General features: G+C 52.8%; 53 protein-coding genes and 1 other RNA gene (2 of these 54 cut by a window edge). 15 read left to right on the forward strand and 39 right to left on the reverse strand.

Annotated elements, in window-relative coordinates; all coding sequences use genetic code 11:
- Positions 1-384, forward strand: the 3' portion of a protein-coding gene (locus Hfont_RS13935; protein ID WP_112993032.1) for a hypothetical protein. The gene continues 1,044 nt to the left of window position 1, outside the view; 384 of the gene's 1,428 nt are visible here — the last part of the coding sequence; the start codon falls outside the window, past its left edge; the stop codon is at positions 382-384.
- 80 nt (positions 385-464) lie between these two features.
- On the opposite strand, the gene lpdA is transcribed toward Hfont_RS13935, so the two are convergent.
- The 3 genes from lpdA to aceE form a co-directional block, all read right to left on the reverse strand.
- Positions 465-2,294 carry a dihydrolipoyl dehydrogenase gene (gene lpdA, locus Hfont_RS13940; protein ID WP_112993033.1) on the reverse strand — a complete coding sequence of 610 codons (1,830 nt, stop codon included), beginning with the start codon at positions 2,292-2,294 and terminating at the stop codon, positions 465-467.
- 109 nt (positions 2,295-2,403) lie between these two features.
- Positions 2,404-3,753 carry a dihydrolipoyllysine-residue acetyltransferase gene (gene aceF, locus Hfont_RS13945; protein ID WP_112993034.1) on the reverse strand — a complete coding sequence of 450 codons (1,350 nt, stop codon included), beginning with the start codon at positions 3,751-3,753 and terminating at the stop codon, positions 2,404-2,406.
- A gap of 127 nt (positions 3,754-3,880) precedes the next feature.
- Entirely contained in the window at positions 3,881-6,577 is a 2,697-nt protein-coding gene (gene aceE / locus Hfont_RS13950; RefSeq protein WP_112993035.1) for a pyruvate dehydrogenase (acetyl-transferring), homodimeric type, read from the reverse strand.
- Positions 6,578-6,936: 359 nt separating this feature from the next.
- Between aceE and folD the strand changes: the two genes are divergently transcribed.
- The 6 genes from folD to Hfont_RS13980 all read left to right on the forward strand — a co-directional run bounded on the left by folD (position 6,937) and on the right by Hfont_RS13980 (position 13,005).
- Positions 6,937-7,788 carry a bifunctional methylenetetrahydrofolate dehydrogenase/methenyltetrahydrofolate cyclohydrolase FolD gene (gene folD, locus Hfont_RS13955; RefSeq protein ID WP_112993036.1) on the forward strand — a complete coding sequence of 284 codons (852 nt, stop codon included), beginning with the start codon at positions 6,937-6,939 and terminating at the stop codon, positions 7,786-7,788.
- The gene (locus Hfont_RS13960) at positions 7,788-9,869 is read left to right on the forward strand and encodes a M3 family metallopeptidase (RefSeq protein ID WP_112993037.1); all 2,082 of its coding nucleotides are present in this window, start codon (positions 7,788-7,790) and stop codon (positions 9,867-9,869) included. The genes folD and Hfont_RS13960 overlap by 1 nt, the downstream gene beginning before the upstream one ends.
- Positions 9,870-9,992: 123 nt before the next feature.
- Complete coding sequence (locus Hfont_RS13965) at positions 9,993-10,607, forward strand: glutaredoxin family protein (RefSeq protein ID WP_112993165.1); 615 nt, start codon at positions 9,993-9,995, stop codon at positions 10,605-10,607.
- A gap of 37 nt (positions 10,608-10,644) precedes the next feature.
- The gene (locus tag Hfont_RS13970) at positions 10,645-11,070 is read left to right on the forward strand and encodes a DNA polymerase III subunit chi (protein WP_112993038.1); all 426 of its coding nucleotides are present in this window, start codon (positions 10,645-10,647) and stop codon (positions 11,068-11,070) included.
- Positions 11,067-11,543, forward strand: a complete 477-nt coding sequence (locus Hfont_RS13975; protein WP_112993039.1) for a hypothetical protein — start codon at positions 11,067-11,069, stop codon at positions 11,541-11,543. Before Hfont_RS13970 ends, Hfont_RS13975 begins: the two co-directional genes overlap by 4 nt.
- 145 nt (positions 11,544-11,688) lie before the next feature.
- A complete protein-coding gene (locus tag Hfont_RS13980) occupies positions 11,689-13,005 on the forward strand; it encodes a D-amino acid dehydrogenase (RefSeq protein ID WP_112993166.1) in 1,317 nt (438 codons plus the stop codon).
- 88 nt (positions 13,006-13,093) lie between these two features.
- Here Hfont_RS13980 and Hfont_RS13985 read toward each other — a convergent pair whose 3' ends face one another.
- Complete coding sequence (locus Hfont_RS13985) at positions 13,094-13,603, reverse strand: Lrp/AsnC family transcriptional regulator (protein WP_112993040.1); 510 nt, start codon at positions 13,601-13,603, stop codon at positions 13,094-13,096.
- Between the two features lie 131 nt (positions 13,604-13,734).
- Between Hfont_RS13985 and Hfont_RS13990 the strand changes: the two genes are divergently transcribed.
- Positions 13,735-14,880, forward strand: coding sequence for a branched-chain amino acid ABC transporter substrate-binding protein (locus tag Hfont_RS13990; protein ID WP_112993041.1), 1,146 nt, complete (start codon positions 13,735-13,737; stop codon positions 14,878-14,880).
- 161 nt (positions 14,881-15,041) lie between these two features.
- Here Hfont_RS13990 and Hfont_RS13995 read toward each other — a convergent pair whose 3' ends face one another.
- The 9 genes from Hfont_RS13995 to Hfont_RS14035 all read right to left on the reverse strand — a co-directional run bounded on the left by Hfont_RS13995 (position 15,042) and on the right by Hfont_RS14035 (position 23,915).
- Positions 15,042-15,632 carry a helix-turn-helix domain-containing protein gene (locus tag Hfont_RS13995; RefSeq protein ID WP_112993042.1) on the reverse strand — a complete coding sequence of 197 codons (591 nt, stop codon included), beginning with the start codon at positions 15,630-15,632 and terminating at the stop codon, positions 15,042-15,044.
- A 48-nt stretch (positions 15,633-15,680) separates the two neighbouring features.
- Positions 15,681-16,976 carry a M20 family metallo-hydrolase gene (locus tag Hfont_RS14000; protein WP_112993043.1) on the reverse strand — a complete coding sequence of 432 codons (1,296 nt, stop codon included), beginning with the start codon at positions 16,974-16,976 and terminating at the stop codon, positions 15,681-15,683.
- Positions 16,977-16,986: 10 nt separating this feature from the next.
- Complete coding sequence (locus tag Hfont_RS14005) at positions 16,987-18,285, reverse strand: amidase (RefSeq protein WP_112993044.1); 1,299 nt, start codon at positions 18,283-18,285, stop codon at positions 16,987-16,989.
- Positions 18,286-18,297: 12 nt separating this feature from the next.
- Positions 18,298-19,005, reverse strand: a complete 708-nt coding sequence (locus tag Hfont_RS14010; protein ID WP_112993045.1) for an ABC transporter ATP-binding protein — start codon at positions 19,003-19,005, stop codon at positions 18,298-18,300.
- On the reverse strand, positions 19,002-19,793 hold the full coding sequence (locus Hfont_RS14015) for an ABC transporter ATP-binding protein (protein ID WP_112993167.1): 792 nt from the start codon (positions 19,791-19,793) through the stop codon (positions 19,002-19,004). Before Hfont_RS14015 ends, Hfont_RS14010 begins: the two co-directional genes overlap by 4 nt.
- 47 nt (positions 19,794-19,840) lie before the next feature.
- Positions 19,841-21,007 (reverse strand): branched-chain amino acid ABC transporter permease, encoded by a 1,167-nt coding sequence (locus Hfont_RS14020; protein WP_181666462.1) that lies wholly within the window; start codon positions 21,005-21,007, stop codon positions 19,841-19,843.
- Position 21,008: 1 nt separating this feature from the next.
- A complete protein-coding gene (locus Hfont_RS14025; protein WP_112993046.1) occupies positions 21,009-21,938 on the reverse strand; it encodes a branched-chain amino acid ABC transporter permease in 930 nt (309 codons plus the stop codon).
- Positions 21,939-22,030: 92 nt separating this feature from the next.
- The gene (locus Hfont_RS14030; RefSeq protein ID WP_112993047.1) at positions 22,031-23,158 is read right to left on the reverse strand and encodes a branched-chain amino acid ABC transporter substrate-binding protein; all 1,128 of its coding nucleotides are present in this window, start codon (positions 23,156-23,158) and stop codon (positions 22,031-22,033) included.
- A gap of 448 nt (positions 23,159-23,606) precedes the next feature.
- Entirely contained in the window at positions 23,607-23,915 is a 309-nt protein-coding gene (locus Hfont_RS14035; RefSeq protein ID WP_112993048.1) for a c-type cytochrome, read from the reverse strand.
- Between the two features lie 157 nt (positions 23,916-24,072).
- On the opposite strand from Hfont_RS14035, the gene Hfont_RS14040 reads away from it, so the two are divergent.
- A complete protein-coding gene (locus tag Hfont_RS14040) occupies positions 24,073-24,288 on the forward strand; it encodes a TIGR04438 family Trp-rich protein (RefSeq protein WP_112993049.1) in 216 nt (71 codons plus the stop codon).
- 30 nt (positions 24,289-24,318) lie between these two features.
- On the opposite strand, the gene Hfont_RS14045 is transcribed toward Hfont_RS14040, so the two are convergent.
- A complete protein-coding gene (locus Hfont_RS14045; protein ID WP_133467279.1) occupies positions 24,319-24,627 on the reverse strand; it encodes a hypothetical protein in 309 nt (102 codons plus the stop codon).
- A 68-nt stretch (positions 24,628-24,695) separates the two neighbouring features.
- Between Hfont_RS14045 and Hfont_RS14050 the strand changes: the two genes are divergently transcribed.
- The 3 genes from Hfont_RS14050 (at position 24,696) to Hfont_RS14060 (ending at position 27,094) form a co-directional block, all read left to right on the forward strand.
- Positions 24,696-25,061: a glyoxalase superfamily protein gene (locus Hfont_RS14050; protein ID WP_112993051.1), complete on the forward strand. Its 366-nt coding sequence runs from the start codon at positions 24,696-24,698 to the stop codon at positions 25,059-25,061.
- Between the two features lie 80 nt (positions 25,062-25,141).
- Entirely contained in the window at positions 25,142-25,813 is a 672-nt protein-coding gene (bluB, locus tag Hfont_RS14055) for a 5,6-dimethylbenzimidazole synthase (protein WP_112993052.1), read from the forward strand.
- Between the two features lie 231 nt (positions 25,814-26,044).
- A complete protein-coding gene (locus Hfont_RS14060) occupies positions 26,045-27,094 on the forward strand; it encodes an asparaginase (RefSeq protein ID WP_112993053.1) in 1,050 nt (349 codons plus the stop codon).
- Between the two features lie 106 nt (positions 27,095-27,200).
- Here Hfont_RS14060 and ilvD read toward each other — a convergent pair whose 3' ends face one another.
- Positions 27,201-28,874: a dihydroxy-acid dehydratase gene (gene ilvD / locus Hfont_RS14065; RefSeq protein ID WP_112993054.1), complete on the reverse strand. Its 1,674-nt coding sequence runs from the start codon at positions 28,872-28,874 to the stop codon at positions 27,201-27,203.
- Between the two features lie 240 nt (positions 28,875-29,114).
- Here ilvD and Hfont_RS14070 point away from each other — a divergent pair, with 240 nt between their 5' ends.
- From Hfont_RS14070 to Hfont_RS14080, 3 genes are all read left to right on the forward strand, one after another.
- Positions 29,115-30,008, forward strand: a complete 894-nt coding sequence (locus Hfont_RS14070; protein WP_112993055.1) for a LysR family transcriptional regulator — start codon at positions 29,115-29,117, stop codon at positions 30,006-30,008.
- Between the two features lie 3 nt (positions 30,009-30,011).
- Positions 30,012-30,809, forward strand: coding sequence for a prolipoprotein diacylglyceryl transferase (lgt, locus tag Hfont_RS14075; protein WP_112993056.1), 798 nt, complete (start codon positions 30,012-30,014; stop codon positions 30,807-30,809).
- A 61-nt stretch (positions 30,810-30,870) separates the two neighbouring features.
- Complete coding sequence (locus Hfont_RS14080; protein ID WP_241523132.1) at positions 30,871-31,494, forward strand: phosphatase PAP2 family protein; 624 nt, start codon at positions 30,871-30,873, stop codon at positions 31,492-31,494.
- A gap of 16 nt (positions 31,495-31,510) precedes the next feature.
- Here Hfont_RS14080 and Hfont_RS14085 read toward each other — a convergent pair whose 3' ends face one another.
- The 24 genes from Hfont_RS14085 to Hfont_RS14205 form a co-directional block, all read right to left on the reverse strand.
- Complete coding sequence (locus Hfont_RS14085) at positions 31,511-32,956, reverse strand: lipopolysaccharide biosynthesis protein (RefSeq protein WP_112993057.1); 1,446 nt, start codon at positions 32,954-32,956, stop codon at positions 31,511-31,513.
- On the reverse strand, positions 32,953-34,176 hold the full coding sequence (locus Hfont_RS14090; protein ID WP_112993170.1) for a hypothetical protein: 1,224 nt from the start codon (positions 34,174-34,176) through the stop codon (positions 32,953-32,955). Before Hfont_RS14090 ends, Hfont_RS14085 begins: the two co-directional genes overlap by 4 nt.
- 10 nt (positions 34,177-34,186) lie before the next feature.
- Positions 34,187-35,605, reverse strand: coding sequence for a mannose-1-phosphate guanylyltransferase/mannose-6-phosphate isomerase (locus Hfont_RS14095; protein ID WP_112993058.1), 1,419 nt, complete (start codon positions 35,603-35,605; stop codon positions 34,187-34,189).
- Positions 35,602-36,777, reverse strand: a complete 1,176-nt coding sequence (locus Hfont_RS14100) for a nucleotidyltransferase family protein (protein WP_181666463.1) — start codon at positions 36,775-36,777, stop codon at positions 35,602-35,604. The genes Hfont_RS14095 and Hfont_RS14100 overlap by 4 nt, the downstream gene beginning before the upstream one ends.
- 80 nt (positions 36,778-36,857) lie before the next feature.
- Positions 36,858-37,877 (reverse strand): UDP-glucose 4-epimerase GalE, encoded by a 1,020-nt coding sequence (galE, locus tag Hfont_RS14105; protein WP_112993059.1) that lies wholly within the window; start codon positions 37,875-37,877, stop codon positions 36,858-36,860.
- Between the two features lie 235 nt (positions 37,878-38,112).
- Positions 38,113-39,339, reverse strand: a complete 1,227-nt coding sequence (locus Hfont_RS14110; protein WP_112993060.1) for a WecB/TagA/CpsF family glycosyltransferase — start codon at positions 39,337-39,339, stop codon at positions 38,113-38,115.
- Positions 39,329-40,516, reverse strand: a complete 1,188-nt coding sequence (locus tag Hfont_RS14115; RefSeq protein ID WP_112993061.1) for a glycosyltransferase family 2 protein — start codon at positions 40,514-40,516, stop codon at positions 39,329-39,331. The genes Hfont_RS14110 and Hfont_RS14115 overlap by 11 nt, the downstream gene beginning before the upstream one ends.
- Positions 40,510-41,757, reverse strand: a complete 1,248-nt coding sequence (locus tag Hfont_RS14120) for a glycosyltransferase (protein ID WP_112993062.1) — start codon at positions 41,755-41,757, stop codon at positions 40,510-40,512. The genes Hfont_RS14115 and Hfont_RS14120 overlap by 7 nt, the downstream gene beginning before the upstream one ends.
- Positions 41,754-42,341 (reverse strand): serine acetyltransferase, encoded by a 588-nt coding sequence (locus Hfont_RS14125; RefSeq protein WP_112993063.1) that lies wholly within the window; start codon positions 42,339-42,341, stop codon positions 41,754-41,756. Before Hfont_RS14125 ends, Hfont_RS14120 begins: the two co-directional genes overlap by 4 nt.
- A gap of 5 nt (positions 42,342-42,346) precedes the next feature.
- Positions 42,347-43,837 (reverse strand): Atrophin-1 multi-domain protein, encoded by a 1,491-nt coding sequence (locus Hfont_RS14130; RefSeq protein ID WP_241523134.1) that lies wholly within the window; start codon positions 43,835-43,837, stop codon positions 42,347-42,349.
- 33 nt (positions 43,838-43,870) lie between these two features.
- Positions 43,871-44,854, reverse strand: a complete 984-nt coding sequence (locus tag Hfont_RS14135) for an acyltransferase family protein (RefSeq protein ID WP_112993064.1) — start codon at positions 44,852-44,854, stop codon at positions 43,871-43,873.
- Positions 44,851-46,347, reverse strand: a complete 1,497-nt coding sequence (locus Hfont_RS14140; RefSeq protein WP_112993065.1) for an O-antigen ligase family protein — start codon at positions 46,345-46,347, stop codon at positions 44,851-44,853. Before Hfont_RS14140 ends, Hfont_RS14135 begins: the two co-directional genes overlap by 4 nt.
- A 4-nt stretch (positions 46,348-46,351) precedes the next feature.
- Positions 46,352-47,440, reverse strand: coding sequence for a glycosyltransferase family A protein (locus tag Hfont_RS14145; protein ID WP_112993066.1), 1,089 nt, complete (start codon positions 47,438-47,440; stop codon positions 46,352-46,354).
- 11 nt (positions 47,441-47,451) lie between these two features.
- On the reverse strand, positions 47,452-48,507 hold the full coding sequence (locus tag Hfont_RS14150) for a polysaccharide pyruvyl transferase family protein (RefSeq protein WP_241523135.1): 1,056 nt from the start codon (positions 48,505-48,507) through the stop codon (positions 47,452-47,454).
- A 60-nt stretch (positions 48,508-48,567) separates the two neighbouring features.
- Positions 48,568-49,467, reverse strand: coding sequence for a chain length determinant protein tyrosine kinase EpsG (gene epsG / locus Hfont_RS14155; protein WP_112993067.1), 900 nt, complete (start codon positions 49,465-49,467; stop codon positions 48,568-48,570).
- A gap of 61 nt (positions 49,468-49,528) precedes the next feature.
- Positions 49,529-50,923, reverse strand: coding sequence for a chain length determinant protein EpsF (gene epsF, locus Hfont_RS14160; protein WP_112993068.1), 1,395 nt, complete (start codon positions 50,921-50,923; stop codon positions 49,529-49,531).
- A 13-nt stretch (positions 50,924-50,936) separates the two neighbouring features.
- A complete protein-coding gene (gene epsE / locus Hfont_RS14165) occupies positions 50,937-51,725 on the reverse strand; it encodes a polysaccharide export protein EpsE (protein WP_112993069.1) in 789 nt (262 codons plus the stop codon).
- A 66-nt stretch (positions 51,726-51,791) separates the two neighbouring features.
- A complete protein-coding gene (locus Hfont_RS14170) occupies positions 51,792-53,195 on the reverse strand; it encodes an undecaprenyl-phosphate glucose phosphotransferase (protein WP_112993070.1) in 1,404 nt (467 codons plus the stop codon).
- Positions 53,185-54,381: an XrtB/PEP-CTERM-associated polysaccharide biosynthesis outer membrane protein EpsL gene (epsL, locus tag Hfont_RS14175; protein WP_241523136.1), complete on the reverse strand. Its 1,197-nt coding sequence runs from the start codon at positions 54,379-54,381 to the stop codon at positions 53,185-53,187. Before epsL ends, Hfont_RS14170 begins: the two co-directional genes overlap by 11 nt.
- A gap of 744 nt (positions 54,382-55,125) precedes the next feature.
- A complete protein-coding gene (locus Hfont_RS14185; RefSeq protein WP_112993072.1) occupies positions 55,126-55,590 on the reverse strand; it encodes an EVE domain-containing protein in 465 nt (154 codons plus the stop codon).
- A gap of 158 nt (positions 55,591-55,748) precedes the next feature.
- Positions 55,749-55,927: non-coding RNA, 6S RNA (ssrS, locus tag Hfont_RS14190), on the reverse strand.
- A gap of 35 nt (positions 55,928-55,962) precedes the next feature.
- On the reverse strand, positions 55,963-56,274 hold the full coding sequence (locus Hfont_RS14195; RefSeq protein WP_112993073.1) for a cell division protein ZapA: 312 nt from the start codon (positions 56,272-56,274) through the stop codon (positions 55,963-55,965).
- Positions 56,271-56,486: a DUF904 domain-containing protein gene (locus tag Hfont_RS14200; RefSeq protein WP_112993074.1), complete on the reverse strand. Its 216-nt coding sequence runs from the start codon at positions 56,484-56,486 to the stop codon at positions 56,271-56,273. The genes Hfont_RS14195 and Hfont_RS14200 overlap by 4 nt, the downstream gene beginning before the upstream one ends.
- Positions 56,487-56,654: 168 nt before the next feature.
- On the reverse strand, positions 56,655-57,671 hold the final stretch of the coding sequence (locus tag Hfont_RS14205) for a UvrD-helicase domain-containing protein (RefSeq protein WP_241523149.1). 2,310 nt of this gene lie beyond the right edge of the window; the window shows 1,017 of its 3,327 coding nt (coding positions 2,311-3,327); its start codon lies beyond the right edge, outside the window; it ends in the stop codon at positions 56,655-56,657.

Here is a 57,671-nt window from a genome sequence, read left to right on the forward strand (position 1 = left end):
AACCAACAAGATATTTTGGCAAATTTCGCGCCCAAATTAATTAAGGTAATTTTGATGTGCAGAATAGGTCGTGGTCTGACTTATTGCAATGGCGTATCGCCTCGTGGCAAGTCATATTACGATCGGATTATTGGACTTCTAGGTGATCAATTTACCCCCTTTGTTTTTATCGCTTTAACTCAATACGAACTTCAAGCCAAACTTGATAACGAGATATGTCGGCAACAAGCGTGTCTTGCGCTTGAATCTCTTAAAGCTGCTGTAGTAAATCAAAGACTTGTTGAATGTATCGATTTCTTGCTTGCAAATCTTCCTACCACTGGAAAAATATTATTTGATAGCCGCTTTAAAACGCTTACCGCTGGCTATGTTAATTGGAACTAAAGTAGCAAATTCTATTTAAGATAAATACTCAATAAAAAAGCGACGCAATGCGTCGCTTTTTTATTAACTCAAATGAAGACTTATTTTTTCTTCATCGGTGGCAAATCAGTACAAACACCTTTGTACACTTCCGCCGCCATACCTATCGATTCGCCCAAGGTTGGATGCGGATGTATGGTCTTGCCGATATCAACCGCATCTGCACCCATCTCGATCGCCAACGCGATTTCACCAATCATGTCGCCTGCGTGCGTGCCGACGATACCACCACCGACGATGCGATGTGTTTCTGCATCGAACAGCAGTTTGGTGAAGCCTTCATCGCGACCGTTGGCTACTGCGCGGCCTGATGCTGCCCATGGGAAGTGACCTTTTTCGAGTTTGATGCCTTTGGCTCTGGCTTCGTCTTCGGTGATGCCGACCCATGCGACTTCAGGATCGGTGTAGGCAACGGATGGAATCACGCGTGCGTCGAAGTAGGCCTTCTCACCAGCTGCGGCTTCTGCTGCAACGTGTGCTTCATGCACGGCCTTGTGTGCAAGCATAGGTTGGCCGACCAGATCGCCGATGGCGAAGATGTACGGGACGTTGGTACGCATTTGCGCATCGACTGCGATGAAGCCGCGATCGGTGACAGCAACGCCGGCCTTGTCGGCAGCAATCTTCTTGCCGTTCGGGCTGCGACCGACTGCGACCAATACCATGTCGTAGACTTGCGGTTCTGGCGCAGTGACGCCTGCCTCTGCCGCTTCAAAAAAAACCTTGATGCCTTCTTTCAACGCTTCGACCGCAACGGTTTTTGTCTTCAACATGATTTTGTCGAAGCGCTTCTCGTTGAATTTTTGCCAGACCTTGACCATGTCGCGATCTGCGCCTTGCATCAAGCCATCCAGCATTTCCACCACGTCGATGCGCGCACCGAGGGTTGAATAGACGGTTGCCATTTCCAGGCCGATGATGCCGCCGCCGATGACGAGCATGCGTTTAGGCACGCTGCGCAATTCGAGCGCACCTGTCGAATCGACGATGCGTGGATCTTCAGGAACGAAAGGCAAGTTCACAACCGATGAACCGGCAGCGATGATCGCTTGCTTGAACTGGATAGTCTTTTTGCTGCCGTCGGCCGCGGTGACTTCTATGTGATTGGTGCCGACAAACTGACCGACGCCCTGCACGACATTGACCTTGCGTGCCTTGGCCATGCCGGACAAACCGGTGGTCATCTTGCCTATGACTTTTTCCTTGTAGCCGCGCAACGCATCGATATCGATTTGCGGTTTGCCGAAGGTAACACCATGTGCTGCCATCGCTGCGGTTTCATCGATGACTGCCGCAACGTGCAGCAGTGCCTTGGATGGAATGCAACCGACGTTCAAGCAAACGCCACCTAGTGTTGAGTAACGCTCGATCAACACTGTGGACAAACCGAGATCAGCGGAGCGGAACGCAGCAGAGTAACCGCCAGGACCTGCGCCGAGAACCATCATGTCGCATTCGATATCCGCTTTGCCGGCGAAGCTGGCTGCGGCCGGGGCAGCTGTAGCAACCGCGGCAGGCGCTGACACAGGCGCAGCGGCTTTTGCAGGAGCGGCGGCTGGTGTTGGGGCTGCAACAGGTGCGGGAGTAGCTGCTGCAGCTGGTGCCGGTGCGGCGGCAGGAGCTGCAGCACTTTCGGAGGCTTCCAGAATCAACAGCAGCGAACCTTCCGCAACCTTGTCACCGAGTTTGACTTTCAACTCTTTGATGACACCAGCGTGGCTGGCTGGAATTTCCATGCTGGCTTTGTCGGATTCGACTGTGATCAGAGATTGATCAACCTTGATCGTATCGCCCACATTGACCAGCAGTTCGATGATTTCCACTTCCTTGAAATCGCCGATATCGGGGACTTTGACTTCTATCGTGCTCATCGCTTTAGCTCCGTATTTTTCATCTCGTTCTGCCTGCGCTGTTCACACTTAGCAGCAGGCAGAAACATGGACTGATCGTTTTACTGATGACGCAATTGCGACCTGACGGTTACAGCAGCGACTTGCGCAAGTCAGCCAGCATTTCGCTCAGGTAAGTCACGAAACGTGCGCCTTGCGCGCCATCGATCACGCGGTGATCGTAGGACAGCGACAAAGGCATGATCAGGCGCGGCACGAATTGCTTGCCATCCCAGACTGGTTTCATCGAAGTTTTTGACAAGCCGATGATGGCGACTTCAGGTGCATTGATCAGCGGTGTGAAATACGTACCGCCAATGCCGCCCAGCGACGAAATCGTGAAGGTCGCGCCTTGCATGTCGGCAGGTTTCAATTTGCCTTCGCGTGCCTGCGCCGACAACTCGCCCATCTCTTGCGCGATTTGCGTGACGGTCTTTTGATCGACGCCCTTGACGACGGGCACCACCAGACCTTGCGGCGTGTCGGCGGCAAAACCGATGTTGTAGTACTGCTTGAGAATCAGGTTTTCGCCGGCTGCGTCGAGCGAGGAATTGAACTCTGGATATTTTTTCAGGGCGGCGACACAAGCCTTGATGACGAATGCGAGCATCGTCAACTTGACGCCGGATTTAGCCAGCGCGGTGTTGCTCGATTTACGCAGTTCTTCCAGCTCGGTCACATCGGCTTCGTCGTATTGCGTGACGTGCGGAATCATGACCCAGTTGCGATGCAGATTCGGGCCGCTGATTTTCTTGATGCGCGACAAAGGCAGCAAAGTCGTGGTGCCGAACTTGCTGAAATCCAGCGATGGCCATGGCAACAGATCGAGACCTGCACCGCCGCGCGATGTGCTTGGCGCTGCAGCGACTGAAGCTGAAACAGGACCGGCAGCCAACACGCCTTTTACATAGTTCTGTACGTCTTCTTGCGTGATGCGGCCTTTAGGGCCGGAGCCGGCCACGATGCCAAGATCAACACCGAGTTCGCGCGCGAACTTGCGTATCGATGGCGATGCGTGCGCTTTTGCATTTGCTACTGTGGCTGGTGCCGCAGCTGCTGGTGCAGCAACTGGCGCAGGTGGCGCGACAGGAGCAGGTGCGGCTGCTTGTACAACTGGTGCAGGCTCGGCAGCTTTCACTGATTCTGCTTTAGGAGCTTCTACAGGCGCAGGCGCTGCGGCAGGAGCAGATGCTGCATCAGCGGCTGCCGCTTCTACCATCAACAACAAGGAGCCTTCGGCAACCTTGTCACCGAGTTTGACTTTGATTTCTTTCACGACACCGGCGTGGCTGGATGGAATTTCCATACTTGCCTTGTCGGACTCAACCGTGATCAGCGATTGATCGACTTTGATCGTATCGCCTACCTTGACTAACAATTCAATGATTTCAACTTCCTTGAAATCGCCGATATCCGGGACTTTGACTTCAACCGTGCTCATCGTTCACTCTCCGCTTGTTTGCGTGTTCATCATCATGACAGCGGGGAAGCAAATGGTTGGCAGTTATTTTTGCGCGCCATCTGCATCCCCGTCACCTCATTGATGAGGAAGGATTTTTGTATGTGGATTACAGCGTTACCGGATTGACTTTTTCTGGATTGATACCGTATTTGGCGATAGCTTGTGCCACCACTGAAACGGAAATCGCACCTTCATCGGCCAATGCCTTGAGTGCTGCAATCGTCACGAAGTAACGATTGACCTCAAAGAATTCGCGCAGTTTTGCACGGCTGTCCGAACGACCGAAACCGTCTGTGCCCAACACTTTGTAAGTGCGTTCTTTCGGAATGAAAGCACGTACTTGTTCAGCGAAGGTACGCATGTAATCGGTAGCGACAACGATAGGACCGGTTGTGCCTTGCAGCGATTGGGTGACGTGTGCGACGCGCGGTGCATCGGCCGGGTGCAACATGTTCCAGCGTTCTACATCCTGACCATCGCGCGCCAGCAGTGTGAACGATGGTGCGGACCAGACGTCTGCCACGATGCCCCAGTCGTCTTTCAACAAATCGGCAGCGGCGATCACTTCGCGCAGGATGGTGCCTGAGCCCATCAGTTGCACGCGGTTTTTCGATTTCTTCGCACCTTCCTGCAGCAGGTACAAGCCTTTGATGATGTCGGCTTCGGTACCTGGTTTCAAACCAGGTTGTGCGTAGTTCTCGTTCATCAGGGTGATGTAATAGAACACGTCTTCCTGATTTTCGATCATGCGCTTCAAGCCATCTTGCATGATGACTGCGACTTCATGTGCGAAGGTTGGATCGTAAGGTACGCAGTTCGGGATCGTCGACGCCAGGATGTGGCTGTGACCATCTTCGTGCTGCAAGCCTTCGCCGTTCAATGTGGTGCGACCAGCCGTGCCGCCGAGCAGGAAGCCGCGTGCACGCATGTCGCCCGCTGCCCATGCCAGATCGCCGATGCGTTGCAGACCAAACATCGAGTAGAAGGTGTAGAACGGCACCATGATGCGGTTGTTGGTCGAGTACGACGTTGCCGCCGCAATCCACGATGCCATCGCACCTGCTTCGTTAATACCCTCTTGCAGAATCTGACCGGCTTTATCTTCGCGGTAGTAGCTGACCTGGTCTTTATCAACCGGCTCGTACAACTGGCCTTCGCGATTGTAAATACCGATTTGACGGAACAAGCCTTCCATACCAAAGGTACGGGATTCATCGACCAGGATCGGTACCAGACGTTGACCCAGGTTCGCATCGCGCAACAGGATGGACATGATGCGCACATACGCTTGCGTGGTCGAGATTTCACGACCTTCTGCAGTTGGATCCAAGACCGCTTTGAATGCTGCGAGTTCCGGCACCGGCAATTTTTCATCTGCTTGTTGACGACGCTGTGGCAGGTAACCGCCGAGTGCCGCACGACGTTCGTGCAGATACTTCATCTCAGGCGAGTCATCAGCCGGTTTGAAGAATGGGATGTCGGCCAGATGTTCGTCAGCGATAGGCAGATTGAAGCGGTCGCGCATTTCACGCACTGCTTCGTCGTCGAGTTTTTTGGTTTGATGCGCAGTGTTACGCGCTTCACCCGATTTGCCCATGCCATAACCTTTGACGGTTTTGACCAGCAGCACTGTCGGTTGACCTTTGTGTTCTTGCGCTTGCTTGAAGCCGGCATAAACCTTGTGTGGATCGTGACCACCGCGCAGCAGATGCCAGATGTCGTCGTCCGACATGCGTGAAACCATTTCCAGCAATTTTGGATGCTTGCCGAAAAAATGTTTGCGCACGTAAGCGCCATCCTTGGCTTTGTAATTCTGGTATTCGCCGTCCAGCGTTTCCATCATCACGCGCTGCAAAATGCCTTCTTTGTCTTTGACCAGCAATGGGTCCCAGTTCGAACCCCAGATGATCTTGATGACGTTCCAGCCGGCACCGCGGAATTCGCCTTCGAGTTCCTGGATGATCTTGCCGTTGCCGCGTACCGGGCCGTCCAGACGCTGCAGATTACAGTTGACAACCATCACCAGATTGTCGAGTTGTTCGCGACCGGCAACGCCGATAGCGCCCATCGATTCGACTTCATCCATCTCGCCATCGCCGCAGAATACCCAGACCTTGCGGTTATCGGTTTTAGCCAGATCGCGTGCATGCAGATACTTCAGGAAGCGCGCCTGATAAATCGCCATCAACGGACCGAGGCCCATGGACACAGTCGGGAACTGCCAGAAATCCGGCATCAGTTTTGGATGCGGATAGGAAGATAAGCCTTTGCCATCAACTTCACGACGGAAGTTGATCAATTGTTCTTCGCTCAAGCGGCCTTCGAGGAAAGCGCGAGCATAAACGCCAGGCGATGAATGGCCCTGGATGTACAACAGATCGCCACCGTGATCTTCGGTAGGCGCATGCCAGAAATGATTGAAGCCGGTGCCCAGCATGTTGGCGAGCGAAGCGAAGCTGGAGATATGACCGCCCAGATCGCCATCAACGCGGTTGGCTTTGACGACCATCGCCATCGCGTTCCAGCGCATCCACGAGCGCAGGCGCTCTTCGTATTCCTGATTGCCCGGCGAGTTGTCGCCCATGTCGGCAGGGATGGTGTTTACATATGCAGTAGTGCTGGAGAATGGAACTTGCGCGCCGCGACGACGTGCCAGATCAATCAGGCGCTCCATCAGATAATGAGCGCGGTCAGGGCCCTCGTTTTCGATAACCGCTTCGAGGGCATCAAGCCACTCTTGCGTTTCCATTACATCTGGGTCGTTGGCGGCTTGCGCCAATACCTGGTCGATTTGGGCTGACATCGTTTGTCTCCTGATTTATCTTTAATGCCGTTTTTTGTAAAAACGGGCGTCATTTTTGAAACTGATAACACATATAGTCCTGCAGATTGCGCCGAGTTTAACAGCAGTTTTTGTTATTTTCAAATGACGATATCATTTACCATAATGCGAAATTATGTCGCAAAGCAGCATTTTTAAAGGCTTTTAGCCTATTTTTGAATCCACGCTGCAAACATAAAAGTGGCTTGCGAATAGCGAGCTTACGCAATCCTGACAACTTCATCCAGCCTGCTTTTGCATCAGCTTTATTCACGTCCCTTATAATCAGTCTTTCTGCCCAGTCAGACTCTTACTTACATTCTTAATCACATTATCCATTCATGAGCGCACAAATCATTGACGGCAATTTGCTTTCCCAACAACTTCGCCAGGACGTAGCAGCCCGTGCCGCCGCGTTAACCGCTAAAGGCAATCAACCCGGCCTGGCCGTAATTCTGGTTGGCGCCGATCCTGCCTCGCAGGTTTATGTGCGCAACAAGGTCAAGGCATGTGAAGACAATGGCGTGTTCTCGCTGCTGGAAAAATACCAAGCTGATATGACAGAAGCCGCCCTGCTGGCGCGCATTGCTGCACTGAACAATGATCCGAAAATTCACGGCATTCTGGTTCAGATGCCTTTGCCTAAACATATTGATCCGACCAAAGTGATCGAAGCGATCTCGCCGCGCAAGGACGTGGATGGCTATTCAGTATTAAGCGCTGGCGAGTTGCTGACCGGCCTGCCGGGCTTTCGCCCTTGTACGCCATACGGCTGCATGAAACTGATTGAAAGCACAGGCACTAAAATCGCCGGCAAGCATGCCGTCGTCATCGGCCGTAGTAATACAGTAGGCAAACCGATGGCATTATTGCTCTTGCAAGCCAACGCCACCGTCACCATCTGTCACAGTGGAACTGCCGATCTCGGCTATCACACACGTCAAGCCGACATCGTCGTGGCGGCCACCGGACGTCGCAACACCCTGACCGCCGACATGATCAAACCGGGCGCCATCGTGATCGACGTCGGCATCAACCGTGATGACAACGGCAAACTGTGTGGCGATGTCGATTTCGCTGCAGCCAAGGAAGTCGCCGGCCACATCTCGCCAGTCCCGGGCGGTGTTGGTCCCATGACCATTACCATGCTTCTGGTGAACACCATAGAAGCAGCAGAGAGAGAAACCAACTGATGAATATTGCCCTTAACCCGCTGCTGGATTTTTCCGACCTTCCACAATTTGCTGCGATCAAACCCGACCATATCGGACCTGCAATCGACAGCCTGCTGGATCAATGTCGCAATGTCGTCAAAGAACTTGAAGAACCGATTGCGCAAGTGACATGGGAAAACTTTGTCGAACCTTTGGAAAACGTCACCGAAAAACTCAGCCGCGCGTGGGGCATCGTTGGTCATTTGAATGCCGTCGTCGATACGCCTGAACTGCGTGCTGCGTATAACGAAAACCAGCCGAAGATCACCGAGTTCTGGACCGCACTGGCACAGAACCTGACGCTATTTACTAATTACAAGGCGCTGCAACTCGGCCCGGATTACGCCGGTTATTCAGCGGCACGTAAAAAGATTATTGAAAACGCAGTGCGCGACTTCCGCCTTGGTGGCGCCGAATTGTCGGAAGAAGATAAACCGCGCTTCGCCGAGATTCAAGAGAAGCACGCGGCACTCACCACCAGGTTTTCTGAAAACATACTCGACGCGACAAATGATTACGCCTTGTTCGTTGAAGACGAAGCAGAACTTGCAGGCTTGCCCGACGATGCGAAGCAGGCCGCGCGCGCTGCGGCCGAAAAAGATGACAAGAGCGGCTATAAATTCACGCTGCACTTCCCTTCGTATTTCCCTATCCTGCAATACGCAGACAAACGCAGCCTGCGCGAAACGATTTATCGCGCCAATGCGACCAAGGCATCCGAGCTTGCGAATCAACCAGCCTGGGACAATACGCAAAACATCGTAGACATCCTGCAATTGCGCGATGAAGAAGCAAAATTGCTGGGCTATAAAAATTACGCTGAAGTGTCGCTTGTCTCGAAGATGGCGCAAACACCAGATCAAGTCATCGGCTTCCTGCAAGACCTGGCCAAGCGCGCACGTCCGTTTGCTGAAAAAGATTTAGCTGAGCTGCGCAGCTTTGCGCAAAAAGAACTGGGCATAGAAAAGCTGGAAGCATGGGATGTTACTTATGCGTCGGAAAAACTGCGTGAACAACGCTATGCGTTTTCCGAACAGGAAGTGAAACAGTATTTCCCTGAGCCGAAAGTCATCGCCGGCTTGTTCCGCACAATCGAGACACTGTTCTCGGTCGCGATCAAACCCGACAGCGCACCGGTCTGGCATCCGGATGTGAAGTTCTTCCGCATAGAAAAAGATGGCGCGCTGATCGGCCAGTTCTATATTGATCTGTACGCACGCCAGGGCAAACGCGGCGGCGCATGGATGGATGATGCGCGCGGTCGCCGCCGCCTCGAAGGCACTAACGACATGGATGGCATCCAGACACCCGTCGCTTACCTGACCTGCAACTTCACCGAACCCGCTGTCATCAATGGCAAAACCAAACCGGCGCTGTTCACGCATGATGAAGTGATTACGCTATTCCATGAATTCGGCCACGGTTTGCACCACATGCTGACGCGCGTCGATGAACTGGGCGTGTCGGGTATCTCCGGCGTTGAATGGGATGCAGTTGAATTGCCATCGCAGTTCATGGAAAACTTTTGCTGGGAATGGGATGTGCTGCAGCACATGACTGCGCATGCCGATACCGGTGCCGCCTTGCCGCGCGCATTGTTCGACAAGATGATCGCTGCGAAAAATTTCCAGTCCGGCCTGCAGACCTTGCGCCAGGTTGAGTTCTCATTGTTCGATATGCACCTGCATTACGATTATCAACCAGCGGGCAAGCAAAGCGTGCAAGACGTGTTGAACGCGGTGCGTGCACAAGTTTCGGTCATGACGCCACCGGAATTCAACCGCTTCCAACACTCGTTCTCGCATATCTTTGCCGGCGGCTATGCAGCCGGTTACTATAGCTACAAATGGGCTGAAGTCTTGTCTGCCGATGCCTATGGCGCGTTCGAGGAAGCAGGTAAAGCGAGCGGCAATGTTTTGTCCGGCGACACCGGTGCACGCTTCCTGCGCGAGATTCTGGCGATGGGCGGTTCACGGCCGGCTATCGATTCGTTCAAGGCCTTCCGTGGCCGCGAACCGACTATCGATGCCTTGTTGCGTCACAGCGGCATGGCAGCCTAGTCGTGCAAAACAAGCGGATCATCAATCAATGATCCGCTTGTGCAATATAGCTGCAATGCACACGTTGTAATGCAAGAGTTCTACTGCAACACGTTTCCACAAAACGATACACGGGACAACAAGATGAAAAAAGGTTTGCTGCCGCTTTCACTAGTGATCACATTGCTGCTTTCGGGCTATGCGCACGCTCAACTATATAAATGGGTCGCGCCTGATGGCAAGATCACTTACAGCGACACACCACCGCCATCGTCCGTGAAAAAAGTGGAAGAGAAGGCGCTCGCCACCGGCCCGTCTACTGCCGGCTTGCCGTATGAACTTGCCCAAGCCGTCAAAAACAGTCCGGTTACTCTGTATACAACGACCAAGTGCGAAGCATGTACAGATGCGCGTAATTTGCTGAATACTCGCGGTGTTCCCTACACCGAAAAAACCGTCAACAACAATGAAGAGATCGCGCGCCTGAAACAAGTCGGTGGCGACAAACAATTGCCATTCGCGACGATAGGTTCACAAAAGCAAACCGGTTTTAATTCCGAATTATGGGATAGCGCATTGACCAGTGCCGGCTATCCGGCAAGTAACCAATTACCGAAAAGCTATCGCAATCCAGCGCCTGAATCGGCTGCACCAAAACCAAAAGCTGCAGAAGCCAAGACTGCTGATAACACACCACCCGCGCCACCTACCGATACACTGCCAGCTACCGGCAATGCGCCACCGGGTTTCCGTTTTTAAGTTTTAGTTTTTCCTGATTCAAATTTAGCCTTAACTTATGACGCGTATCGACTTTCACAGCAATGTTCCAGACAAAATCTTGTACGCATGCAGACTTGCGCGCAAGGCACGCAATGCCAACTTTCAACTGGTGATTCTTGCCAAAGATAGCGCGCAACTTGCTGCGCTGGATGAAGCCTTGTGGACGTTTTCCGAACATGACTTTCTGCCGCATGTGATGATCGACGATGCGCTGGCCGCGCAAACACCTATCCTGCTGACCACCGAACAAGCGATGGAATCGCCGCATCATCAGATTCTGATCAATCTGTCGGATACGCCGCCCGAGCACTTCGCGCGCTTTGAACGCATGTTTGAAGTCGTTGCGGCCGACGATGGCGACAAGGCATCCGGACGCGAGCGCTATAGTTATTACAAACAGCGCGGCTATCCGCTGACCCACTTTGTGGCTGAAAGCTCATGAACAAACCCACACAGGATTCCGGCATTCCGGTTCTTACCGAAGTCATCGTGACGCCGCCGCGCGTTGCACCTCAGCCCGCTTCAATTCCCGTTCAAGCTCCTGCCTCGACTGCTACACCTCTTCCTGCATTCCTTACTGCACGAGCAATAGAAACAACCGTCGAAGATCTGGCAGACATTCCTGTGCTGCAAGTGGAAATAGAAGCGCCGCTCACCCCGATAGAACACGCCCCGATCACTGGCTGGCTGGATGAGGAGTGGACGCGGATGGAGCAAAAGATAAGTGAGCGCGTGCTTACACAATTGCTGGAACGCCTTGATACCGTGCTGGAAGAGCGCCTGCACGAAGTACTTTCCGCTAGTCTGCAACGAGCGGTGGAAGAGATAAAAGCAGGTTTGTATCAGACGTTGGGCGAAGCGGTCAGCGATGCCGTGGCGCAAGAAATCGACAACATCCAATTTTCAAAAAAATAAATTTATATTAAATTTTTTGTTTTTTAAAACAAAAATAATGGCCATATAATTTTTTACATAAATATTTGACGCAATAATGAACACCTAAAAAATAGATAATTTTTTACAATTAAGCCATTGCACAACAACAATGGCGGAAATTGAAATGAAAGTAATTGTCTTGGGTTCAGGCATCATCGGTACTGCATCCGCATGGTTTTTAAACAAAGCGGGGCACGATGTAACCGTGATTGATCGTCAGCCTGGTGCCGCACAGGAAACCAGCTTTGCCAATGGCTGCCAGATTTCTGTCTCGCACGCCGAGCCTTGGGCCAATCCGGCCGCGCCCATGAAAGTCTTGAAATGGCTGGGCAAGGAAGATGCCCCGCTCCTGTATCGCTTCCGTCCCGAATGGCTGCAGTGGAAATGGGCCTTGAACTTCCTGCGTGAATGCACGCCAGGCCGCACCAATGAAAATATCCATCAGATCGTTGCCCTCTGCGAATACAGCCGCCAGACTCTGGTCGGTTTGCGCGCTGAAACCGGGATCGAATACGACAATCTGAATCGCGGCATTCTGCATTTCTATACCGATCAAAAAGAATTCGACGATTCGCTGCCGGCAGCCAAACTGATGCGCGATCTGGGTTGTCCGCGCGATTCCATCAGCGCAGATGAAGTCGTCCGTATCGAACCTGCATTGGCCAGCATACGCGACAAGATAGTCGGCGGCGACTTCACAGCCAACGACGAATCCGGCGATGTCTACAAGTTCACCTCCGGCCTAGCGCAAAAATCAGCCGCAGCCGGCGTCAACTTCCAGTTCAATACCACGGTCACCCGCCTGATTACCGAAGGTACCGGTGCCAGCGCAAAAATCACCGGCGTGGAAGTCATCACACCGGAAGGCCGCCACGAAGTTCTGCACGCCGACGCCTTTGTATTGGCGATGGGTAGTTTTTCTACCGCGCTGGCAAAACCATTGGGCATTGATTTGATGATTTATCCGGGCAAGGGTTATTCGGCCACTTACAAAGTGACCGATACAGCCGCCGCTCCTTCAGTATCCCTGACGGACGACGGCTACAAACTGGTGGTCTCGCGCCTGGGCGATCGCCTGCGCGTGGCAGGCACTTGCGAATTGAATGGTTACACGCGCGACTTGAATACCGCACGTTGCGAAGCGATCACGCGCCGCACACGCGAATTGTTTCCGGATGCCTGCGATTATGACAACCCTACCTACTGGACTGGTTTGCGCCCATTGACGCCATCCAATGTGCCTTACATAGGCAAAACCAAATTCAGCAATCTGTTCCTCAACACCGGTCACGGCACATTGGGCTGGACCATGGGTTGCGGTTCGGGCCGCGCGCTGGCCGATATCGTTTCCGGACATCAGCCGGAAGTGAATTTCCGCTTCACCGGCATGCCGTATCAAACATCCGATCGCATCATCACACCGCAATCGATCACAGCTTAAAAAACAAGCCTCATAAAAAACGCTGCATGTTATTTCATGCAGCGTTTTTTTATGTCGAAAAAATTGTCTCTTCTTTACGCCTCTACTCTTATTTATCGATACGCACCTGTAGCGCAACGGCCTTCTCGTCAAACGCAATCCGCGTATCAAACTTCGCTCGCTTCATCGGGAAGCGCGACTGAAAATGCCGCACATTGCCCGAACCTGAAATCGCGCGACGGACGAACTGGTAGTAAGCGTCCATGTCGACCACATGCACCACCAGAAAATAATCGTAATCGCCGGATACGAAATAGCACTGCATCACTTCCGCTTCCTTGTTCATGCGCATCTCGAATTCCTGCATGCGTTCGTCCTGCTGATTTTCCAGCGACACTTCCAGAAACGCCAGCATGCCGTAGCCCAGCGCAAACGGATCTATCATCGCCACATCGGCGCTGATGATGCCAGCCTCGCGCATATCGCGTATGCGGCGCAAACAAGTCGGCTGGGAAATATGCACGGCGTCAGCCAGCATGCGCGTCGGCGTTTGATTGTCTTTCTGCAGCATGTTCAACAGCTTGCGATCAACTTTGTCTAGGGTATGAAGTTTGGGCATAAGAATCGTGTAAATCAGAGAAAAAACACTTTACGTCGTATTTTCTTCTGTTGTAAGGTCTTTGTCTTGAGAGGCATGCATGGCCAGTGTTGCAGCTACTCTGTATTTTTACAATCCTCAGGAGAAAATATATGCAGTTCAAGACCAGAATGATTCCGTTGGCCGGCCTGATTGCGTTTGCTCTCGCAGGGACTGCCGTGGCACAAGAACAAGTTATCAAGATTGGTAGCGTCGCACCTATCACCGGCACCGATGCACACATGGGCAAGGATAATGAAAACGGCGCCAGAATGGCCGTCGAAGAATTGAACGCCAAAGGCACCACTATCGCCGGCAAGAAGGTGAAATTCCAGCTGCTGGCAGAGGACGATGCATCCGATCCGAAACAGGCGACCGCAGCTGCGCAAAAACTCGTCGATGCCAAAGTAGCCGTCGTGATCGGCCATCTGAATTCAGGCACCACCATCCCTGCTTCACGGATTTACTCGAATGCCGGCATCCCGCAAATCTCGCCATCCGCGACCAATCCAAAGTACACGCAACAAGGATTCAAAACCGCTTTCCGCGTAGTGGCCAATGACGCGCAACTCGGTCAGGTACTTGGTCAGTACGCAGTCAAAACACTGGGTGGCAAAAGCATCGCCGTCATCGATGACCGCACTGCATACGGGCAAGGCGTCGCCGACGAATTCGCCAAAGGCGTCAAAGGAGCAGGCGGCGCCATCGTTGCCAGCCAATACACCAACAACAAGGCAACCGACTTCAATGCAATCCTGACCTCTATCAAATCCAAGAAACCCGACATCATTTTCTTCGGCGGCATGGATGCGGTTGGCGGCCCTATGATGCGCCAGATGAAACAGCTGGGCATCAATGCCAAGTTCATGGGTGGCGATGGCATCTGCACCGGTTCATTAGCAGGTCTGGCGGGAGATGCGCTGGCCGATAACCAGGTCGTTTGCGCTGAAGCTGGCGGCGTGCCGGAAGCACGTAGAAAAGGCGTGGAAGATTTCCGCGCTGCGTACAAAAAACGCTTCGGCATTGATGTGGTCTACACTGCTGCCTACGCCTACGATGCAACCTTCGCCGCTGTCGAAGCGATGAAAAAAGCCGGCTCGACTGAAGCTGCCAAATATCTGCCCGAGCTGGCGAAGATCAATTACCCGGGCATTACCGGCACGATTGCCTTCGATGCAAAAGGCGATATCAAGGATGGCACGCTGACGCTGTATACCTACAAGGGCGGCAAACGCGAAATACTGGCAGTCACCAAGTAAATTATTTAAGTTTCATGCAAGCCTCGCGACTCAAAACCGCGAGGCTTTTTTATTGCTGTAACAGGACGAATAAATCTGAACAGACAAAAATAAAGCGCTCCGAAGAGCGCTTTATTTTTTAGAGCTGTAGTACTCATCCTCAATTTCAAACTGCATGTACACTAGAACGTCGCGGGAGAATTAACCCATAAAACCTTGGCGACAACCTCGCCTACATTGCTATAACCATGCGGCACATTACTGGCAAACGTAAACACATCGCCAGGGCCGATGATATAGCGCTCATCACCCAGGCGCAGCTCAATTGTTCCTTCCAGCACATATCCCACTTCTTCACCTACATGCTCGATCTGGCCATCACTGGCTGCGCCCGGTTCCACGATATGTATATTCGCCTGCAGCAAACCGCCGCGCGTCGGTAGTACCAAACGCTCCATCGAGATGCCACCGGTCTTGATGACAGGCCGTTCGCCCACTCGCAACACCGGACCTACTGCCGGCATTTCTTCCGACATCAAGGTCGAGATATTGGTATCCAATGCCATCGCCAGCCTATGTAACATCGCCAGTGATGGTGTTGCCGTACCTCGTTCTATCTTGGATACCAGACTTTCTGAACATGCCGCTTTTTGCGACAACTGCATCAAGGTCAAGCCTGCCACCAAACGAGCGTGACGCAGCCGCACACCAAGCCCGGAGACTGATGCCTTTTTTTCGACAGACGCAGAACTTGAGACAGGATCGCGTTTCATCTGCAATTTCTCGATTCGTTAAAAAACTGGTTTGAACTTTCCGGACTGCTATCGATTTGCCAGCTCTACCAATGTGTATGCGAGGGCTTGCACACCGAGGTATAAATCTTCAGGTGCGGTTTCCTCGGCGGCATTGTGACTGATTCCGCCCTTGCTTGGCACAAAAATCATCGCAGTCGGGCAATGCTCGGCCAGATACATGGCGTCGTGGAAGGCACCCGAGGTCAGTTTTTGCGGATCGCCGCGCTTGGCTTGATGACCGGCACGCATGCAGGCGCGTTCGATCAAACTCAGCATATCGGCAGGAAAATGCGTAGGTGGACGCGAAAAAAAACAATCGAAGGAAATATTGCCGCGCCATTGATGGCTAGTCGTGATCTCCGCCAGAAACTGCTCAAAACGCTCCAGCACATCGGCATCGACACAACGCACATCGATCGTGAAATCAACTTTGCCGGGAATTGTATTCACCGAATTCGGACCGACCTGCCAGCGTCCCAAAGTCAATCGCAAATTGCTGGCCGCCTGTTTGGCCGCATACACATACAACTGCTGCGCGATAGCGACAGCAGCCATCATCGCGTCGCTACGCTCATCCATAGGCGTGGTGCCGGCATGTGCCGCCATGCCTATGCACTCTACCTTGTACCAGCGCACACTCTGTATGCCGGTCACGACACCCAATGCGGCATGGGCACGTTCCAGCACCGGTCCTTGTTCGATATGCAGTTCTACACAAGAAGCGATCGGCAACGCCAGTGGTCTACGACTCACGTCGGCGGATGCCAGCAACGCCGCATCGACTGCCTCGCCAAATGTAATGTTGTCGCCATCACGTACTTCACGATAAGCCGGCAAACGCGATGGATCGACAAAGGCGCTGGAACCCATCGCGCCGGGGCCGAAGCGACTGCCCTCTTCATTGGTCCACGCCACCACTTCAATCGCACGACGGGTAGTAATACCGGCATCATTCAAGGCGGCGATCACTTCCAGTCCGGCCAGCACGCCATATGCACCATCCAGCTTGCCACCAACCGGTTGCGTATCGGCGTGACTACCTGTCAGTACCGGCGGCAAGTCAGTCGTGCCGAGCCTACGGAAAAACAAATTCGCACAATCATCGGTTTCTACTTCACAGCCCAAAGCGCGCGCGGTAGCGATCAGATGACGCCGTGCATCCAGATCAATTTGCGTCAAGGTCTCACGTGCTACGCCGCCATCGTCGCGACCACCGAACGCTGCCAGTGCAGCGATCGCATTTTGCAAACGCTCGTTATTGATACTGTCTTGCGTCTTTTCAGCGGGAGAAATAGATGCATCCTGCATAGTTTGATTCGTCATGATGTCCTGTTCAGTTGTTCGAGGCAAAAACGCGCTCGAGTAAATTTGCTGCCGACAGTACGCGGGCATCGCCCCAGCGCGGGCCGGTAAGCGTCACACCCAATGGCATACCGCCCGGGCCATTGCCCAAGGGAACGTGCACGCAAGGATTGCCGAGCAGCGACCACATGCGATTGAAGATGGGATCGCCGGTGATGGAGAGTCCTGCCGGCGCCTCACCCTCGGTACTTGGGGAAAGCAGGATATCCACCTTGTCGAACACGCCCGTCACCATCTGACGCGATGCAACAGCCAAGGCCTGAGCTGCTACATAGGACGTGCCATCGATGGCCTTGCCTGCTTCCAGCAAAACGGCAAACGCATCACTGAAACCTTCCGGATGCGTCCGCGCTTCGGGAGCAAATGCAGCCGCTGCCTCATAACCCATGATGCGGATCTGCGCATCGGTCAGGCCAGCACAAGGTGCCGGCAAATCGACGTCGCTGATGATCGCACCGGCTTGTTCCAACAAGCGCGCGGCTTGCTCAAGCACGGCGCGCGCACCTTCGCCTGCGCGCTCCCAATGCGGCGTACGGCAAATACCGATACGCAATCTTGACGGCGCTGCATCCGCATTCAAACCCTCAGATAAAGGCAGACGCGCCAGCGCACCTATGAAAAAAGCTGCGTCGCCAACACTGCGTGTCAGCACGCCCACGGTATCCAGACTTGGCGACAGCGATTTGATCCCCGCCAGCGACAAGGTGCCGTAAGTAGGTTTGTAGCCAACCACGCCGCAATATGCAGCAGGTCGAATAATCGATCCCGCTGTTTGCGTGGCGAATGCGGCGGGCACCATGCCGCAGGCAACTGCGGCAGCGGAGCCGCTGGACGAACCACCAGGTGTATGGTCGGCAACCGCGCGTGGATTACGCGTCGCTCCAGGACGGAAAGTGGCGAACTCGGTAGTCACGGTTTTACCCATGATCACCGCACCCGCACTACGGCTGGCGGCAACACAAGCGGCGTCTACCAAGGGTCGATGATTTTCATAAATCGGTGAACCGTAGGTAGTCGGCATATCTGCCGTATCCATCAAATCCTTGACCGCGATAGGCAGGCCGTACAACAAACCTGAGTGCGCTTGCGTCTCAAGCAGACGTGCCTGCTTGATCACGAGCTCTGGATCAAAATGTTGCCAGGCATGGACAGCGGGTTCCAACTCTTCTATGCGTGCAATGCCGGCGCGTGCCACCGCCTCCACAGAAACTTCACGACGTGCAATGCATGCTGCCAGTTCCTTCAGGGATGAGTTAGCGTAATTTTTCAATGAGCGCCCCGATCAACCGAAGTAAGCGGAACGCACATCGTCATTGCTGGCCAATGCTTCGGCCGTGCCTTGCGCCATGACGCGGCCCTGCGACAGCACGTAACCATAGTGTGAAATCGCCAGCGTCTGGCGCGCGTTCTGCTCCACCAGCAGCACCGTGATGCCCATCGCGTTGATCTGCTTGATGACCTTGAAATTTTCTTTGACGTAGAGCGGCGACAAGCCCAGCGACGGTTCATCAATCACCAGCAGTTGCGGCTCCGCCATCAAGCCGCGTCCGATGGACACCATGGCCTGCTCGCCACCCGACATGGTGCCGGCAAATTGGGTCGCCCGTTCCTTGAGGCGTGGGAAAATTTCATAGACACGTTCCAGGCGCTGCGCCACGACAGACTTATCCGTGACCAGGAAGGCGCCGAGGGCCAGATTTTCAGCCACGCTCATGCGCGGAAAAACCTTGCGGCCTTCCGGTATGCAGGAGATGCCGCTGGCGATAATCGCATGGGTTTTTTCACCAGCCAGATTGCGCCCGCCCCACAGAATTTCTCCCTGACGTGGCGGCGTCAAGCCGAGTATCGAGCGTATCAGCGTGCTCTTGCCGGCACCGTTGGCACCGAGGATGCAAGTGATTTTTCCAGGTGCAACGTCGATAGAAACGTCATGCAATACATTGACCTTGTCGTAGCCGGTAGTCAGTCCTTTGACGCTCAAGTTGCTCATTCATCTTCTCCCAGATAAGCGGTCTGTACATTCGGATCGGCAGTGATTTCCGCGTAAGTACCCTCGGCAATTTTTTTGCCGTAGTTGAAAACGATGCAGCGATCGGTGATGCGTTTGATCACATTCATTTCATGTTCGATCAAGACCACGCTCAGATTCGACAACTTGCTGCGCACTTGCAGAATGTCATCCATCAAGGCTTCTGTTTCATCGTGCGTCATGCCGGCCGATGGTTCATCGAGCAGCAGCAGACGCGGTTCGCTCAACAGTGCGCGACATACTTCAATGCGGCGTCTATCGATCATGGTGAAGGTTTCCACCGGCTCGAACATGCGTGCCACCAACGGTGGGCTGAAGATGTTGAGCAGCGCTTCAACCTTGGCGACATAGGCGTCGTACTCGGCACGAAAAGCCTTGCGACGGAACAGATTGAAAAACAAACCGTGCTGCATGTGCTGGTAGTCGCCGATGACGATATTGTCGAACACCGTCAATGGCAGTGACAGACGCGAACGCTGGAAGGTACGCGCGACGCCGCTGCGATAAATTTCCTGTGGTGTCTGGCCTATCACTTCGCGACCCTGATACGTGATGCTGCCGCTGCTGGCCTTGTACAAGCCGGTCAGCACATTGAAAAAGGTGGTCTTGCCGGAGCCATTGGGGCCCAGCAGGCCGAGCACTTCGCCTTCGACTATGTGCAGATTCAGCTGATCGAGTGCGGTCAGGCCGCCGAAACGCATGGTGACATCGCGCGCGCTGACCAGGGTGTTCGCACTTGTAGCAGGCATGCTTGCTGAATTCATTGCTGGATTCGCTTCTATTTTCATGATTGCGCTCATTGGGCCGCCTTCCGGGAAAAGAACAGTCGTGTTTTGCGCGGCAACAAACCATCAGGACGGAACAGCAAGATGCCGATCACCAGAACTGCATACAACAAGACCCGATACTCTTGAATGAACTGCAGTTTTTCCGGCAGCATCATGACAATAATCGCTGCAGGAATCAGGCCGATGACATTGCCAAGACCGCCGAGGATCGTGATCGACAGCAGCAACAGCGAATCGGCGAACGTGAAATTGTTCGGTGCGACAAAACCGACCATCATGCCGTACACGCTACCGGCAACACCGGCGAAAAAATTTCCGAGTGTGAAGGCAATCACTTTCCAGCGCACGATATGCAGGCCGAAAGTAGATGCGGCAGTTTCATCTGTTCGTACCACGTCCATGCTCAAACCTACCCATGAACGCTCCAATGCCTTGATCAACACAAAGGCACAGACAAACAGCAGCAAGCTCAACAATACGTAGTTCACATAGAAGGAAAACTCAATCCCAAACAGGGTAAAGTTTTCGTTGAAGACATACCCGAACAAGGTCATGCCGGGCACTTGCAAACCCTGCGGTCCGCCCAATACGTCGTTGACTTCAAGGAAGGTTTTGAACAGGATGCCGAATGCGATCGTCACCAGAGCCGCGTAGTGACCACGTGTGCGTAACACAGGCCAGATCAGGATGGAACCGATGATTGCGGCAACCGCTCCGGCAATCGCGATATTCGCCAACGATGGCAAGCCGGTATGCGTCGCCAGCACCGCCGTGGTGTAACTACCGATGCCGAAGAAAGCCGCGCCGGAAAAATTGCTCACTCCGGAAAATCCGAATTGCAGGGTCAAACCCATGCAGGCAATCGCATACAACAGGACGCCGCCTATCATCAGCAAAACGAAGTGGCTGTCGTAAAACGCAGCTACCAATGACAATGCAGCCAGCAGTGACCAGACGCGCGCCAGACCGGGACGGCTGGCCGCTGCCTTTTCTATGCGTTCTACCGTGCCCAGTTTTTTCCCCAGCAAGGTAAGTATCAGTGCCAGAACAATCAATGCACCGACCGCCAATTGCGACTCTGCATGCAGGAACAACCACATGTAGATACTGATCCCGAGCGTCGCCAGGCCCAGCACCAGCGCTGCTGATTTCTTATTCAATTGAATGTCTTTCATATCAGACCCGTTCGCTAGATTTTTCGGCTATCAGCCCGGTTGGTTTCCATGCCATCAAAATAATGACGACTGCAAATGCGAAGACGTCCTTGTAGGCGCTCGGGATATTCGGGATCAGTGCCGGCAGCGTTGCACTACCCAATACCTGCAGGCCGGCGAACAGGAAGCCGCCGATGATCGCTCCGTAAATATTTCCCAGGCCGCCGAGTATCGCTGCCGCAAAGCCGATCACGCCCAACAGCAAACCGACGTTGAAGTTGATCTCGTTGTAATACAGGCCGTTCATGACGCCAGCCAAAGCAGCCATCGCAGAACCGAGTGCGAAAGTCAGCAACACTACGGCTTCAAAATTGATGCCCATCAGGCGTGCTGTTTCACCGTCCTGCGCCACGGCGCGGATTGCCATGCCAAGGCGGGTGCGTGTGATCAGAAAGTGCACGCCTGCAATGACTGCCAGACCGCTCAACAAAAGAATCACATTGTCTGCACGTAAAGCGAAGCCGCCGATATCGATGGCATCCGTCGGCAGCAGGGAAGGAAATGGCTGTGAATTCGAGCCGTCCGGATAGAACAAGCGCACTGCTTCGCGCATGACCGTACCCAGCATCAGGGTCGCCAGCAGCGTATTGAGTGCCGGCGCTTTACGCAGCGGCAGCACCAGCCATTTGGCAATCGCCGCGCCCAGCAAACCTGTTACACATACTGCCGCCAGCACAACTGCCAGCAAGCGTATCCACGGAGAACCTATGTCCAGCATCATCACGCCCGTCGATGCGCTAAGGCCTGCAAACGCACCGACCATCAAGGTATCGCCGTGCGAAAACTTGATGACATCCAGCACGCCAAAAAACAAGGTGAAACCGACTGCGACCATGGCGTAAATCATGCCCAGCATCAGTCCGTTGAAAATATATTGGCTGATTACACTCATCGCTCTCTCCGTTTGTATCCAATCTTGCTGCAGGCCGGGCGCCCGGCCTGCAGCTTCGTGCCTACTTCACATCCGCCTTATTTGGCAGACGATTACTTGCCGGCTAATTTGCGCTTGCCGCTGGCATAGCTGCTGTCTTCCCAGATCGCCCACTTGCCATCCTCGACCACATACTTGGTCACCAGCGGCACAATGTTTTGACGGTGATCATCGAAGGTCACCTTGCCGATCAAGGTATCGGCGTTCTTGGTGTTGTTCAGCACATCGCGTACTTTTTTGCGGTCCGGGCCGACCTTCTCCACTGCATCCATAATCAAATTGGCAGCAGCATAGGAGAACGTGCCATACGCTTCAGGCGGTTCGCTGTATTTTTGCTTTTGATATTGCGCGGTAAAGAACAAGCCACCAGGAATTTTTTCCCACGGGGCACCTTCGAGGAAGGCCAGCGATCCTTCGGCCAGTTTCTCACCCACGCCTTGAATGTATGCATCCGACTTGATGCCGGAGGTGCCTTCAAACTGCGCCTTGATACCGAGCTTTTCCATTTGCGTACGGATGCGCACGCCCAGTGGGGTCAGGCCACCGAAGTAGACAACATCTGATTTCAATTCACGTATCTTGGTCAGCTCGGTGCTGAAATCCTGCTGATCTGCAGTCACGCCAAATGTACCCAGTACGGTGGCACCATTCTTTTTCAGGAATTCCGAAAAATACTTGTTATGGCCTTTGCCGTAGTCGGTCGTGTCATGAATGATGGCAAATTTCTTGTAGCCCTGATCCGCCATGAACTTGGCAGCCACTTCGCTTTGATTGATCATCGTGCCGTTGACGCGATGTACTTCCTTGAAGTTATTGCCGTAAGTGATTTCCGGCAGCACGGCACCCCACACAACCACTGGCAAGCCGAAGCGGTTATACACGCTTACCGTACCCATCGCGACTGCAGAACAGAAATGCGTGACGCCGGCGATGATGTTTTTATCAGCCGCGATTTTGGTCGCCACTTGCACACCGACATTCGGGCGACATTCATCATCCTGCACCACCAATTCATAGGTGTACTTGGCTTTGGGATCTGCATTTCGCAGACGCACTGCCAGATCCGCTGAATTACGCCCGCCCAAACCGATGGAAGACGTGCCGCCAGTCAGCGGGCCGACAAACGCGATCTTCACAACATCTTTGGCAGAAGCCGATGCTCCCAGCAAGCTCATGCCCATGGCGGCACACAGTGCAGCTGTCTTTAATACTGTCTTGGTATTAACCACATTTATCCCCTTTAGAATGGATGGACGGTAACGATTCAAGTTACTTGAATATTAATATCAGCAAAACATTCGCAATTCAAGTAGCTGGAATATTGTTCAGCAAAAGCCATGCCAATCGGAATTTGAGACATTTTCCTGAAGTCAGGTATCTGGTGGTGCAAGATAATGTCGACCCTTGTCCAAGCGTGGAATCTGTCTCGCAGATGGCGCCAAATTGGCGCAGTCATGCACTAGATACGGGATTTTTAAAATATCTAAAACCGAAAAGGGAATAGAGGAAAGCCGATTTCCAAAGGGTGCTCAGAGCACGCCAATATTGTTCAAGTGACAATCTGCCGGCGATAAAAAAGCGCTCCGAAGAGCGCTTTTTTTATTTTCACATATTGTATTTTAGCGACACTTATTTCAGCGTCAGTATCCATTTAACCAGGGTGTGCGCTTCCGCTTCGCTGACCTGAGCATTGGCTGGCATAGGCACTGTGCCCCACACGCCGCTACCGCCCTTCATCACTTTTTGCACCAGCTTGTCTTCTGCACCTTTTTGACCGGCATATTTAGCGCCGATATCCTTGAAGGCCGGGCCCAGTACCTTGTTGTTTACTGAATGGCAAGCCATGCAATTCTTTGCTTTTGCCAGATCGGCATTTGCCAGCGCGCCATTCGACACGCCTGCAACCAGAAACAAACCTAATAACAAAGTACGCTTCATGTTTCTCTCCACAAGATTGATCGCGACTATTCTACCGCGTTTAACTCACGCGAAAGTTCGCCTTACAAGGGTACAACGTATCAGCAACAGCACAGTTGACGACAGCAATTGACCGTTACACTTATTCACAATATCCTGCAGCGAACAAGGAGAAGCCATGCCCCTCATTATCATCATCGTATTATTGTCGGCTTTAAAGTACTTTGAATTCGGCCCGCTGGAAAACCTGTCCTGGTGGTGGATAGTCGGCCTGTTCGCCATCGCCTTTCTCTGGTTTGAGTTCGGCGAAAGAATGCTGGGACTAGACAAGCGCAAAGCGCACGAACAACTGGAAAAAGCACGCAAGGACCGGGTGAAAAAGACCTTCAAATAAAGCCGTGCTTTTCCTGCATGCGGCAAATCGTTATTTGGACTTTTCAGCCAGACAATTCGAACGCGCTTGATTGCCGAACTCTGTTCCTCTTGAATTTGCGAGCGACTTGTCGAAATAAACGGCGTTGATGGCATCCTTTTTTTCCTGCAAGGAAACCCCTTTCACGCCACGCATCAACTCCAGCGTTTTTTCAGGCGACATCCCCTGATCGCGCCACGCTGCAATTGATTTGAGCATGGACGCATAATTAGAACAGTACGATTGTCTATCCATGTCGGCATTGGCATAAGCCGTCGTAGAGGCGAGTGCGAACACTAGTGATGCGATGATTGTTTTCATGGTTTCCTTGATTCGGTCAGCCACTATACAGATATCATCGGTCATCACGCGAACTTGATTAAAACCCTATGAAATTATCCGCAGGCATCCCCATCATTCGTATTTTCTCCGTAGACAAGGCGAAAGAGTTCTATCTCGACTTTCTCGGTTTTACGCTGGAATGGGAACATCGCTTCGAAGAAAATTTTCCCTTGTATGCACAAGTGACTCGCTCGGGATTGACCTTGCATTTGAGCGAACACCATGGCGATGCAACACCAGGCTCTGCAATCTTCATCCCTGTCGAGAACATCGATGCGCTGCAACAGGAACTGCACGCGAAAGAGTACAAATACGCGAAGCCCGGCATCGAAACAGTCGACTGGGGACGAATAATGCAAATCATGGATCCCTTCGGCAATCGTCTACGCTTCTGTGAATTGTCCGGAGATTAATAGTTAGTACACAAAGACTGCTGTCTACGTATCTCTTGCACACATAGTTATCAGCGCAGACATGCGATATAAAGAAAGTCATGGATTCAAACAAGTTTTCACCTGAAGAAATTGCCGCAGTCTATAAAGTAATTCGAGAACGCCGCGATATGCGTCATTTTCTTTCGACACCGTTGGAAGAAGGTCAATTGCAGCGTTTCATCCAGGCGGCACATAGCGCACCTAGTGTTGGCCTGATGCAGCCATGGCGATTCATACGCATCACTGATCCGCAATTACGAATAGCCATGCACAAGCATGTTGATGAAGAACGAATTGCCACAGCGGATGCACTCGGTGAACGCTCCAGTGAATTTATGCGACTGAAAGTGGAAGGAATACTTTCCTGCGCAGAAGTGCTGGTTGTCGGCTTAACCGATCACAGGGAAAAGTATATTTTTGGTCGTCGCACCATGCCGGAAATGGATCTGGCTTCGGCGAGTTGCGCGATACAGAATATGTGGCTGGCAGCCCGAGCAGAAGGTATCGGACTTGGTTGGGTATCCTTGTTTGATCCGGAAGCAATTCGCCATCTTTGCCAGATGCCTGAAGGAAGCCAGGCGATCGCCATCTTGTGCCTGGGCCACGTAAAAGATTTTTACCCTGCTCCGATGCTGGAAATCGAAGAATGGGATAAGCGGAAAGCAATCAGCGAGATTTTCTATGAAAATTCATGGGATGCAAATGAGGCTGGCACTAAACCCATTCTCTGATTCCATAAACATCTCTTCCTCGGAGTAAGAAGTCGCATGTCTTTTTGATGAAGTCGGATACGGCATGACTTCATCAAGTGTCCGGGTTCACGTCCTCACTTCTCAGCAGAGCAATATCATTTATGCTAAAAGTAGTTTGCAGTATTCAAGTTCGTTTTAATTAAGCGCACTGAATACGGCACTACATAATTATTAGATGAGACTTCTGAAACCAACTGAGTGAGACAAATAATGACAACATTGAAAAAAGCAGTATTCAGCCTCCTGTTATTAGCCGCCGTCCCCGCCTTCTCTCAAAGCAAACCCGTCGTGCAGTTCATCGCAACCGGCGGCACGATTGCGATGAAGATAGACCCTGTAAAGAATGCGCCTGTGCCGGCTATCTCTGGCGATGATCTGCTGGCAACCGTACCCGATGTTGCAAAGTATGCGTCCATCGAAGTAAACAATCTTTCGAATGTTCCATCCGATTACATGGACCCGGCGCGCTGGGTGACATTGACGAAAGCAGTGCAGGCAGCGTTGGATCGCAAGGAAGTGGCTGGCGTGATCGTCTCCCACGGCACCGATACGCTGGAAGAAACCGCCTACTGGCTGGACCTGACCGTGCAATCAAGCAAACCGATAGTCTTGATAGGCGCGCAACGCAATGCCTCGGTTTCAGATTTTGATGGCCCGCGCAATTTGTTGAATGCAGTACGCATCGCTGTTGATCCGCAAGCCAGGGACAAAGGCGCAATGCTGGCAATGAATAATCAAATCAATGCAGCACGCTATGTCACGAAAACCCACACAGCCAATGTAGAAACATTCAAGTCGGGTGATTATGGATTTTTGGGTGAAGTGTATCCAGATCGCGTGACCTTCTCATACACTCAATTGCGTCGCCAATACATCCCGATTCGTACGGACAAAATGCCGGAGGTCGAAATCATTGCGATGTATGGCGGCGCTGACGGTGCAGCTCTGCGTAATGCAGTCGATCGTGGTGTCAAAGGCATCGTCGTGCAGGCACTCGGCATGGGCAACATGAATGTGGCGATGTTGAATGCAGTAAAGTATGCGATCTCGAAAAACGTCGCAGTCGTCGTCTCGACCCGCGTACACAATGGTCGCGTCTTGCCTAGCTATGGTTTTGAAGGTGGTGGCAAAACTTCGTTCGAAGCCGGCGCAGTAATGGCCGACGATTTGAAACCAGCGAAAGCACGCATTCTGTTAATGCTGTCCTTGCAAAATGGCGTGAGCAGCCAAAGCGATCTGCAAGCGACATTCGCTCGATAAGCTTTTTGATGTTGGCTGAATTCAACTTGAGTTGTGTTCGATACGCATGCTTTAAAAATAAAAAAGCCGGATAAAAATCCGGCTTTTTTCATTCGGCGAAACAGCATCAGCCGGTGACTGCGCCTTTACTCGCAGTCGATGCCAGCGCTGCGTACTTCGCCAACACACCACGTGTGTAACGCGGTGCTGGTTGTTTCCAGTTGGCGCGACGGCGTGCGATTTCTTCTTCCGGCACATTCAACTGAATCAACAATTTGTGCGCATCGATGGTGACGGAGTCGCCTTCTTCGACCAGACCGATCAGGCCGCCGACGAATGCTTCTGGCGATACATGACCAACGACCATGCCCCAGGTACCGCCTGAGAAACGACCGTCTGTAATCAAGCCCACTGACTCACCCAAACCCTGACCGACCAGTGCTGAGGTTGGCGCCAGCATTTCCGGCATACCCGGGCCGCCTTTTGGTCCGAGGTAGCGCATGACGAGCACATCGCCAGCAACAATCTTGTTCGCCATGATCGCGTCCATCGCCGAGTATTCGTCGTCGAATACGCGTGCAGGTCCGGTGATCACGGGGTTTTTCAAACCGGTGATTTTTGCTACGCAACCTTCTGGCGACAGATTGCCCTTCAGAATCGCGAGGTGACCTTGCGCGTACAAAGCTTTGTCGATGGTGTGAATCACGTCTTGTGATGCACTTGGTACCGATGGGATGTGCGCCAATGCTTCTGCCACGGTTTGACCGGTGATCGTCATGCAATCGCCGTGCAACAGACCTGCATCCAGCAATACCTTCATCACTTGCGGAATGCCGCCCGCTTTATGCAGATCGGTTGCAACGTATTTGCCGGATGGTTTCAGATCGCAGATGACAGGGACTTTTTTACGCATGCGTTCGAAGTCGTCGATGGTCCAGTCGATTTCTGCTGCATGTGCAATCGCCAGGAAGTGCAACACGGCATTGGTCGAACCGCCGGTTGCCATGATGACGGCCACTGCGTTTTCGATCGCCTTGCGTGTCACGATGTCGCGCGGTTTCAAATCGTTCTTGATTGCTTCGATCAGCACACGCGCGGATTCTGCTGCGGAGCCGACTTTTTCATCATCAGGATTCGCCATCGTCGACGAGTATGGCAAGGCCAGACCCAAAGCTTCGAATGAAGATGACATGGTATTCGCTGTGTACATACCGCCGCACGAACCGGACGATGGGCAGGCGTTGCGTTCGATGCCGTCGAAATCTTCTTGCGACATGCGACCGGCAGTGAATTCACCAACCGCTTCAAATGCGGAAACGATGGTCAGGTCTTTGCCTTTCCAGTTACCCGGTTTGATGGTGCCGCCGTACACATAAATACTTGGAACGTTGGTGCGCAACATCGCAATCATGCCGCCTGGCATGTTCTTGTCGCAGCCACCGATGACCAGCACGCCATCCATCCATTGGCCGTTGACTGCGGTTTCGATACAGTCGGCAATGACTTCGCGCGAGATCAGCGAATACTTCATGCCTTCGGTGCCCATGGACATACCGTCGGAAATCGTTGGCGTACCGAACACTTGCGGATTGCCGCCTGCGTCCTTGACGGTCTTGATCGCGATATCGGCCAGTTTTTGCAGACCGGAGTTACATGGCGTAATCGTCGAGTGACCGTTGGCGATACCGACCATAGGCTTGTCGAAATCGGCTTTTTCGTAACCCATGGCGTAATACATGGAACGGTTAGGGCTGCGGGACACGCCTTGCGTGATGTTTTTCGAGCGGCGATTGAATGCCATGATGACTCCAGAAAGAATGCAAATCGGTAGTACGCTGCAATAAGGGCTGCAGCGATTGCCTGCCCGGTAACAGGGCAAATCCTTGAAAAGAGCGCCTAGATTGCCTTGCGTTAGGCCATGTGTCAAATATATGATTCCATCGCAATCAATATGTATGAGATATTGATTGCGGGTAAATTGCAGCCATGATCAGATCCCTGACCAACATTGAGCATCACTGAATAACTCCGGCACAAGGCCATGAATATCGAGCTCAGACAATTACGCTATTTTGTCACCGTCGCCGAAGAAATGCATTTCGGCCGCGCGGCAATACGGCTGCACATGACGCAACCGCCGCTCTCGCAAGCGATCCAGTCGCTGGAAGCGATGCTGGGCGTGCAGCTTTTTCGCCGCACCAGTCGTAGCGTCGCGTTAACGCCAGCCGGGATAGCACTGTTGCCGGAAGCGCAACGCATCCTGCAGCAAACAGCGGCGCTACCTGATCTGATGCGTCGCGCTGCATCCGGTACATCGGGTCGCTTGTCGCTGGCATTTGTGTCGACCGCCGATTACAGTGTGCTGCCGCCCTTCCTGCGTGAATTCCGCGAAGCCTATCCCGGTGTCGAGATCGATTTGCGTGAAGCGACGACTGACGTGCAACTGGATGATCTGATGCAGGGCCGTATTGATGTCGGCCTGTTGATTCCACCAATACCAGACAAGGCAAAATTGCAACTGGATTATTTACCGGTCTTGTCGGAACCTTTGATACTTGCTGCACCTAAAGGATTGAAGGCGCTACGCGGCAAGCAGAGCGTGGCTCTTCAGGCACTGGCTGAATTACCGCTGATAATTTTCCCGCGACGTATTGCTCCCGCCTTCCACGATGCGATTCTGGCTTGCTACCGCGATGCCGGCCTGACACCGCATATCGGACAGGAAGCAATCCAGATGCAAACCATCATAGGTTTGGTGTCTGCCGGCATGGGGATCGCGCTTGTGCCACAATCCGTATCGAATTTAAAACGGCCTGGTGTCGACTACAAACCGCTGGCGAATAAAACGCCGCTGGTCGAAACCGGCCTCGCATGGCGACGCGATAATGCCTCGCCGGTGCTGAATGCTTTTCTAGAATTGTTGCGAAAGAAATAGATTATGTGGATACACCCTATGCCCGATCCGGTTGCAATCGCTATCGGTCCCCTCGCGATACGCTGGTACGGTTTGATGTACCTCGCCGCATTTGCGCAATTCATCTGGCTGGCGCGCATACGGATCAAGCAACCGCACATAGCCAGCGCCGGCTGGAAGAAGGAAGACATCGATGACATGCTGTTCTATGGCGTGCTCGGCGTCATCATAGGCGGTCGTTTGGGTGAAGTGATTTTTTACGACCCGGCCTATTACTTCTCGCATCCGCTGGAAATTTTCAAGGTATGGAAAGGCGGCATGTCCTTCCACGGCGGCTTCCTCGGCGTGTTGTTTGCGATGAGTATCTGGGCGCGCAAGCAGGGTCGCAATGTACTCGACGTATGGGATTTCATCGCACCCATGGTCCCACTGGGTTATGCCTTCGGTCGCCTCGGCAATTTCATTAATGCCGAATTGCCGGGTCGCGTTGCCGATGCATCGCTGCCGTGGGCAATGATCTGGCCGAATGTAGATAACCTGCCGCGTCATCCTTCACCGCTGTATCAGGCACTGGTCGATGGCTTGCTGATGTTCATCCTGCTGTGGATCTTTTCGCGCAAAGCGCGTCCGCGCATGGCAGTGGGTGGCATGTTCGCGCTGCTGTATGGTTCTGCACGCTTCTTCACTGAATACTTCCGCATGCCGGATTACGAAGTGCATTTCGCCAGCATCACGATTTCTGCCGGACAGATGTTGTCGGTGCCATTAATCGCCTTGGGTATCGTCATGTTGATACTCGCCTACCGGAAGAAAGCTGCATGAGGATGCAGACAAGTACGCCTATAAAAACCTCAATACAAATATTCCGTGAAGGACAGCCAAGATGATTTTCTGGGCTGCCTTTACCAAACTCGCTGACAGTAACTTCACGATGCCACTGGCTGCCTTGCTGTCATTTTGGCTGGCTGGCGCACGTGCATGGAAGCCATTTTTTCAGTGGAGCTTTTTGTTCGGCTCTGGAATCGTGCTGGTGGTCGCAACCAAGATTGCCTATATCGGTTGGGGTGCAGGCATAGCGGCGCTTGATTTCACCGGCATCAGCGGCCATGCGATGCGCGCTACCGCGATTGCACCGGCCTTGATGGCGATTCTGCTGCAAAAACAAACACGTCAATTACAACAAATCGGTTTACTCGCTGGACTAGTCTTCGGCATCGCCATCGGCATTTCACGTCTGGCAATTCATGTACATTCGATTTCTGAAGTAATCAGCGGCTGTATATTGGGCGCTATCGTCAGTCTGAGTTTTGCGTGGCTGATACGGAATAGACCTATCGTCTTTGATCGCAAGCTATTAATAATTGGTGTGATCGCCTTGTTACCGGTTCTTACTTTGAAACCGGCACCAACAGAGTCATGGATGGAGAGCGTTGCCTATTATCTATCCGGCAAAGAACGGCCCGCACAGACAACCAATCTTGAATCGGTGACGACTGAATATCGCTAAACTGAAAGCACCCAGTTTAGCGACTCTTCAATGCAGTGCCGCGCCAGTTCGACAACAGATCCGGCAATGCCTTGCGATACACCAGCAAGACAACTGCCGCATAACTGGTAGCGCCAACCAGCATGGACATCAGCAGGAGCGGCAATTTCGACCATCCTGCATGCGCAACACCCAGCTGTGCAGCCATGACGCATAACGCCATCACCGCTGCGCAAAAGAAGGGCATGGCCAAAGGCCGTAACTGCTGTGTGTAGGAAATGCCTGCATATTTACGCAACAGATAAAGCCCTAACGGATAAGTCACGGCCACGCGGCACGACCACGCGAGAATGATGTAGATGGGCGCATGATTTTCGGTCAGAAAAACGACCGCTATCGTACACACGCTCGCACATAGTCCTGGCAACAACAAGGCACGCGGATGACCGAGCGCGCGCAGGTAGGGGCTGACAAAAACACGTGTAAAGCTGGTCACCCAGACCAGACACAGGACGACAATCATCGGAATCGCTTCCGGCCATTTATCGCCAAGCAAGAGCGGCACCCATAGCTGCGCGGTCAAGGCAAGTCCGACAAAAATCGGCGTCGAAACAAAGGCCATTACCTGCGTAACCTGCATGAAAGAACGCTGCAGGCGTTCTCTATCCTGCTGCATCGATGAAAACAGCGGCAGCCCGATCCGACCAGCCACACTACCGACAATATTCGACAAGGCATCCGTTGCCTTGAATGCGACGCTGACCAGACCCAGCACATTCAAGCCGTGGATAGCGCCAATCAGCAGATTGAAGCCGCGCGTCAGAAAAGCCCACAAAGCTCCTTCCAGCATCACCGGAAAACCAAATGCGACCAGCTGCCGCGCATGCGGCATAGAAAAGCGCCGCTGCGGCCAACGTAGCTGGCCACGCCAGAAGATAATCGTCAGAATAATATTCTGCACAACGCCGGCGATCACGATGCTCCATACGCCAAAATGCGCAGCCGCCAATCCGATCGCAACCAGGCAATAACTCAACCTGCCAGCCACCGTGCGCCTGGCAATCGCCTTGGTACGCAGCTTGCGATCCAGCATCGCCGATGGCAACAGGTTTAATCCGGTAAACAGGCAGGCAGTGCCCTCGACGATCAGGATCGTCCCCACCAGCGTCTGCTCCATGAAGTAAATGAAATACACGCCGATGCCAACGCAGAAAAGAAAGCCGGCAATACCCAGACAAACAGATCCCCAGAACGCGCTATCGATGTGCAGCATGTCGATAGGCCGGCGCTGGATCAATGCTTCATTGATGCCCAGCGAAATCACCAGTTGCGTCATCAAAACAATCGCCTGCGCAAACGCCACGCTACCGAAATCAGTCGGTGTCAGTACGCGTGTCATGATCGCCAGCGTCAGGAAGCCGAGCAGACCAACACCAAGACTATCGACGATAGCCCACGGCACTACACGCCGCATATTCTTCATCGCGACACCAGTTGACGTTTGATTTTCCCCAGTGCTCTCCTGGCCGTATCAAAGATGGAGAATTTATTCAGGAAGCGATTCTTGCGTATCGTCAGCTTCAATGCGCTTAACCATGGTTCATTGATGTTGCGCTTTTCGGCAATTTGCACAATCTCATCCAGCAGTAGCAGTTGTGCGTGATTACCGGCGCGCAATGCACGTATCTGCGCGTCACTGGGCTTACCGGCCAGCGACTCCGGCAACTCGGCACCGACTGCCATGAAGTTGAGTTTGGTGCGCAAGCATTTTTCGCAACGGCCGCAATTACGACCTGTCAGCGGTCCTTCCCAACAGACACGCAGATTGCGCAAACCGGTTTCCCAATCGAGTATGCGTTCGGCTTTTTCGGTACGTGCAAATTCACCACCGTCATACACAATCTGAAAATCGCGGCTGGATAACATGGAGTACGTGATCGGATTGCCGCCCCACGGCAGTACCAGCCGCGTGTAATCTTCGTCGGAACCGACCAGGCCGGCATGTGCACTGCCCTGCCAGTTACGCAGACAAGTAGCGACGCCGTTGCCGAATTCCATTTCCCAATTGACGCACGCAACGTCGCGCCAGTTTGTCTTCAGAGTCACCATAGGCACATTAATCGACTGCAGCGAATCAGCAGCCGAAGCCGTAGTGATCGCAAACGCCGCATCGGCATTCAACGCAATATCAAAACCCTGAATCAAGACGCCGGCCAGCAAGTGATAACTGCGTCGTCCCGCACGGCCGGTCACATGTCGCCATGCAGTAAACGACGCATCCAGCCCGCCGGAAAATGCCGCTACCGCTTGCGGTGTCTGTGGCAGGCGAATCGCATCATCCGGCAATTCACGCGCAGCACTGACATTGATATGTCGATACAAATCCGGTCGCCATGCGACCCAGCAGGCGATCAAGTCTTCCAGATTTTTCAACAGCGAAAAAGTAACCGGTCCATCGATATGCATATCCTGGCCTCTATGCATCGCGACAAATACCAAAGCTGTCGCCGCCATATCGTGCGCGACTAATGGCGGCGGCAAGTTTGCATTCTTGCCTGCCAATTCCCACCAAACCTGCTGATCGCCAAATTTCGCAATGCGCGTGACACGACCGTCTATGCGTTGTTCGTGTAACTGAACAATCAATTTTTCTTTGGTAGATTTTTCGTCATACGTGACAAAGGGATTGTCTTTTAAATCCATAACAACGCCCTCATGCGCGCTGATACACATCATCGAAACGCACGATGTCATCTTCGCCAAGATAGGCCCCCGATTGCACTTCAATCAGATGCAGCGGCATCTTGCCGGGGTTCTCCAGCCTGTGCGTCATGCCGATCGGGATGTATATCGATTCATTTTCGGTCAACAGCTTGACGGTCTCGCCGCAAGTGATGCGCGCGGTGCCGGTGACGACGACCCAGTGTTCGGCGCGATGATGATGCATCTGCAGCGATAATTTCTCGCCGGGATCGACGGTGATGCGCTTGACCTGGAAACGGTCGCCGGCATCTATAGGCTCATACGAACCCCACGGTCGATACACGCGTGTGTGATTCAAATGTTCGCAGCGTTCTTTCTGCTTCAGGAAGTCGACGACGTTCTTGACGCGTTGCACCTGATCTTTATTCACAATCAGGACCGCATCCTTGGTCTCGACGACCACTACGTTATCCAGACCTATCACTGAGACAAAGCGGCTCTCGGCACGTATCAAGGAGTTTTGTACATTGTCGGTATACACATCGCCCTGCAACACATTCTCTTCTGCATTGCCATCCTGCATATCGGACAAGGCCGACCAGGAACCGACATCGCTCCAGCCTATATCCACCGGGATGACAATGGCCTGCTGCGTATGCTCCATCACTGCGAAGTCTATCGATTGCGCCGGACATGCCGCATATGCCGCTTCGTTCAAACGGCAGAAAGACAAATCGCCGTAGGCTTCATTCACCGCGGCTTTGCTGCACGCCGCCATCTCCGGCTGCAATCGTTCCAGCTCTGCCAGATAAGCATCAGCGCGGAACAGAAACATGCCGCTATTCCATGAGTAACGTTCATCTGCAATAAAACCTTGTGCTGTTGCGAAGTCCGGTTTTTCGACAAATTGTTCTACTTTAAAACTACGGCCGGATTCATCAATCGCGACACCACGTCGTATATAGCCGTAGCCGGTTTCTGCACTGGCAGGCACGATACCGAAGGTTGCCAATCCGTTTGTGCCAAGCACGTTTACCGCACGCAGGACGGCATTATGAAATGCATCCGGATCAAGAATCAGATGATCGGCCGGCAATACCAGCATCAATGCTTCCGGATCCCGTGCGAGCAGATAATTCGCCGCTACTGCAACTGCCGGCGCAGTATTGCGACCTTCTGCTTCGAGCAAGATCGCAGTCGGCGTCACATCGATCTGACGCAACTGTTCAGCTACCAAAAATCGATGATCGTTACCACAGACAATCAGCGGCGCGGCGATCTCATCCCAATCAGCAACACGCAATACGGTTTCCTGCAACATCGTGTGTTCGGTAATCAGTGGCAACAACTGCTTGGGTAAAGCTGCGCGTGACAGCGGCCACAAGCGGCTGCCGGAACCGCCGGACAAAATAACGGGATAAATCTTCACGCGGCATCCTCTAGCTTGCGTCCCGGGATATCCGGCGCGGCCGATGAAGCCGCAGGACGCGTCTTGCCGCGCCTATCACGTGCATCGCGCCAGTAATCTTCAACACAATCGGACACATGCCGCATCTTGCCTTCACGGCTGACGCAGTACTCGGTACAAACAACCAGTTCCGACATACTGGAATGTGGTGATACGCGCGTGTATTCAAACAGTATGCTGCGCTCAACTTTGGAGCCGCTGCAAATCTGACTACCGTGGCCTATCCAGGTGGGTCCGATGATGGTGCTTCCGGCTTCTATCGTGCTGCCTGAACCGAGATATACCGGCCCTTCTATCGTCGTACCTTCCCAATCGATATTCGTGTTGAGGCCTACCCACAAACCTTCCTTGATTTGTGTGCCCGGCATAGTCATGTGCGCCATCTCGCCCAGCATCACGCTTTGCGATACCGCCCAGTAATCCTTGACGTTGCCGATATCTATCCAGTTGAAGAAACGCTTTTGCGCAAAGAAAGGCACGCCTTTTTCCACCAATAATGGAAACAGCTGCGAACCGATGTCGAACTCTTCACCGGATGGAATCAAATTCAAAACTTCCGGCTCGAAAATGTAGATACCGGTACTGGCAAGATTGGACAGCGCATCTTCCGGCTTCGGTTTTTCCTGGAATGACAGCACGCGACCTTCTTCGTCTGTTACGACCATGCCGTAATCGACGGTTTTTTCTCTATCCACTTCCTTCGTAATGATGCTGACCATCGCGCCTTTTTGTCTGTGTTCGAACAAGGCCGATTTGATATCCAGATCGATCAAGGCATCGCCGCAAATGACGAGCGTGGTTTCATCGAAGAAGCCGCCGAATTCCTGGATCTTTTTCAAACCGCCGGCGGAACCGATAGGCTTGGGCATGACTTCACCATCGTCGGTCATATAACCTTCAAACGAATAGCCGATCTGTGCGCCGAAGCGCTGACCTTCACCGAAATAGTCTTCAATTTTTTGGTGCAGATAACTGACATTCACCATGATTTCCGTGATGCCGTACTTGACCAGATGCTCAACCAGATATTCCATGACCGGCTTGCCGAGAATTGGAATCATCGGCTTCGGCAATTCATAAGTGAGTGGCTGGACGCGGGTCCCTTTGCCTGCTGCAAGTATCATTGCTTTCATATTTTCCCCGGATGATTTTCTTGAGTTCGTAATTGAAGATGCTTGAATTGAGAATGTCTGAACAAGATGAACGATGTGCGTCAGACATAGGCAAAGCGCTCTTCCGCCATGCTTTGCCAGCGCCAGGTATCGATGCACATCTGTTCGATAGTGCGATGCGCATGCCAGCCAAGCTCGCGCTGCGCCAGTGAAGCATCGGCGTAACAAACGGCGACATCGCCGGGTCTGCGCGCCACCACGCGATAAGGAACAGCGCGCCCACTGGCACGTTCGAAAGCTTTGATCATTTGCAGTACGCTGCTGCCGCAACCGGTGCCGAGGTTGTAAGCCTGCACTCCATCTGCGCTGGCCAACAATTTTTCCAGCGTCTTGACGTGGCCAATCGCCAGATCAACCACATGGATGTAATCGCGTACGCCGGTGCCGTCATCGGTCGGATAATCGTCACCGTACACCGACAGTAAATCGCGACGGCCGGATGCAACCTGCGCCACGTAAGGGAAAAGATTATTGGGAATATCGTTGGGGTCTTCGCCTATCAAGCCGCTCTCATGCGCGCCGGCCGGATTGAAATAACGCAGCAAGGCAATGTGCCATTCCGGATCGGAATTCGCCAGATCGCGCAGCATTTCTTCTATCATCAGTTTGCTGCGGCCGTAGGGATTGGTTGCCGCCAGTGGAAAATCTTCCAGTATCGGAACCGTTGCCGGATCGCCGTACACGGTAGCCGATGAACTGAAGACCAGGTTGGTCACATAGTGCTTCGCCATTACCTGAAACAGCACCAGACTGCCTTCGACATTGTTGTCGTAATAGCGCAGCGGCTCCATCACCGATTCTCCGACTGCCTTCAGTCCGGCAAAATGCATGACTGCATCGAAATTATATTGTTCGAATATTTTTTCGATTGATTTGCGATTACGCAGATCAGCTTGAATGAATGGAATCGTCGCGCCGGTGATGGCAGCTACACGTTCCAATACCGATGCCTTGCTGTTACAAAGATTATCGACCACCACCACCTGATAACCGGCATTGATCAGCTCTACGCATGTATGTGAGCCTATGTAACCAGCCCCTCCCGTTACCAATATTTTCATGATCAATTTATCCAGGAAGCTCCATGAGCGTACCTTTACAAAGAGACATCAACGGATGCAAAGTTCACTTTTAGACAAGAGGAATTCGTAACAAAAAGTATCCTTGTAAAATATTCACGGTTAGATACGCGAATTATTTTTTCCTCATCAATTTCCAGAGGAAGAAAATATTTTTATTCGGAAATATTTTATGTAATTGAAGAGAAAAAATAAGCAGTCATGCGCTCGTTTTTTCTCAACGCATCGCCGCCATTCGCACAGACTTATGCTGCTCGACATTGCCACTCTGATTCAGATAATCGGCACAAAACAAATGCAATAAACGTTGCACCGCAGGTTGCACATTGCATAGGGAGAATGCGCAGCTTATTTTCGATTGATGCCCAAACAGCAGCATCAACAATGCTATGCAGGCACTGTCGATATACGTCACATCTCTGAAGTCGAGCCGGATATGAAATGGTGCCGCCGTCGCACTGGCAAATACTTCGCGCAAGGATTGCAGATTACTTTCCTCCCATGCGCCGCTTGCAATGATCGTGCAATTGTTTCCTTCCACTGCCAGCGATACGCGCGCGTTGGCCACCGCGTTGCTGTCACGTTTGTGCAAACGCACAGCGACTGCACACGGAATAACATGCAGCGCCATCAGCTTGAGCAGCGTCAGCCCATCATTGAAGTAACGCTTCCACAATGCCGGTTCTTCCTTGATGCGCCATAACCATTCACCACCGAGCCGGCCTACCCACGTCGGTGCGCGCTTGACTGTGCCTGCGACAAAATTCACGACTGCGCCCAAATGACTGACGACAGGAACTTGCAAGCGCGTCAGATTATGTTCTATCCATGCCTGGCCTTTTTTCGCACCCAATGCGACCACCAGAAAATCTGCCTTGCTGTCGTTGATATCTTTAATGACAGCATCGCTACTCATTTCTTCTACGCTGGCAAAACCCGGTGACTGATATCCAACGCAGACCAAACCGGATGCAGTTGCATTCAGTTTTCCTGCTGCGATTTTTGCGACACCATCGGGGCCGCCAAAGAAATAGACCAGCAACACTTTTCCCGGTCTATTCCGCAAAGCTTCGAACAAGGTCGAGCCGGCAACACGCTCTTTGATCGGCAATCCCAGTAATTTGCCTATCCAGATCAGCGGCATGCCATCGGCTACGGACAGATCGCTGCGTATGACGGAATCGCGAAATTCGCCGCCAGCCAGACTCGCCACTGCAAAATTCAGATTCGGCGTGGAGAAGAAGCAGCGTTGGCGACTACGTGCTGCATCGATAATTTTTACAGTCGCCTGCTCCATGGCGATCGCGTCAAAGGGCAGACCGAGAATGCAGTAAACAGGGCGTTGAAAGTCAGTGCTGATCTTGCTGCTCGTGTTGCTCGCAACGTCCTCTAACTCTGCGCCAATTTCTGCTTCTGGCTCTCGCCATGTGTAATTAGTCTGCATCGCGTTTTGCCCTCACCCATTCGACCTGGCGACTGACAAGGAACTTCAGATACAGAGGCAGCTTCCAGAATACATAAGTCACTGTGGAGAACAGATCGTTGAGACTGACCACATGTCGGCCGAAACGCTGCCATGCAAGCAGCACCGCCAGCGTCAATGCCAGCAGATTGAAACCAGCCAGCACCAAAGGCCCTATCCAATCGAACGTGAAGCAAGCGATCGCAGCACCGATAAACAAGGCAAGGGTGACTAGCGTCAACAAGGCCACCGGCGGTACGCACATGTCCAGTGCCATTGCGATCAACATGCGATCGCCACGGCGAAAACCTTGAATCAGCAAGGGCAAACCGTGCTGCAGGATCATGCTGATGTGGCCATGTTCCCAACGCGTTCTTTGCATGCGCGCAGCTTCTTCACCAACCGGGAAATAACTGATCACGCAAGCGTCGGGACAGAAAATCGGCGCCGCATTCTTGCGGGCCATCTCTATCCCCAGTTGCATGTCTTCCGCCAGATTGCCGTTTGCCAATCCGGCGCTCTCTATCAAGTTCCACGGGAACGCCATCCCGGTGCCCATTAACTGGCACGGCAAACCAAGCCTGAGAAAACCCAGTGGACGCACATGATTTTTGACTATCCATGCAAACTCGGCGATCCGCATTTTCAAGCCGGCATTTTTCTTCGCCTGCATCAGATCCAGCGCCTGCACCGGTCTTTGCGTGGTCATTGCCAGACAGGCGAGTTTATCTATCGAACCTTCAAGCAATTGGCAATCGGCATCGATCATGAGCACGACTTCCGGCGGGCTGTTTGCAAGGTGCTGCACACCGTAATCCAGTGCATAACCCTTGCCACGCTGTTCCAGATTAATGCGTTCAAGCACAGGTGCACCGGCGGCAAGTGCCATGGCAACCGTTTCATCCGTACAATTATCTGCAACGATCAGGATGCGATCGCCATCGCGCAGTTGCTCGCGTATAGCAGCAATCGTAGCGGCGATGCCTTGCGCTTCATTATGTGCCGGCACTAAGACTGCGACGCTGGGTCGCCAATTGGTAGCAATAGACGTCACGCGCATCTGCCTCAATGCAGCCAAAGTCTGCACCAGCAAGACGGCAACCGGTATTGCCGCCAATGCCAGCACGACGATCAATGCAATATGCAATAAACTCACCATTGCGCCGCCTCCACCAACTGGCGTGCTTCCTGTGCCGTCTGTTGGAACAGCTTATGCAGCCGAGCTGCTTCATGATCGATATCGTGACGTTCGAGGACGCGTGCGCGCGCCAGTTGTCCCATACGCGACAACTCTTCGTCGGACGCGGCCAGGCAGCGCTCCATCGCCAATGCCAGTTCTTCAACCGAACCTGGCGGATAAAGCCAGCCGTTTTCACCGTCGATCACCAGTTCCGGCACACCGGTAATCCATGTACTCAGAATCGGCCGCTGCAGAGACATCGCTTCCATGATCACGACCGGCAAGCCTTCGGCAAAACTCGCCATCACCATCGCACGCGAGTCCAGTATTTCCTGCTTGACCTGATCGCTGCTGATCCAGCCGGTAATGCGCACACGCGATTCCAGATTGCGCTTGGCAATCAGCGCTTCGATTTCCTTGCGCATCTCGCCATCACCCGCCAGTACCAGCTCAAACGCTATGCCTTTTCTTGCAAGAATGGATGCGGCTTCAATTAATATCTGTTGGCCTTTTTGTTCGCACAAACGACCGACGCAGATGAAGCGTGGACGTTCAGGCAAATTCATGGCTACGTTATTGTAAAAAGCCGGCTCCAGCCCGCAATGCACGATGTGCACCTTGTCCCATTGCGCATATGGCAGGCTGCGATATAACTGACTGCGACAGTAAGAAGTGATCGCCGCAACAAAGGTGGCGCGTCGCAGTTTTTCAGGTAAACCTATGAATTCCGGCTTGTCGAATTCTTCCGAACCATGAATCATCAAGCTGTAAGGGATGCCACTCAGTTCGCTGGCCAGCATCGCGACTTCAGCCGAGTTGGTACCGAAATGCACGTGAAGATGCGTCACACCATCGCGCTTCAACCACAAGGCAAGGCGACATGCTTCGGCCAGATAAATCAAGTGATACGGCAAAGGCCTGTCTGCGCGACGACTCATGCGGAATGCCAAAGCCAAAGCCTTGATGTATCGGATAGGCGAAGTCAGTTTGATCTCGAGCACAGAACGCAACAGACCGAACACGCCACGCTGCAGGATGTAACGGGTACGCTCACGCTCGACAAAATCTTCGGCGTCTACCAGATCACCTTCCCAACCGCGCAAGGAAAATCGATTGATCTCCAGGCCTTGCCGTTCCAGCGCAAGGATTTCCCTGCGTATGAAACTATGGCTGACCTTGGGATACTGATTGATCAGATAGGCTATACGTAATGCGCTCAAACCAGTTCCTCTCTACTTTCTTTATTCATTTCTTCCGGCGCTAATGCAACATGCTGCTGGACACCTTTTTTCAGAATGACTCTGGCAGGCACACCGACTGCCGTTGCGCCATCCGGCACGTCGCACAAGACCACAGACATCGCGCCTATCTGGCAGCCGTTACCTATGCGCACACCACCCAGCACTTGCGCGTATGCGCCGAAATCAACGTCGTTACCGATCACCGGTACAGCGCCGTCAGCTATGCGATTCCCTATCGTCACGCCTTGCCGTAAAGTGCAGTTCGCACCTATACGTACTTCCGGATGCAAAAAAATGCCGCCGAAATGCCAAATCCGCAAACCGGGACCTATCACCGCAGCCTTCGGCAAGCTGATACCGACTGCCGTCTCTACCAGGCGAAACCACAGCCAGTAAAAAGACGTCAGTAACTTTCTTCCGAAGCCAGCCGGCATACGATCGACACGGCGACCGAAGCGATAAGTCCACACTGCCCAGATCGACTGTTCCTTCAGAAATGGGCGGCGCAGCGCATAACGCTGCAAGTCGGCATCCCAATCGCTATCGTGTGAAAAATGGCTCATGTGTTTCAATCCTGAAGCAATAACTCGCCGCGTACTGTCGACGGTCCGCCCACGCCGCTGATTGCGTGCACGGTGACAATCGCAGTCTTCGATGGCCACTTGAATGTTTTGCTGTCGCCGTTCGCCAACTCGTTACTGTCGAAGTACAGCGGCGTGCCGGATGGTTCACGCACTTGCAAACGCAGCTTTGCATCACCAGTGGTTTGTGCGGCCACGCGATACGTCTTGCCAACTTCCGGGCCTATCCATGCGAGTGGATGCAAGCCGCGTGATGAATAGTTGACTTGCGTGATGCGTGTGCTGGTCGCCGGGAAAACCACAGTCTGTTGCCATGTATCGAAATTACCGGCTGTAGTCCCAGCTTGCAATTGCCACGGGCCACGCATCGAAAGCAGATTGAATTTCTTTTCCTGCACCACAGGCTTTTCGTTACCGTCCACCCACGATTGCGCATTCACGACCTGACGCAAGGCAACACGCATGCGCTCCAGATCGTCGGCTACTGTCTTGTTCCAGCCACCCTTGTGCAAATCGAAACCTGCACCGTTTTCCACATAGATAAAAAATGGCGTGCCGAAATTACGGTCGACTACATATGCGCCATAGGTTTTCAAGGTTTCTGCGACCTTGCGTAAATCGGGATTAACGATTTTTTGCGTGTCATACGAAGGCGGCAGCATCACTAATGCACCCTCTGGAATTTTGCCGCTGTTCTCTTTTGCGGCGTTGGTATCGGCCGACGTCGCGGGGAAGATATAAGTCGGATTCGGCGACAAGGCATTGAAGGTCAGCGACATCGCCAGCGCGTGGCGATACATGGTGTCGCCATCATTGATCTCATGCTTGCGTATCAAACCAGCGGCTGTTGGCACGCCAGCGGCGCGCGAACCCTGGAAGTAATGCGCAGGATCGCCCCAACCGCGACCATCTATGCGCGTCCACGCATATTGCGCGGCCACCCATTGGCCATCGACTTTTTTCAACTGCCAGAATGAATGCACGATGCCGGTGACAGGATCGACGATATCTGCGTGACCATCGCTGGCACTTGCTGCGACGACATTCGATGGCCAACGCGGCACGGTTACATCATGAAAAGCTTCCGCATCCGGATCCCACAAACCTTTGGTCTTCGGCAAGCCAGTGACAGTCATCGGCGTATCGCCGGTATTTGCGAGGAATACACCAGTTGACCATTCACCACCTGCGACACCCGGCGAATAAGTCGATTTTGGAATCACGAAATCGCCGAAGCTGGGCGCAATCGGCCGACTATTCCAAGGTGAAGTAGCCGCAAACGGTTTTTGATACGTACCCCAGGCAGCCTGATTGATATTTGCGCTGGTTGATGCTTGGACGGATGTTTTGTTTGCCGCTTTCGCTGCAGTTGTCTCGGCAGCATTGACCGGCAACGCAATCGCCGCCGCCATCACAACTCCCGCTACTATTAACAACGACGATGAGCAAACACTATATTGATTCAATTTACTGCGCATATGTATATCCTTTTTCGGAGCTGGCTTGATGACTCAGGCTTCTTTCAACTTCAATTTCTTGATCAAACTCTTGCCGTTCGCCATCCACCAGTGTTCATAGTAAAAAGTTGACAGGTGCGCGAGCGCAAACAAAACGACGAACAGCAGAGGACGCTTCAGATACTTGACGATGACATCGCCACTTCCCAACCAGGTTCCGGCCAGTAATGGATGAATCACATACAGTGCATACGAGGTCGCGGCCAGATAAACCAGCACGCGGTTATTCAGCCACGGCGCCAGCGCGCGCGCGGGATGAAGGATGGTGCTGCCTATCAGCAAGGCAGCGAAATACGGCCGCAGATAATTCATGAAGCCGCCCTGCTCGTGGCAGGAAATCAATAGCAATATCACCAGCAGCGCTTGCGGAATTTTCTTCATCCATTCCAGCAAACGCGGGTTCAGACGCTGGTGATAAATCAATGCGAGCGTGCAACCGGCCAGAATTTCATCGATGCGGTAGTAACTTACGCTGGATGCATACACGCCGTCTGTTACGCGCAGCATGGTGAACAGGAAGGCGATCACCGGAATCGCCAACAAGCTGCGCACACCGAATAGCGCGTACATCAAGGCAATACCTACATAGAACTGCATCTCCAGACACAAGCTCCAGATGTGATCGGTCAAAGGCACCAGATGTTTAGGCGGCAAATTTGCGTAGAAAAAATAATGCGCAAACCATGTGTCCGACGACGCTCCAGCGATCGCCAATGCAATTAATAGATAAAGCCATGCGAGTGGGATGATGCGGAAAAAGCGGCGCACCAGAAAATCCAGCGTAGTCGGATTCTTCAGCAAGAAGGATGTGATCAGAAATCCGGATAGCGTAAAGAACAGCGACATTCCCAGCAAACCGAACATCGCGTTCAGTTGCAAAACCTTGGGCCCCATAGGCAGCAAGTGCGCAGCCAGCACACACAAAATACTGATCCCGCGCCAGCCATCCAGCACTTCCAGTCTGGGTATGGAAGTCATGGCTGCCTCGGCATGGAAGTGGAATGCAAATAAGGCTCAGCAGGTATGTGCGATGCATGACGTAAAGCAACGCGCGGCTTCTTGATCTGCGGCAGTTCACTGGCCGCTAATGCACAGCCGATACCAACGCTGAACCAGAAGTACCAATTGAACACCAGATAGCCGAAGATATTGTCCGACGACGACACCACCAGATAGGTGAACACCAGACTCAAGGTGACGAAGGCTGCCAGCTTGTCTATTTTCACCAGCGATTTCAACATCATCGCTACCCGCGCATACAGGAACAGGTAAGCGCTGAGGCCGAGTAGACCGGCATCAAAGAACCATTGCACATACACATTGTGCGCGCCCCAGTTCATGTGATTGGCCGCAGGGAAAAACGTTTGTGAATAATGGCGGAAGGCTTCCAGTCCATAACCAAAGACATAATGACCAGGACGCATCCACTGCAAGCCGCTTTCCCAAATCGACAAACGCCATGCAAACGAATTCAGCTTGGCGTAACCGACAGCGGCAGTACCACTACCCAGATCCATCAAACGATCGCGTATTTCGGGAATCATCAATGCAGCGACCGGCAACAGCATCAGGTAGAGCAAGTAACGGCGTTCGAACAGCAAGGCATAGGCGATGAAGACTATCATCAGCGCCAGCCATGCACTCCTGGTTTGCGTCAGTACCAGCAAGGCCAGCAGATAAAACATATATAGAGTCAGCACAATACGGCTGCCACTCTTCAAGGGCGCAACCTTGTCCTTGAGCACATACAGGATCAAGGGAATCATCAGTGTCAGGTAAAACGCAAAGATGTTTGGATGGGTAAATGTCGATTGCAGGCGGAAGCCTTCCGCGCCACCGGCAGCACCATTCAGGGCCACATCCACCAAGGCATACAGCGCAGGCACTACCGACGACCATAAAACCAGTTTGATGCAATGACGGAAATCCTTGCCCGAATGGACAAAGTAAAACGCAATCACGAACATCGCGAAGTAAGACAGCAAAGTCAGATAGGTACGGATCGCATCGCCTTTTTCCGGCGAAATCACGACACCGAACAAGGCCACCAGCAAGAACGGCACCCACGACAAGGTCATCTTTTTCGGCAAGCGCACCGGCTTTTCAAATACCAGCATGCAGGCCAGCATGATCACGCACAGATTGATCAAGCCGCCTACGCCGGTTTCATAACCGCCTATGGAAAAACGGGTGGATTCCAGAATCACATCGCCGGTAGACCTAAACAGAATAATCAGCGTCAACAGCAACAGGCGATTGAATATCAACAGAAAACCGAATACCAGAACCGCCGGTAATGCCAGCAGGCGCGCCAGCTTGTAATCCATCACATCGGTATAAAAAGGCACGATGATGCCCATCACCAAAGCCAGCACGATCACTGTCAATACCGCGTAGGCATCCGACGCAGCCGGTACCCAGCGCGCATGCACTTTGCTGCCGACGCCAGCGATAGACGATTCGGTTTGCATGGTTTTAGATCGCCAACTCTGCGTTCATTTCTCTGGCCACACTCATTTGAGGTTTGCCTGGGAAATGACGAATCAACCATGAACGTATCGCATTCCATTCGCCGGTTTCCGGTGCGTTGTTTGACTGAAAACGGAAGTAACGCCACAACAGGCGCGCATCCTGACGCGTGGTTGCCATTTTTCGAAACGCCAGTTCGCGCTCCAGTTCTTCCGAGGCCCCCAGACCGCGACGCAGGGTGTACGCCATCTGCTCAAAGGCATCGGAAAAATCGGTTTCGCCAGCGACATCGAAAAGTATGCCGCCGTGATTGCAGAACGGTGCCGGATCGAAATACGGCAAGCCATGCATGGTGCTGAACGAGCGCGCCAGATAACGCGAAATCGCCAGCGATACTTCTACCTGTTCACGGAAGCGCGTGGCGCTGACATTGCTGCCGTGCCAGCGATATTGAATCAATTCCGACGGTACATTCGTGCATTTTCCGAGTATCGCCAATTGGCCGAACATGAAGTAATCCTCGGCCAGCGCATTGACTTCCATACGCTTTTCAGCCGGCAGCACGTTCAGGAAGTCGACGCCGTAGCGCACACCCAGTTTTTTCACCGCCGTGAAATCCATCATCGCTGCAGGATGTGTAATCGGATTACGGAAAAAACTCGCGGCGGCGACACGATTACGACCTATAGGCATCTTGATGTTGCCAGTTATATCGCCTGCGCCATTGATGACTTCTGATTGCCCGCTGATCGCGATGCAATCAGGCTGACGCTTGAACGCAGCAAGGACTATCTCCATCCTGTCGACAAAGCACACGTCATCGGCGTCATGCCGCATCACATATTTGCAATCGCTGATATCGAGACCACGATTCAGCAGCCCGGCCAAGCCTTCCGCTTCCGGAAAGCTGTACACCTCGATACGCGGATCGCGCCTGTGATAATCCTCGGCCATTTCCAGACTGCCATCGGTCGAGCCATGATCGAGCACCAGCAAGCGCCAATCCTTGAAGGTCTGCGCGCAAATACTGTCCAGAGAAGCTGCCAGAAAATCGATACCGTTTTTGACCGGCAGTAATACATCTATCGTCGCCAAGAGTAGCTCCCTTATATTGCAGCAGCGTTAAGGCCGAAGCGTGTGTTTGCTGCAGCTATCGCTGCATTTGATTTTTGCAACATGACCAGCTCACTGTTGAGGGTCCATGCTTCTACGTAACGTGAATTTTTTCCGTAGCTGTTATCGAGCACGATATTTTTCTTGCGCAGCAGGCAAGCCAGAATGTGACCGTGCAGTCGATCGGTGACGATCAACTCATGTCGCGCGAAAAGTTGTGCCGCATCGGCGATCAGACGCCCCGAATACGCAATCCACAAACGCACCAGTATGCTGTTGGCCGACCATCCCAAACCGCGACGGTAGAAAGCGCCGATCGCACGGCGGAACAGATTGATCCGCACTTCGCGCGCACCGACAAATTCCGGCCAATCGGTTACCGTGGTCGAAACCATATTGCGCAAGCCGGATTGCTGCGTACTTTCATCATCGACGCGGCTGATGCGCAAACTGCCTGCCGAAGGTTCTGCACCCGCAACACGCATCGGGTACAACTGATGCGCCATATCTGGCAATAGATACACGTTATCCGTGAATTCCTGCGCCATCTGGTACGAGACTTGATCACGGACGCAGATATGTACGTCGGCATGCATGCGGAACAGCTGTGCCGACTGTTTCATCTTCTCTATCGAAGAGAAATGCAGAGATTGCGGCAGCACGATGATTCTGTTTTCCCTGTGGTTCTGCACTATGCGTTCGCGCAGCTCCTGAAAATAGGGATACAGATCACCAAAGTTGCCGCCACCGTGAAACACGATCACATCTTCCGGCGCGATCCAGCACGGGTCGTAGGCAAAGTAAGGGGCAATCAGCTTAGGCACCAGATCATGCTTGCGGAAAAAAGCCAGGGTGCCGTGCATGATCAGCAAATCGCCGACATTTCCATGCGTAGGAATATCCACGTAATGGAAAGGTGCGCAACCGATCAGATCCAGCAAGACTTCATGCCTGGCCATCAGTTCGACACTCAATTTCTCATGACGTGTGCGTTCCAGCTGCATCTCGGCCGTCATTTCCGCACTCGGATTTGCCTTCGGATTCAGCATGCTGTGTTCCACATTTCACTATTTCGCATTTCAATATTCCGCATCTCAATACTCCGCATTTCAGTATTCGTTGAGCACCGCGCCCACCACCATCACGCCGGCATGCTTCATTGAATCGACCAGATTGCCGATCGCGCCGGCATGGCTGATGTCCTTGCGCGCCACCACCAGTGCAGAGCCGGCGCGCGACGCGGCGGTCTGGCTATCTGCATAGTCGTAATCGGGCGGCGTATCGATCAGGATCACATCGAATTCATCCTTGAATTCGCGCAGCATGTTCGTGAAGGCGGGACGTCCCAGCAATTCCTGCGGGTTCGGCGGCGTCGCGCCACTAGGCAATATCGACAGATCGACCAGCGATGGGATCCGATGAATATCGGCCACGCCGCTGCGGCCGGAAAGTATCGATGACAGGCCGCTGCGATTTTCAATGCCGAATAATCTGTGCTGGCTGGGATTGCGCATATCCGCATCGATCAGCAAGGTGCGCTGACCCAATTGCGAAAACAGCACAGCCAGATTGGCAGCGATAAAACTGCGACCATCGCCGCGCTCGGCACTGGTGATCGCCATCGCCGAGCGCTGTTCGCTGGAGCCGAACCAGCGCATCACAAGCTGGCTGCGCAAGGCACGCAAGGCTTCTACCTGCTTGCTGAAGGGATCGTAGGCAGCAATGACTTCTTCGCTGACATTGCTTTGGCCGCGTATCAAATACGGATAGGAGAATTGATTCGACAGCGCGAAGTCGATATCGGCTGGTGTCAGCAAACCAAGCGCAATGCCGGCATCACCGAAACGTTGCCGACCTACGTGCTGTTCTTGCAAAATTCTTTGCGCTTCGTCTGCAGTCAGCCGACCGCTATCGATCAGGATGTTGCCGATCTGATTGCTGGTCAGACGCGGCGCGTGCTGATGATGCATTTTTGCCGCGTCCTGCAATTGATGAGTTGTCTTGATCATGATTTTTCCAATTCGCTTTTAAATCGAATGAATCGAACTAAATATGTTTCTGCACAGGCCATCAAGCCGGTGCCGTGCCACCCAGGCGACGCTGCGGTCTGTATCGCACCACGCGCGTTTTTTCAATCACACCCAGCAGAGGCAGGCCAAACAACTGCGTCAGGTCATCTGCCGAACGGACACGCTGATCCAGCAACTCCATCGCAATCGCAGCAGCGATGCCGAGGATGCTGCCGACCACTAGCGCCAGCAGCAGGTTTAACAACATGCGTGGGCCAGCTGGAGCACGCGGCACCGAAGCCGCAGTCAGTACCGAAATATCGGATTGCGTCGATTGACCTTCAAGATTGGTTTGCGTCAAACGCTGCGAAGCAGTTTCATACGCGCGCTTGGCGTTTTCCATTTCATTCGACAGCACACTCAATTCATCGCGTGCACTGTTGAGAGCCAGGACTTTTTCCTTTTGCGCATTCAATGCAGCACGCACTTCTGCTTCGCGTTGCTGCTGGATGCGGGCATTGCTGGCGACACCGGTCGAGGCCAGGTCGATTTGCTGATTCAGACTGGCACGCAGGTTATCGACTTCCGATTTGGCAGCGATGTACTGTGGGTGATTGACATTGAGTTTTGCCGAGGTATCCGCAAACTTGGCTTCGGCTTCCGACAATCTGGATTTGAGTGACTGGATCAAGGGATTAGCCAACACGTCAGGTGAACCGCCGGCGTTGCTTTTTACCTGACGCTGGCGCGATGCCGCTTCCATCGACAGCCCTTGCGCCACCACCAGCTGGCTGGACAACTCATTCAGTCGTGCGGTTTCGACATCTAGCTTGTTGTCGCTACTGAAGATGTTTTTTTCCTTCTGATAGGCGGACATCTTGTTTTGCGCGGTTTCGAATTTCTCACGCAGCACCTTGATCTGGTCGTTGATGTAACCGCTGGCCTTTTGCGCAGGAGCGACCTTCAAATCGACACTGACCTGTTGATAGGCGGCCGCGAATGCATTCGCAATCTTGGCGACATATTCAGCGTCATCGCCTTTGACGCTGACGTTCAGTACGCTACTGTCGCGCGCCGGTTCCACCGTCAGGTTGGCGCGCAAGCCATCGGACAACCAATCCTGTATCGTGGTTTCGCTATGATCCAGTTTTGCGAAGCGTGCTTTCACTGCAGGATCTTCGGCCAGCTTCAGGTCTTCAACTACTTTCAGTGCGACGACCTTACTTTTGACGATATCGACTTGTGTAGGCAGATAACCAGGTGTCAGTTGTACCGGCACATTCAGGCCGGTAACCGGATCGATACCCTTGTTGTTGAGCACCAGAGAAGTCGTTGCCTTGTAGGTCTTGGGCATCAGCAGGCTGACCGCGAAGGCGGCCACTACCGTTACGACCAGCAAGAGCAGAACGATCTTGTAACGTGCGCGCAAGGTGCGCAGAATTTGTGCAAGCGTCATATCAACTCCCGTTTCAGAACAGACTTTCTTTTACATAGACGATGTCGTCAGGTTTCAACAAGTCGTCATGCTTGACGCTGATGATTTGCAACACGCCATTGGCATCGCGGCGCTTGATGCGCACACCACGTTCAGTGCCGCGTGGACTCAGGCCACCACCGGTCGACAGTGCCTGTAGAACCATCATGTCGCGCTCCAGTTTGTAAGAACCTGGCTTGGTGACTTCACCGTAAATATAGAAGCGCGGTGCACGTTCAACGAACACAGAATCGCCTGCTGCCAGTTGACGATTTTTTGCAGGGTCGCCGGAACGCACCAGTTCCAGCATGTCGACTTTTTCCTTGGTGGTTTTACCGCCTTCGGTATGCGTGAGGATCACGGTATCGGCCGCCTCTGGATTGGCGCCACCAGCCATCGCCAGGATGTCGGTCAGGCTGCGCTTGCCATCCACCGGATAACGGCCAGGCTTGTTGACCTGACCCAGCACAGAAACCTGCTGGCTCTGCATTTCAGTGACCATCAGGTTGACTTGCGGCTTGCGGACGAAGCCGCCTTTGTCCAGCATATCGGCAATCTTTTTTTCAGCCTGATTCGACGACAAGCCGCCGACCTTGACTTCGCCTACCAAGGGATAGGAAATACTGCCGGCTTCGCTGACACGGGTTTCCAGCGTCAGGTCCGGTTGGCCGAAGACGGTGATCTTCAACACGTCGCCAGGCCCCAAGGGCACATCGGCTGCGCTTGCCCAACTACCGACTGTCACCATCAGTATCATCAGCATTGCGTGTTTGATTTTTTTCATTGTTCTCTCCATTGCTTGAATTTCCGTATTGCAGATCTTGTTATCAACAAGTCTTTAATCTGAGTTTTAGTACGCGTTATCGCGCTTGAGGACGACGCCTACCGTGCGGGCTATGATCCAGAGATCGAGTGCCAGCGACCAGCGCCGCAGGTAATCAAGGTCGTAGGCAATCCGCGCTTCCATCTTGTCCAGCGTGTCGGTCTCACCGCGAAAGCCATTCACCTGCGCCCAGCCGGTAATGCCGGGACGTACTTTGTGGCGCAACATGTAACCCTTGATCTGCTTTCGATACAGTTCGTTATGTGCGATCGCATGCGGCCGCGGGCCGACTATGCTCATGCGGCCTTGCAATACATTGAAAAACTGCGGCAGCTCATCCAGCGAAGTACGGCGTAAAAATGCACCAACACGCGTCACGCGTTGATCGTCCTTGGTCGCCTGCACTACACGTGCGCCGTCTTCGCAAACCGTCATGGAACGGAATTTGTAGACGATGATTTCTTCACCATCGAGGCCGTAACGACGCTGGCGGAAAATCACCGGTCCCGGCGATGTCATCTTGATGGCGATCGCTATGCCCAGCATCACAGGCAACAGCATGATTTGAATCAGCAGTGCCAGCACAAAATCGCTACCGCGCTTGATCATGCTATTGATCCCGGTAAACGGCGATTCGCAAATCGCCACCACCGGCAAACCGGCCACGCTATCGAAACGCGCCTGTATCAAATCAAAGACATAGATATCCGGCAAAAAATAAATCGATGCCGTGGTGTCCTGCAATTCATTCAGCAACTTGCGTATGCGCGGTTGCGCAGAGATAGGCTGGCTGATGAAAATCGTATTGACGTTGTGCTTGCGCACATAGGCAGGAATATCGGACATGCTGCCCAGCAAAGTAACTTGCTGATCTGCCGGGTGACGCGAAACATCTCTATCGTCAAAGAAGCCGCTGACTTCCATGCGCAAATCCGGATTTTCATCGACGCGCTCTGCCAGTTTTACGCTTAACTCATTCACACCAACCAGCACTACCGAACGCACATTTGTCCTGCTTAAGCCAATTCCTATTTTTTGCAAAACGATCTGAGCTGCCAACAACACAGGGGGCGTGATTGCCAGCCAGATCAAGATTTCTCGCTGCCGGAACAAGCCGGCCAGGCCCGCCACATAAGAAAAGAAAAACAGCAACGCAACCGTCGCCAGCCATGCGCCGACTATCGATTTAGCCAGCGTCAGAAAATTGCTGGAAGAAGCATCGCGCCACGGGTCGCTCCAGCCGAACACGGTAGAACTAATAAAGAATGTCAGGATCGCCAGCACCACATGATTGGCACTGAAAGGATGACCGGATATCACCATCAGCAGATACAGCAAGCCAATCGCGATCAAGGGATCCAGCAGGCGTCTGTAAAATCTACGCGCAGGTATATCCGCCGGGTATTTGATTTGGCTGATGTCAGAATTCATAGCGAGTAGTGAGCAATGCGCCATTAGTCTTGTACGTGGCTGAGGCGACGTTGGAATCCAGAGTGGTCCGGTAGACAGATGCACGGATACGCCAATGCAAGGTTGGCTTGTAGGTCAAGCCTATGACTGCGTTGTTATAGCGATCGTCACGATTCGATGGTGCGATGCCGGCTATCACCGCGACACCGTTGTAATCACGCTTCTCGGTCAAGATCAAACCGTCGACGCTGATCTTGCTGGTGGCATCCCAGGTTGATCCAAGGCTAACGCCTTGATTGCGTGCGTAGTTGGCAGCCAAGTCGTCGGTAGCACCAAGTTCGCGCCATACGCCGAGAGAAAATGCCGTCTTGCCGGTCGCTTTCCAGTAAGCAGTCAGGCGTGCGCTTGGCACACTAGAATCGCGTTGCGGATTCGATGCGTATTCGCGTTTGGCCCAACCACCGAGAAACTGCAAATAGGTTTTGCCGGTGAGTTGCCAATCGACCTTGCCCTTCAATTCATTTTGTTCATAGGAGTTGATATCCGCGTACGGATAATCACCTTCAATATGACGTGCAACCAGACCAATCTTGTTACCGCTTTTTGCCAGATAGTCGATCCCGATATCCGTCATATCCAGCTTGCGTTCGGAAGGATTTTGCGCTTGCGTGTCATAGCGCAGATCGAAGCGATTGTAGGCGGCGTTCAGTTGCCAGCTTGGATGGAAGCGCCAGCTGCCATCGACATAATTCTTTTGCTGGATCCGCATGCTGCGCTCAAGACCCTTGTAATCATCAAATGGCGTCAGGTCATCCGAATAACTGGTGCCGACGTTACCGGAGAATTGATTGCCCAAGGCCCACTTCCAGTTCGCGAGCAAATCCTTGCCGTCGTTATCGTACTGACCGAAATTATCGTAATTGGATTGATTGGCAGAGAGATCAGCAGTGATTCTCTGCCGGCCAAGCTCCTTGTCCATGCGTATACCAACCGCGGCACGCGTCCATCTATCGCTTTGTGCTGCAGGCTCAGGCAAGCGTAATAAATTGGCGTCGTAATAAACGCCATACGTGACATACGGTGTGAAGGTATCGCCGTCAATCGCGCTGGCAGGAGCGCAAGTCAGCGCACCTGCAATCATCACGACAGGCATGACTGCAAAATGAGCATACGGGCCTGAGCCAGATTTCTTGCGTTGATAAGTCATGATGAACACTCACAAACTATCGAGGAAACGAAAGCGATTTCCGTTGATACTCAGTTCAACGCACCCTACGGTACTGCGTTTGCAGTCACTGCTTTTTTTGATAGCCATCATTTTTCCCGTTCCCAATTGCTGTTGCGATCGCTGAAAAAATTCGTAGCAGTTCTTGTGAAGTGAAGCGCTCTACGAATTCACACACGATCAACAATTTTTCTTGCAAGGCGCGATCGACAAACCGATCTCGTAAAATTTTATTGTTGATGTATTGATATGAAGTGGCGGTATGAGAAGCAGCCGCATGGATTAGTTCCGCAACAAAAAATTCAGAACGACATGAGAAAAATAAAATTATTACTACTCAGAATTTATCTGCAGACACGAGCGAAATTTGATTCGCTTGAAGAGTCAGAACAACAGGAAATAATTTTGTAGGAAAGGAGGAAGCGTCGGAACAAGGCCATCGCGCTATCTAGTTGAAGCCAAAGGAAATTTAAAAAATACGCGACGTGAGCCTTGTAGGTGTCTGATTAAATTTTAATCAGCACGTTATTGACCTGCGCTATATCCAGATATAGATATGCACGCGCTGCTCATCAGCACACGGTTACAAAAAATTACAAATGCACAGCAGGATTTTTATGACGATGGGATGACATCACTGATCCGATTGACGAATAAAATCGATAGCGAGTGCATGAATGATGCTGAAGAAAACTACCTGAAGAGGATGAAGCTATTACTGTCTGATTATTTTTTAAGCAGCTTCTTGCAGATGAATTTCCATTCATCGACAGTAACCGGTGTGATCGACAGCCGACTGCCTTTTTGCAGAACTACCATATCGGCCAGTTCCGGCGTTTGGCGCAATTCTGAAAGCGGCACCAGACGCGTCTTTTCGCGGATACGTACATCGACCAGCATCCAGCGCGGCGTTTCTTGCGTGGCTTTTGCGTCGAAATAATGACTGGCCGGATCGAATTGTGTTTCGTCAGGATACGGCGTACTCGCCACTTCCGCCAAACCGGCGATCCCGGGTTCGGCACAACTGGAGTGATAGAAGAGCACACCATCGCCCACCGTCATCGCATCGCGCATGAAATTACGCGCCTGATAATTGCGCACCCCCGTCCATGCCACCGTGTGATTCGGTGCAGCCAGTGCATCGTCGATGCTGACTTCGCCAGGTTCGGATTTCATAAGCCAGTAGCGCATAAGCTTGATCGGGAAATGAAAGGAGCAATGGGGGATGAAACGCTGCGCCAATTATTACAGAAAAAAGGCAAGTAATCGTGCGAACGATGCACAGTGTAAAAACTACAAACGCGTTAGACATAAAAAAACGGCTGCATTTTCATGCAACCGTTTATACATCTAGTCCCGCCAGTGCCGCTTTGCCGGCATCCTGAACCAAGAGGTTCAAGTTGGCCACAGTTAGTTCAACTTCGGGTTCATCGAGCTAGCGACGCGCACTCCCATCGAACAAAATTCCGCAGCCGCTGCGCATAAATGGTTCAAGGAATTATGGCAATGGCGAACACGGCAGGAGCGCTTAGTTTACTCCAAACCGACTGCGAGTAGAAGAATTTAAAACAGTTTTTCTTGCGGTGCGAGTGCGTTATCGAGTGTCTCGTGCATCGCAGCGATAGATTGCTTGACCTCGGACATCGTCATATCGGACAACGGGCCTTCCGGCGACTTGGTTGCCAGCAACTCTGCAGTCACGCCCAGCGCAGCCATTACGGCGATACGATCATTACCCTTCAACTTGCCGGCATCGCGAATCCCGCACATTTTTGCATCGAGGTAAGCGACCGCTTCCTGCAAGGCGCCCTCTTCACCTTCCTTGCACGCCAGTTTGTAGGACTGCCCCATGATCGATACGTCGAGCTGGATCATGCTGCTTCCTCATCTTGTTCTGGTGTTGGAATACTTTCGAGCAGGGCTGCGACACGTTCGTGTGCTTCTTGCATGCGGCGCGCCAATTCTGCGTTCTCGGCAGCGAGCGCCGCCGATTTAAGACGCAAATCTGCATTTTCGCTGCGCAAGGCTTGCGTCAATTCAGCCAGCTGGCTGATTTTTTCGGAAAGTTTATGGAAGTCGGAAATCATCCCGCCACTATAGTGGCGCATGTTAATCGCAGTCAATAGATAGCGTGGGCAGAGCACGCGTTTTTCACTGTGGACTACAAATTTAAGGGGCGCTGTGTATCAATAAGGACAGGATCATCTGCTTCCTTGCCAAAATTACACGCGAATTCAAAGCAAAAAGAGCCCTCTTTACATTTCTGTCAAACGCCCATCGACCGTAATCAGGCCGCTACGAATACGCACATCCGGGAATACCTGTTGTGCTGCGGCGCGATAACGTTCAAGTTGAGTCGCATATTCTGAGCGTTCGTTATCAAACAGATTGCGCTTGTAATCCAGTATCCATAACTCTTCATCGAACATCACGACACGATCGAAGCGCGCAACACCGGCGCTGGTCTGCACTTCCATCTCGTTACGTGCGAAGCGATGCTGCGCAGGATCGAAGAAATGCGCCAACTCCGCTTTACCCAGAATGGTCGCCGCCTGCGCGCTGATGGCGATAGCCATCTCGTGCGAACACGGCAACCATCTGGCGATCTGTTCCGGCGCATGCATAACGATCGGCCACTCGTGCGATGGCGTCAGCCGCTCCATCAATGCGTGCAGCGCAATCCCTTCTTCGATTTCCGCGCTGGAAAAAGCTGCTGCCAATTCTGCTTGTGGAGCAGGCAAAGCTGGCGGATTAAATATAGCCAGTGAAAATTCAGCCTCTTGCGTCGTGGTGTATGCCGGCAATACGTCATCCAGCTGTATCTGCTGCGCACCCTGGAAGCGCGAATACCAGCGTCCTTCTGCCACGCCATTCGCTGTCGAGCTACGCGGATCGGCCACACCACTGACGATCAACAACTTCTTCGCACGCGTGGCAGCGACGTACAACAGATTCCAGTCTTCCTGCACTTTCAGTTTTTCTTCTTCGGCGAACAATGCATCGCGCGCCGCGCCGCGTTCAGACTGACGGCCGAATACAGAGAAATGAACAGGTGCATCTTGATCCTGCGGCCATTCGCACAGCACGCCGACATCGTCGCGCGCGCCATCGCTGTGATTCGCATCCAGCAAAACGACGATGGGCGCTTCCAGCCCTTTCGCGCCATGTATCGTCAAAATGCGCACCGCATCCATCGCAGCATCGATATCGGCTTCATCCGGCGCATCGCTGTCAGCGGATTTTTGCAGGCGACGCAAGGCATCGATGAATTT

This window comes from Herminiimonas fonticola (assembly GCF_003293745.1).
GTDB lineage: Bacteria > Pseudomonadota > Gammaproteobacteria > Burkholderiales > Burkholderiaceae_D > Oxalicibacterium > Oxalicibacterium fonticola.

Coding starts and splice junctions, on each gene's coding strand:
- lpdA (WP_112993033.1), bottom strand. CDS start 2,294: ATGAGCACGATAGAAGTCAAAGTCCCCGATATCGGCGATTTCAAGGAA.
- aceF (WP_112993034.1), bottom strand. CDS start 3,753: ATGAGCACGGTTGAAGTCAAAGTCCCGGATATCGGCGATTTCAAGGAA.
- aceE (WP_112993035.1), bottom strand. CDS start 6,577: ATGTCAGCCCAAATCGACCAGGTATTGGCGCAAGCCGCCAACGACCCA.
- folD (WP_112993036.1), top strand. CDS start 6,937: ATGAGCGCACAAATCATTGACGGCAATTTGCTTTCCCAACAACTTCGC.
- Hfont_RS13960 (WP_112993037.1), top strand. CDS start 7,788: ATGAATATTGCCCTTAACCCGCTGCTGGATTTTTCCGACCTTCCACAA.
- Hfont_RS13965 (WP_112993165.1), top strand. CDS start 9,993: ATGAAAAAAGGTTTGCTGCCGCTTTCACTAGTGATCACATTGCTGCTT.
- Hfont_RS13970 (WP_112993038.1), top strand. CDS start 10,645: ATGACGCGTATCGACTTTCACAGCAATGTTCCAGACAAAATCTTGTAC.
- Hfont_RS13975 (WP_112993039.1), top strand. CDS start 11,067: ATGAACAAACCCACACAGGATTCCGGCATTCCGGTTCTTACCGAAGTC.
- Hfont_RS13980 (WP_112993166.1), top strand. CDS start 11,689: ATGAAAGTAATTGTCTTGGGTTCAGGCATCATCGGTACTGCATCCGCA.
- Hfont_RS13985 (WP_112993040.1), bottom strand. CDS start 13,603: ATGCCCAAACTTCATACCCTAGACAAAGTTGATCGCAAGCTGTTGAAC.
- Hfont_RS13990 (WP_112993041.1), top strand. CDS start 13,735: ATGCAGTTCAAGACCAGAATGATTCCGTTGGCCGGCCTGATTGCGTTT.
- Hfont_RS13995 (WP_112993042.1), bottom strand. CDS start 15,632: ATGAAACGCGATCCTGTCTCAAGTTCTGCGTCTGTCGAAAAAAAGGCA.
- Hfont_RS14000 (WP_112993043.1), bottom strand. CDS start 16,976: ATGACGAATCAAACTATGCAGGATGCATCTATTTCTCCCGCTGAAAAG.
- Hfont_RS14010 (WP_112993045.1), bottom strand. CDS start 19,005: ATGAGCAACTTGAGCGTCAAAGGACTGACTACCGGCTACGACAAGGTC.
- Hfont_RS14015 (WP_112993167.1), bottom strand. CDS start 19,793: ATGCCTGCTACAAGTGCGAACACCCTGGTCAGCGCGCGCGATGTCACC.
- Hfont_RS14020 (WP_181666462.1), bottom strand. CDS start 21,007: ATGAAAGACATTCAATTGAATAAGAAATCAGCAGCGCTGGTGCTGGGC.
- Hfont_RS14025 (WP_112993046.1), bottom strand. CDS start 21,938: ATGAGTGTAATCAGCCAATATATTTTCAACGGACTGATGCTGGGCATG.
- Hfont_RS14030 (WP_112993047.1), bottom strand. CDS start 23,158: ATGGGCATGAGCTTGCTGGGAGCATCGGCTTCTGCCAAAGATGTTGTG.
- Hfont_RS14035 (WP_112993048.1), bottom strand. CDS start 23,915: ATGAAGCGTACTTTGTTATTAGGTTTGTTTCTGGTTGCAGGCGTGTCG.
- Hfont_RS14040 (WP_112993049.1), top strand. CDS start 24,073: ATGCCCCTCATTATCATCATCGTATTATTGTCGGCTTTAAAGTACTTT.
- Hfont_RS14045 (WP_133467279.1), bottom strand. CDS start 24,627: ATGAAAACAATCATCGCATCACTAGTGTTCGCACTCGCCTCTACGACG.
- Hfont_RS14050 (WP_112993051.1), top strand. CDS start 24,696: ATGAAATTATCCGCAGGCATCCCCATCATTCGTATTTTCTCCGTAGAC.
- bluB (WP_112993052.1), top strand. CDS start 25,142: ATGGATTCAAACAAGTTTTCACCTGAAGAAATTGCCGCAGTCTATAAA.
- Hfont_RS14060 (WP_112993053.1), top strand. CDS start 26,045: ATGACAACATTGAAAAAAGCAGTATTCAGCCTCCTGTTATTAGCCGCC.
- ilvD (WP_112993054.1), bottom strand. CDS start 28,874: ATGGCATTCAATCGCCGCTCGAAAAACATCACGCAAGGCGTGTCCCGC.
- Hfont_RS14070 (WP_112993055.1), top strand. CDS start 29,115: ATGAATATCGAGCTCAGACAATTACGCTATTTTGTCACCGTCGCCGAA.
- lgt (WP_112993056.1), top strand. CDS start 30,012: ATGTGGATACACCCTATGCCCGATCCGGTTGCAATCGCTATCGGTCCC.
- Hfont_RS14080 (WP_241523132.1), top strand. CDS start 30,871: ATGATTTTCTGGGCTGCCTTTACCAAACTCGCTGACAGTAACTTCACG.
- Hfont_RS14085 (WP_112993057.1), bottom strand. CDS start 32,956: ATGAAGAATATGCGGCGTGTAGTGCCGTGGGCTATCGTCGATAGTCTT.
- Hfont_RS14090 (WP_112993170.1), bottom strand. CDS start 34,176: ATGGATTTAAAAGACAATCCCTTTGTCACGTATGACGAAAAATCTACC.
- Hfont_RS14100 (WP_181666463.1), bottom strand. CDS start 36,777: ATGAAAGCAATGATACTTGCAGCAGGCAAAGGGACCCGCGTCCAGCCA.
- galE (WP_112993059.1), bottom strand. CDS start 37,877: ATGAAAATATTGGTAACGGGAGGGGCTGGTTACATAGGCTCACATACA.
- Hfont_RS14110 (WP_112993060.1), bottom strand. CDS start 39,339: ATGCAGACTAATTACACATGGCGAGAGCCAGAAGCAGAAATTGGCGCA.
- Hfont_RS14115 (WP_112993061.1), bottom strand. CDS start 40,516: ATGGTGAGTTTATTGCATATTGCATTGATCGTCGTGCTGGCATTGGCG.
- Hfont_RS14125 (WP_112993063.1), bottom strand. CDS start 42,341: ATGAGCCATTTTTCACACGATAGCGATTGGGATGCCGACTTGCAGCGT.
- Hfont_RS14130 (WP_241523134.1), bottom strand. CDS start 43,837: ATGCGCAGTAAATTGAATCAATATAGTGTTTGCTCATCGTCGTTGTTA.
- Hfont_RS14135 (WP_112993064.1), bottom strand. CDS start 44,854: ATGACTTCCATACCCAGACTGGAAGTGCTGGATGGCTGGCGCGGGATC.
- Hfont_RS14140 (WP_112993065.1), bottom strand. CDS start 46,347: ATGCAAACCGAATCGTCTATCGCTGGCGTCGGCAGCAAAGTGCATGCG.
- Hfont_RS14150 (WP_241523135.1), bottom strand. CDS start 48,507: ATGCTGAATCCGAAGGCAAATCCGAGTGCGGAAATGACGGCCGAGATG.
- epsG (WP_112993067.1), bottom strand. CDS start 49,467: ATGATCAAGACAACTCATCAATTGCAGGACGCGGCAAAAATGCATCAT.
- epsF (WP_112993068.1), bottom strand. CDS start 50,923: ATGACGCTTGCACAAATTCTGCGCACCTTGCGCGCACGTTACAAGATC.
- epsE (WP_112993069.1), bottom strand. CDS start 51,725: ATGAAAAAAATCAAACACGCAATGCTGATGATACTGATGGTGACAGTC.
- Hfont_RS14170 (WP_112993070.1), bottom strand. CDS start 53,195: ATGAATTCTGACATCAGCCAAATCAAATACCCGGCGGATATACCTGCG.
- epsL (WP_241523136.1), bottom strand. CDS start 54,381: ATGACTTATCAACGCAAGAAATCTGGCTCAGGCCCGTATGCTCATTTT.
- Hfont_RS14185 (WP_112993072.1), bottom strand. CDS start 55,590: ATGCGCTACTGGCTTATGAAATCCGAACCTGGCGAAGTCAGCATCGAC.
- Hfont_RS14195 (WP_112993073.1), bottom strand. CDS start 56,274: ATGATCCAGCTCGACGTATCGATCATGGGGCAGTCCTACAAACTGGCG.
- Hfont_RS14200 (WP_112993074.1), bottom strand. CDS start 56,486: ATGATTTCCGACTTCCATAAACTTTCCGAAAAAATCAGCCAGCTGGCT.